The following is a 57,671-nucleotide window of genomic DNA, read 5'->3' as shown; positions in this document are numbered from 1 at the left end:
TTCGAGTAGACCGGGTCACCGATGTCCATCGAGTCGGTCGTGCCGTCGGTGTACACACCGACGTCGCTCTCGTTGCCCGGCACCACGTCGGCCTGCGCCCCCGGTGCCAGCGCGACGCCGGTCACGGCCATCGCACCTGTCATCGCCGAGGCGACGACCCTTCTCCACGCTCTCCCCGACATCACCAAGTCCTCTCCATCGGGAACCGGAAAACAGGTTTCGGGACGACGACGGGCCTCGCCTCGCACGGGCGGACTGCCTCGTCCGCCCGCCCCGCTGCGGGGCGCGGGACCCTGATCGTCGTGCCGCCTCGCGCCGCGCCGTGGAGCGCTCGCGCCCGGGGCCGGGGCCCCGGGCACCTCCGCGGTGAGGTCGCCAGACGCGAGCCAGTCAACCAGCCACGAAGGGCCGCCCGCAATGGTTTTCGGTCTCGACTTTGCCTCGTCCGCCGGAGCACTACGGAACGGTGCGGCGCCCGGTGATCGTTGGTACGACGCCATCAGCGCCCGGTGCGACGCAATCTCACAGCCAGGAGGAGCGGGTGATCCGGGGCGCTACCGAAAGGTGGTGTCCATCGATTTCACGCGCCCCGGGCGTGCGCGGCAGCAGGATGTGTCCCGCCACGGCGGCCAGGGTTCGCCACCGGGGACCGCCCCGCACCCGCCCGTCAGGCGCCGTCGCCGGGCGGGGTGGTCCCGTCCGCCGGCGCGGTGGCCCCGTCCGCGGGCGGCGTCGCACCGTCCGCCGGCGGGGCGGTCCCGTCCGCGGGCGGCGTCGCACCGTCCGCCGGCGGCGCGGTCCCGTCCTCCGGGGCGGTCGTGTCCGCGGGGTCCGGGGACGGCGGGGGCGGCTCGAGCAGCGTGAACGTCACGGGCTCGCTCGTCGCGCCGTCGACGCCCGCGATGCTCAGGACCGCGGTGTACGTGCCCGGCCCGACCTCCGGCTGGTCGGGCGCGCACCCCTCGGCCGAGCGGTGCCGGTCCCAGCGCACGAGCTTCGACGGGTCCTCGTCCCCGGTGCTCATGAGCAGCAGCCGCTCCGTCGTGCCGCAGTCGGCCGACGACCAGACGAGCTCGTCGCCGGAGTAGATCTGCACCTGACGCCCGGCGTCCGAACCGTCGACGAGGCAGGGGCGGCCGCCGGACTGCCGGAGCGTCACGGTGAGCTGGACCGCGCGTCCCGGCTCGTACTCCGCCGCGCTCGCCGTCAGCCCGAGCTCGAGAGATGCCGCCGTGCAGTCCTGCGGCGGTCCGGCCGCCTCCGGGGTCGGCGGCGCGGACTTGCCCTCCTGCGCGGGCTCGTCGCCGGCGAGCAGCGGCTGCACCGCCCGCACGACGACCTGCCCGAGCAGGACGAGTCCCACCACGAGGCCGACGAGCAGCGCGAGCGCGACGACGCGGCGTCGGAGCAGCGCCCCGCGCGTGGGCCGGTCGCCCGGCCCGCTGCGGGGGCTGGCGCCCGGCCTCGGGGCGCGGTCGGTCCGCGGCGTGCTCACGGGTCCTCCGTCGTGCAGGTGCTGGTCGCGACCACGGTAGCGGCGACCGGTGCCCCGCCCGATGCTGCCGCGCCGACGACCGCCCAGGTCGGGGCAGAATGGGTCCCTCCGCCGACCTGTCGGCGCCCGACTCGGCCACGACCGCCGGCCCGCCGGCGGCACGGGGCCGACCGACGACCGAGAGGGACGACCGCCGTCATGACCGCCCCGGCCGCGCGCCCGGCCCGACCGCCCGTCGCCGCCGCCGTCACCACCGCTGCCGCGGGACCGCACCCGCACGCCGACCTGCACGACGCCGTCGGGCGCTGGTTCGGCGAGACGGCGCGCGACCTGCCGTGGCGCGCCGCGGACCGCACCGCGTGGGGCGTCCTCGTGAGCGAGGTCATGCTGCAGCAGACGCCGGTGGTCCGGGTCGAGCCCGCGTGGCGCGCGTGGATGGATCGCTGGCCGACGCCCGCGGACCTCGCGGCGGCGTCGACGGCGGACGTGCTGCGCGCCTGGGGCCGCCTCGGCTACCCCCGCCGCGCGCTGCGCCTGCAGGAGTGCGCCCGGGCGGTCGTCGAGCGGCACGGCGGCGAGGTCCCGCACGGCGAGGACGCCCTGCGCGCGCTGCCGGGCGTCGGCGAGTACACCGCCGCGGCGGTGACCGCGTTCGCGCACGGCCGACGCGCCGTCGTGGTCGACACGAACGTGCGCCGCGTCCTGGCGCGGGCCGTCGGCGGGGACGCCCTGCCCGCGCCGTCGTACACGGCCGCCGAGCGCGCGAGGGCGGCCGCCCTCGCCCCGGCCGACGACGCGGACGCGGTGCTCTGGGCCGCCGCCTCGATGGAGCTCGGCGCGCTCGTGTGCACGGCCCGGACGCCGCGCTGCGGCGTCTGCCCCGTCCGCGACGCGTGCGCGTGGCGCCTCGCCGGGCGCCCGGGCGACGAGCACGCGGGACGACGGCGCACGCAGGCCTGGGCGGGCACCGACCGGCAGGTGCGGGGTCGGGTCATGGCCGTGCTGCGCGACGCGCCGGGACCGGTGCCGCGCGGCGTCGTGACCGAGGTGTGGCACGACGCCGCGCAGCTCGACCGCTGCGTCGCGAGCCTCGTCGAGGACGGGCTCGTCGAGCAGGTCGACGACCTCTACCGGCTCCCCGCCTGACCCGCCACGGGCCTCGGAGCCGGGTCAGAGGGTCGGCAGCCAGACCCGCATCGTCGACGGGCCGCGCTCGGCCCAGTCGTGGTACGGCACGAGCCGGACGTCGACGGGGACCTCCGCCGACGTCGCGACCGGCTCCTCGCCCGGGCGGTCGGCGCCCGTCCGCCCGGGCGCCCCGCCGCGGAGCGGGGTGTAGGGCCACGGAGCCGTCGCCGGGTCCACGAGCAGCCCGCGCACGACGACGCGCCCGTCCTCCTCGCGCGGGGGCACGGCCACGTCGACGCGCAGGTCGGCGACGTCGCGCCCGCTCGGCAGGTCGACGGACTCCACGCACAGGACCTCGGGGCCGCGCTGGACGGCGACGCACCCGCGCACGGCGTCCACGCGCTCGTCGGGCACGAGGAACCGCGGCGCGACGTCGAGCTCGAGCGTGACGACGCTGCCCGCGCGCAGGTCGGGCACCGCGACGGTCCCCGCGGGCACCTGGCGGGCCGGGCCGTCGTCGACCACGAGCCGCCCCGACCCGGACCACGCGGGCACGCGCAGGGTGAGCGCCCAGCGCTCGGGCGCCTCCACGACGCGCACGCGCACGCGCCCGTCCGCGGGGTAGCCGGTCTGGACGTCGAGCGTGACCGGCTCGCCCGACGGCAGCGTCGCGCGGACCTCGCTCGGTGCGTACTGGTGGAGCTGCACGCCGCCGTCGTCGACCGTCGCGAGATACCCCGCGAGGCTGGCGAACGTGCGCGCGACGTTCGGCGGGCAGCACGACACCTCGAACCACGGCGCGCGCAGCGACGACTCGGCGCGCTTGCTCACCTGGTCCGGGGCCGCCGGCTCGCCGGGGACGCGCTGGTGCAGCGTGTTCGCGTAGTAGAACGCGCGGCCGTCGTGCGCGGGCGACGTCGCGACGACGTTGAAGAGCGTGCGCTCGACCACGTCGGCGTAGCGCGGGTCGCCCTGCGCGAGCAGGAGCCGCCACGCGACCATGACCGAGCCGATCGACGCGCACGTCTCGGAGTACGCGCGGTCGGGCGGGAGGACGAAGTCGTCGCCGAACGCCTCGTCCTGGTGGTGCGACCCCTGCCCGCCCGTGACGTAGGTGCGGGCGGCCTGCGTGCGCTCCCACTGCCGGGCGACCGCGGCCACGAGCGCGTCGTCGCCCGTCTCGACGGCGACGTCGATCGCGCCCGCGGCGAGGTAGTTGGCGCGCACGGCGTGGCCCCGGAACACCGTGGCCTCGCGCACCGGGACGTCGTCCTGGTAGTACGAGCGGCCCCACTCGATGTCCGCGAGGGTGCCCTGACCGCGGCGCTCGACGAACAGCGCCGCCTGCCGCACGTACCGCGGCTCGTCGAGCGCGCGGCCGAGCTCCGCGAGCGCCACCTCGATCTCGGCGTGCCCGCACACCCCGTGGATGCCGTCGGGCCCGAACGCCTCGCACACGTGGTCCGCGGACCGGCGCGCGACCTCGACCAGCAGGTCCTCGGGGTGGCCGGTGCGGGCGCGCGCGACGGCGGCCTGCATGAGGTGCCCTTGGACGTACAGCTCGTGGCCCCACTCGAGGTCCGTGTACCGGGCGTCCTGGCCGGGGCTGCCGAACCGCGTGCAGAGGTAGCCGTCCGGCGCCTGCGCCGCCGCGACGCGCCGCACGATCGCGGCGAAGCGGCGCTCGAGGTCGTCGTCGGGTCGGCGGCCGAGCTCCCACGCCATCGCCTCGAGCAGCTTGTACACCTCGGAGTCGCTGAACTCCCGGCCGCGGCGGGTCGTCGCGACGTCGCCGCGCGCGACGGCGTCGAAGTTCGACAGCCAGCCCTCGGCCTCGAGCCAGTGCTCGATGTGCGCGAGGGTCGCGGTGCGGTTCACCTCCTGGCGCTCGGCCCAGAACCCGCCCGTGATGCGCACCTGCGCCAGGCCGAGCGGCTGCAGCCGCCCGGTCGCGGGGACGACCGGCCGTCCGCCGTCCGTGGGGCGGGCACCGGTCCCCGTCGTCCGGGGCACGGTCGGGGTCGTGGTCATGGCAGCACCTCCGGAGGCGACGGCGTCGCCTCGTGGTTCGTCGGGTCGTCGTGGTGGGACGACGCCGGGCGTCGTGGGGTCGGTCGGTCGGACGGGGGTCGGGTCGGGGGCGTGGGTCGTCATCCCTTCAGCGCCCCGGACATGAAGCCGCGCACGTAGTGGCGCTGCAGGAGCAGGAACAGGACGACGCACGGGGCCGCGAGGACGACGACGCCCGCCTGGGTCGCGCCGTAGTCGACGATGCCCATGACCTGCTGGCGCATGTTGGCCACCGCGAGCGGCAGCGGCGCCTTCGTCGAGTCGGTGATGAGGATCAGGGGTGCCACGAAGTCGTTCCAGGCGGCGAGGAAGGCGAACAGCCCGACGGTGATGAGCCCCGGCTTCACCGCCGGCAGCAGGACCCGCCACAGGGCGCCGAACGACGAACACCCGTCGACCATCGCGGCCTCGTCCAGCTCGCGCGGCACCGACTCGAACGCGATGCGCATCATGAACGTCGCAAAAGGGAGCTGGAACATGGTGAGGACCAGCGCGAGGCCGAGCAACGAGTTCTGCAGGCCGATGGTGTTGAGGAGCACGTAGAGCGGGATGAGCAGCGTCGCGTACGGGACCATGAGGATCGCGAGCGTCACGAGGAACAGCACGTCGCGGCCGGGGAACCGGAACCGCGCGAAGGCGAAGCCGCCGAGCAGCGACACCCCGAGCGTGAAGAGCACCGTGAGCCCGGACACGACCACGGAGTTCAGGAGGTACTGCCCGATGCCCGCCTGGTAGTTCGCCAGGGTCACGTAGTTCCCGAAGCCCCAGCCGTCGACCTGGTTGCTGCCGGGCTGCGGCGAGAACGAGGCCACGCCCGCCCAGATCAGCGGGAAGAGGAAGACGATGGCGAGGCCCCCGGTGAGCACCCAGTACGGGGTGCGGGTGAGGACGCCGGCGATGCGGGCGCGCGGGGCCGGCCGGCCGGTGGGAGCGGGTCGCGCCGCGGGTGCGGGAGCGGGTGCGGTGACGGTCATGTCACTTCTCCTCGGGTGCGCGCATGCCACGGACCTGCGCGACGTTGATGAGCACGAGGGCGGCGAGCACGATGATCGACAGCGCGGCGGCCACGCCCAGGTCGTTCTGGCCCTGGAAGGCGATGTTGTAGATGAGCTGGACCACGGTGATCGTGCTGTTGTCCGGGCCGCCCTTGGTGAGGATGTAGAACTGGTCGAACGCGAGCAGCGAGCCGGTGACGCACATGATCGTGCACAGCGCGAGCGACGGGCGCAGCAGCGGGAGCGTCACGCGCCCGAACGTCTGCCAGCGGTTCGCGCCGTCCATGCGCGCGGCCTCGTAGACCTCGTGCGGGATCCCCTGCAGCCCCACCATGAGCAGGAGCATGTAGAACCCGGCGAAGCGCCAGACGATGAGGAAGACCGTCGACCACAGCGCGCCCTCGGGCGAGCCGAGGAACGACACCGGCTCGTCGACGATCCCCAGCCGCTCCAGGAGCGGGGAGATCGGCCCGACCTGCGGCGAGTACAGCGCGTAGAAGAGCAGCGACGCGGACGCCAGGCCCAGCGCGCTCGGCACGAGGATCGAGGTGCGCAGGAAGCTCTTCCACCGGCTCGACTCCTGCACCAGGAGCGCGAAGCCGAGCCCCAGGGCGATGAGGAGCACGGTCGCGATCACCGTGTACTTCAGCGTGAAGACGACCGAGTCCCAGAAGAACCGGTTGTCGACCGCGTCGCGGAAGTTGTCGGGGAAGTTGGGGCCCCGGTTGCCGGCGAGCAGCGGCCAGTCGGACACCGACATCTGGCCGACGAGCAGGACGGGGAGGACGAAGAACACGAGCACGAACACCGCGGTGGGCGCGGCGTAGGCCCACCCGCGGGCGGCCTGCGAGCGCCCCGGCCGACGGCGGCGCCGCCCGGCGCTCGCGGTCAGGGTGCCGCGGGGCGGTCGGTGGTCGCTCGCGGCGGGGCCCGGCGACGCCGCGCCGTGCGGCGCGGGCGAGGGCGGCGTCGAGGACGCGGACTGCACGGACATGAGAGGTCTCCTGGAACAGGGCGAGGGAAGCCGGACCCGGCCCGCCGCCGCACGGGTGGGCGCGGCGGCGGGCGCTGTGGTCACGCGGGGTGGTCGCTCGGGACGATCACGCCGGACCGGTCACTGCGAGAGGACCGCGGTGATCTCCTCGTTGTCCGGCTCGATGCTCGAGGCGTCGCCGAACACCGCGTTGCGCACGAGCGTGAGCCACGGGCTGTTCGGCGCGTTGAACGCCTGCTGGAAGTTGCGGGCGACGGGCGTGCGGCCCTTGCTCGCGATCTCGTTGATCGTCACGACGCGCGGGTCGGCCGACGAGTACTCGTTGTCGACCAGGTCGGCGCGCGAGACGACGTCGCCGTTCTTGGCGAGCACCTCGACCTGGGCGTCCTCGGACATCATCCAGGAGAGGAAGTTCCACGCCTGGTCGGACTGCTCGCTGTCCTTGGAGATGCCGATGCCGTCGCCGCCGACGAAGGTCGACTCGCCGCCGCCCGGCCCCGGGATCGGTGCGACGCCGACGTCCACCGTCTCGTCCGCCGTCGACAGGAGCGTCGCCGGGTACGGCATGACGCCGATCTTGCCCTCCTGGAAGGGGGCGACCCACGTCGCGCCGGTCTCGTCCCGCGTGCCGGCGCCCACGGCGTCGGAGTCGACGAGGTCCTTGTACACGGCGTAGACGTCCTGCGCGGTGTCGCTCGCGAGGAGCGACTCGGTGCCGTCCGCGCTGAGCACGTCCTCGTCCGCGGCCCACACCGACGGGAACCACGTGAAGACGAGGCACCCGCCGCAGTTGCCGCCGAAGAAGGTGCCGTCGACGCCGCCGCCGAGCGCGTCGACCGCCTTCGCCTGCTCGGCGAACTCCTCGAGCGACGTCGGCCCGGCCTCCGGGTCGAGGCCGGCCTGCTCGTAGAGGTCCTTGTTGTAGAAGAGGACCGAGATGTCGAGCACGAACGGCAGCACGTACTGCTCGTCCTCGTACGTGCCGGCCTCGAGGTGGCCCTGGTTGATCTGGTCCGCGAAGTCGAGCTGGTCGATGCGGTCCGTGACGTCCTGGTAGAGCCCCTGCTCGACCCAGTTCGGCACGTACACGATGTCGGCCGCGAACAGGTCGGGCAGCCCGCCGCTGCCCGCGGCGGCGCCGACCTTCGCGACGTAGTCGTCGTTGGGGACGATCGTCAGCTCGACCTGGTTCTCGTGACTCGCGTTGTACGCGTCCACGAGCAGCTTCGCCTGCTTCTCGAGCGGCGCGCGCGTCCACAGCGTGAGCGTGCTGCCGTCGTCGACCCCCTCGACGCCGCCCTCTCCCGTCCCGCCCGTCGCGGCGTCGTCGCCGCCCGATCCGGACCCGCCGCACGCGGCGAGCCCGAGCGCGACGAGGCCGGCGAGCGTCGTCGTGGCCACGGACCTCTTCCACGAGGCCCCGCGGTGGTTCTTCATCTCGTGTCTCCTCGTACTCGTCTTCGAGCCGTTGCACCTGTGCCCCGTGCCCGCGCTGTGGGCGAACACGTTTTCGGTCACCGTGTCGCGCTGCGGCGCGCTCCACGTGGCCGACCCTCCCCTCAGGCGGCTAGTGTTCGATGTCCTGGCGTCATCCGTGAGCCACGTGCTCGCGAGGTCGCCAGCACCGAAACCAACCGAAAAGGTTTTCTGAATGTATGGCAGCGCGGTAGTCTCGTCAAGCAGGGCAGCGGGTTACAGTTCGATCACGGCTCGATCGTCGAGGGCGCAGCGCAGCGCACCGGCAGGAGGGGGAACGGCCTCATGACGACCCAGAGCGGGAGCGCCACGCCGCGCGCGGCGACCCTCACCGACGTCGCGCGCCTCGCGGGCGTGTCCATCGCGACCGCGTCCAAGGCGATCAACGGGCGCGACCAGGTCAAGGCGGAGACGCGCCTGCGCGTCCTGGAGGCCGCCGAGCGGCTGTCCTTCGCCCCCAACGCGCTCGCGCGCGGGTTGCTCAAGGGCCGTACCGGCACGGTCGGGCTGCTCACGAGCGACCTCGAGGGACGCTTCTCGATCCCGGTCCTCATGGGCGCCGAGGACGCGTTCGGCGCGGGCCGCGTGTCGGTCTTCCTGTGCGACGCGCGCGGCGACGCCATCCGCGAGCAGCACCACGTGCGCGCCCTGCTCTCGCGGCGCGTCGACGGGCTCATCGTCGTCGGCTCGCGCACCGACCCGCGGCCGCCGCTGAGCGCGGACATCCCGGTCCCGGTCGTCTACGCCTACGCGCCGTCCGAGGACCCGTCCGACGTCTCGATCACGGCGGACAACGTCGGGGCCGGGCGCCTCGCCGTCGAGCACCTGCTCTCGTGCGGGCGCCGGCGCGTCGCGCACGTCTCGGGCGACCCCGGCTACAAGGCCGCGCAGGACCGCGCGGCAGGCGCCGAGGCCGCGGTCGCCGCCGCCGGCCTGGAGCTGGTCGGCGGCCAGACCTTCTTCGGCTCGTGGAGCGAGGGCTGGGGACGCGGCGCCGCGCGCATGATCGTCGAGCAGCACGGCGACGTCGACGCCTTCTTCTGCGGCTCGGACCAGATCGCCCGCGGCGTGCTCGACGCGCTGCGCGAGCTCGGTCGCGACGTGCCCGGCGAGGTGTCGGTCATCGGCTTCGACAACTGGGAGGTGCTGACGACCAACGCGCGCCCGCAGCTCACGAGCGTCGACATGAACCTCGAGCGGCTCGGGCGCGTCGCGGCGCAGCGCCTCTTCGCCGCGATCGACGGGACCGTGCGCCCGGGGGTCGAGGAGCTCCCGTGCCGCGTGGTGACCCGCGCGTCGACCGTGCCGATCAGCTGAGCGTCGCGTCCGCGGTGCCACCGCCGTCGAGGTCGTCGAGGTCGTCGAGGTCGAGCAGCATGCGCGTGTTGCCGAGCGTGTTGGGCTTCACGCGCGCGAGGTCGAGGAACTCCGCGACGCCGTCGTCGTGCGAGCGCAGGAGCTCGGCGTACACCTCGTGCGAGACGGGGGTCCCCTCGATCACGCGGAAGCCGTGCGCCCGGAAGAAGTCGACCTCGAACGTCAGGCAGAACACCCGACGGAGCCCGAGCGCGCGGGCCCGCGCCAGCAGCTCGACGACGAGCGCGTGCCCCACGCGGTGCCCGCGCCACGCGGGGTCGACGGCGAGGGTGCGGATCTCGGCGAGGTCGTCCCACATGACGTGCAGCGCGCCGCACCCGACGACGCGCGGCGCGTCCTCGTCGTCGGCCTCGCCGACGGCGCTCGTCGCGGCCGGGTCCGCCTCGGCGACGACGAACTCCTGGACCGCCTCGTAATACCCGACCAGCTCCTTGGCCAGGAGGATCCGGTCCTCCGCGTAAGGCTGCACGAGCGCGCGGACCGCGCGCACGTCCGCGGGCAGGGCGGGACGGACGCGGACGGCGGAGGTCGTGGGCACCGCGTCACTGTACGCGGATCGCGGGCTCTATGCATAGTCATGCACTGAGCCGCATACCTCCGTGGGTTCAGGCGCCCCCGACGAGCCGCGCCGCCGTGATCTCGTCGACGACGAGGTCGGTGACGACCCCCGCGCGCAGCGCGGCGCGCAGCGGCGCCACCTTGTTGTCCCCCGCGACCGCGCACACGCGCCGCGGCACGCGCCGCAGCTCCTCCGGCGCGGGGCCGGTCGCGCGACCGTTGAGGGCGATGTCGCGGTAGGTGCCGTCCGCGCGCAGGAACACCGTGCACACGTCGCCGACCACGCCCTCGGCGTCCAGGACCGCGATGTCGTCCGGCTCGAGGTACCCCGCCGAGTACACGTGCGACGGCACGCCGCCCGCCACGGCCCCGACGGAGAAGAGCGCGATGTCCGCACGGTGCTGCACGTCCAGCACGCGTCGCACCGACCGCTCGCGCCACATCGCCCGCTTGGTCTCGGCGTAGTCGAAGAAGGCCGGCACTGGGAAATGGTGCACGTGCGCGTCGAAGGCGGCGCCGAAGCCCGCGATGAGGTCGCCCGCGTAGTGCACGCCCGACGTGCGCGTGTTCGCGGCCCCGTTGAGCTGGACGACGGCGCTCCCCCGTGTCGGCTTGCGCGGCAGGTGCCGGGAGATGGCCGAGAGCGTGGTCCCCCACGCGATGCCGAGGATCATGTCGGAGTCGAACCACGTCGACAGCAGGCGCGCGGTCGTCAGCGCGACCTGCTCCAGCCGCTCGACCTGCGGCGCCTGGTCCGGCACCGGGACGACGTACGCGTCGATGCCCCACGTGCTCGAGAGGTGCTGGCCCAGCCCGGGCCCGCGGCTCCGCGCCGGCCGCAGCGAGATCTCGACCAGCCCCGTGTCCCGGGCCCGCTTCACGAGCCGCGACACGGTGGACCGCGACGTGTGCAGGTGCTTGGCGATGGCCTCCATCTTCATGTCCTGCAGGTAGTACATCGAGGCCGCCCGCAGGACGTCCTGCTCCCGGTCCACCATGCCCGTCTCCCTTCGCTCGACCTCCATTCTGCACGTTTGTGCACCACGGTTGCGCGTCCGTTCGGCGCGTGGTGACCTGGAGAGCGTGCCAGCGCGCCGGGACCCGGCGCGCGCACGGCGGCTACCGCTCGCGCACCCTGGTCGGGCGTGGGACCGTCGCTGTGAGCGCACCGTGGGCGCATCGTCCCGCGGCGTGCCCGCAGCACCGAGGGACGAGAGAGGAAGACGGATGGCATCCACGAGACTCACCGCGGAGTCGCGCCGGCAGGCGCTCGCCGTGCTCGAGGCCAGCACGACCCCCGACGCGGAGCTCGACGTCCTCGTGATCGGCGGCGGCGTCACCGGCGCGGGGATCGCGCTCGACGCCGTGACGCGCGGGCTGTCGACGGCGATCGTCGAGGCGCAGGACTGGGCGGCCGGGACCTCGAGCCGGTCGAGCAAGCTCGTCCACGGCGGCCTGCGCTACCTGCAGATGCTCGACTTCCACCTCGTCAAGGAGGCGCTGACCGAGCGCGACCTCCTGCTCAAGGACATCGCCCCGCACCTCGTGCGGCCGGTCCCGTTCCTCTACCCGCTCGAGCACCGCGTGTGGGAGCGCGCCTACGTCGGCGCGGGCATCGCGCTCTACGACACGCTCGCGAGCCTCGCACCCGGCAGGCGCGCCATGCCGATCCACCGGCACCTGTCGCGCAGCCGCATGGAGAAGAAGTTCCCGGACCTCGCGCACGACGCCGCGATCGGCGCCGTGCAGTACTGGGACGCCTCCGTCGACGACGCACGCCTCGTCACGACGCTCGTGCGCACGGCCGCGTCCTACGGCGCGCACGCCGCCTCGCGCACGCAGGTCGTCTCGCTCACCAAGGGATCGACGGGCGCGGTGAACGGCGCCGTGCTCCAGGACCTCGAGACCGGGACCGAGATCACCGTCCGGGCCCGCGCCGTCATCAACGCGACCGGCGTCTGGACCGAGGACACCGAGGCGCTCGCCGGCAGCGAGGGCGGGCTGCGGGTCCTCGCGTCCAAGGGCGTCCACATCGTCGTCCCGCGCGAGCGCATCAAGGGCCAGGTCGGGCTGATCCTGCAGACCGAGAAGTCGGTCCTGTTCATCATCCCGTGGTCGCGCTACTGGATCATCGGCACCACGGACACCCCGTGGGAGCAGGACTTCCAGCACCCCGTCGCGACGTCGGCCGACATCGACTACGTGCTCGACCACGCGAACGCGGTGCTCGCCCACCCGCTCACGCGCGACGACATCATCGGCACCTACGCCGGGCTCCGCCCGCTCCTGCAGCCGGGCACCAAGGAGGGGACGAGCTCCGCGAAGGTCTCGCGCGAGCACACCGTCGCCTCCCCCACCCCGGGGCTGACCGTCATCGCCGGCGGCAAGCTCACGACCTACCGCGTGATGGCCAGGGACGCCGTCGACTTCGCGATCGGCCAGCGTGCGAGCGCCCTGCCCTCCATCACGCAGAAGATCCCGCTCCTGGGCGCCGTCGGGCTCGACGCCGTCCGACGGCAGGCGCGGCCGTGGGCCTCGCGCTACGGCTGGACGCCCGCGCTCGTCGACCACCTGCTGCACCGGTACGGGTCCAACCTCCGCGAGATCGTCGAGCTGTGCGAGGCCCGGCCGGACCTCGCGACGCCGCTGGAGCACGCGCCCGCGTACCTGCGGGCCGAGATCGCGTACGGCGTCTCCCACGAGGGCTCGCTGCACCTCGAGGACCTGCTCCTGCACCGCACCCGGCTCAACTACGAGGTCGCCGACCGCGGCCTCGCCGCGCTGCCCGAGATCGCCGACCTCGTCGGCGAGCTGCTCGGGTGGGACGACGCGACCCGCGCCGCCGAGATCGCCAGCTACACCGACCGCGCGAACGCGGAGGCCGCCGCCGAGCAGGAGCCCGACGACGCCTCCGCCGAGCGCACCCGGCTCGAGGTCGACGACGTGTCGCCTCTCCAGCCGCTCCGCACCACCTGACAGCAGAACACCGCTCGCGAGCGCGCCTCGGGCGCCGTCCGGCAGGGGACGGCGCCCGACCAGGCCTCGCACACCGACCTCACGGGGCGCACGCCGACGGCGGACCGACCCGAGGACCCGACGCTCAGGCGCGCCGGGACGGTTGAGACAGAGAAGTCCACCACGAAAGAGAGAGCACGATGGATCAACTCCTCATGAACGCCTTCTGGTCCGAGATCCTCGGCACGGCGACCCTGATCCTCCTCGGAGCGGGCGTCGTCGCGAACGTCGTCCTGCCGAGGACCAAGGGCTTCAACGGCGGCTGGCTCCTCATCAACTTCGGATGGGGCCTCGCGGTCTTCACCGCCGTCTACGTGGCCTACAAGTCGGGCGCCCACCTCAACCCGGCCGTCACGATCGGCCTCTTCACCGCTCAGGAGCCGTTCTACTCGGTCACCGGGCCGGAGGGGATGGTCACGGCGACCATCGAGCCCACCGTGGGCAACATGTTCATGTACTGGGGCGCCCAGATGATCGGAGCGATCATCGGTGCCGTGGTCGCGTTCCTCGCGTACAAGAAGCACTTCGACGAGGACGCCCCCAGCGCCACCAAGCTCGCCGTGTTCTCCACCGGCCCCGAGATCCGCTCCTACGCGTGGAACTTCATCACCGAGGTCATCGCGACCTTCGTGCTCGTGTTCTTCGTCGTGGCGTCCGGGAAGACGCCGTCGGGTCTGGGACCGCTCGCCGTCGCGCTCGTCGTGGTCGCGATCGGCGCGAGCATCGGTGGTCCCACCGGGTACGCCATCAACCCTGCCCGTGACCTCGGTCCCCGCATCGCGCACGCGCTGCTGCCGATCCGGGGCAAGGGCTCGAGCGACTGGGCCTACTCGTGGGTCCCCGTCGCGGGTCCGCTGGTCGGCGGTGTCCTCGCCGGCCTGCTCGGCGCCGCCTGGATCTGACCGACCCGGACGAGCCGGACCTCTCCCCCGCGTGACCGGGGAGCCGGGGGCCTCCCCGGTCACGCGACCCGCCGCCGTCGGGCGCCGGGCACCCACACCAACCCGAACCCACACCGACGTGAAGGACTGAACGCACCATGGCCGACTACGTTCTCGCCATCGACCAGGGGACCACGAGCTCCCGGGCCATCGTCTTCAACCACTCCGGGGAGATCGTCTCCACCGGGCAGCTCGAGCACGACCAGATCTTCCCGCGCGCCGGGTGGGTGGAGCACAACCCGGAGCAGATCTGGAACAACGTCCGCGAGGCCGTGGGCCTCGCGCTCACCCGCGCCAACGTGACGCACCACGACATCGCGGCGGTCGGCATCACCAACCAGCGCGAGACCGCGGTCGTGTGGGACAGGACCACGGGCAAGCCGGTCTACAACGCGATCGTCTGGCAGGACACCCGCACCCAGAAGATCGTCGACGAGCTGGGCGGCTCCGACGGCCCCGAGAAGTACAAGTCGATCGTCGGCCTCCCGCTCGCGACCTACTTCTCCGGTCCCAAGGTGAAGTGGATCCTCGACAACGTCGAGGGTGCGCGCGAGAAGGCCGAGGCCGGCGACCTGCTGTTCGGCAACACCGACACGTGGACGCTGTGGAACCTCACGGGCGGCGTCAACGGCGGCGTGCACGTCACCGACGTGACCAACGCGTCGCGCACCATGCTCATGGACCTCGACACGCTCTCCTGGCGCGAGGACATCGCCGCGGACATGGGCATCCCGCTGTCCATGCTCCCCGAGATCAAGTCCTCCTCCGAGGTCTACGGGCACGGCCGCCAGCAGGGCCTGCTCCCCGGCGTGCCGATCGCGGGCATCCTCGGCGACCAGCAGGCGGCGACGTTCGGCCAGGCGTGCTTCGAGGTCGGGCAGGCCAAGAACACGTACGGCACCGGCAACTTCATGCTGCTCAACACGGGCACGGAGAAGGTCATGAGCCAGAACGGCCTGCTCACGACCGTCTGCTACAAGATCGGCGACCAGCCCGTCCGCTACGCGCTGGAGGGCTCGATCGCCGTCACGGGCTCGCTCATCCAGTGGCTGCGCGACAACCTCGGCATGTTCGAGGACGCGCCCGACGTCGAGTGGCTCGCGGGCAAGGTCGAGGACAACGGCGGCGCGTACTTCGTGCCCGCGTTCTCCGGTCTCTTCGCCCCGTACTGGCGCTCGGACGCGCGCGGCGCGCTCGTCGGCCTCACGCGGTATGTCAACCGCAACCACATCGCGCGGGCCGCGCTCGAGGCGACCGCCTACCAGACGCGCGAGGTGCTGGACGCGATGAACGCCGACTCCGGCGTCGACCTCACCGAGCTGCGCGTCGACGGCGGCATGGTCGCCAACGAGCTGCTCATGCAGTTCCAGGCCGACCAGCTCGGCGTCGACGTCGTGCGCCCCAAGGTCGCCGAGACCACCGCGCTCGGCGCCGCGTACGCCGCGGGCATCGCCGTCGGGTTCTGGAAGGGCGAGCAGGACGTCATCGACAACTGGGCCGAGGACAAGCGGTGGAGCCCGTCGATGGACGACTCCGAGCGCGAGCGCCTCTACCGGAACTGGAAGAAGGCCGTGACGAAGACGTTCGAGTGGGTGGACGAGGACGTGGAGCAGTAGTCCCCGTCACGACGGAGGTCCCGTCCGGAGGGGGTGGGGTGGTGTCGCCACGGCGACACGACCCCACCCCCTCCTTCGGCGTCGCCTCTCGTGCGGGGACCCGTCTCCCCACGACCGGAGAGGCGACGAGGGCGCCGGGTCAGCCGAGGCTGACGGGGAGGCGGGCGGCCAGGGGGCCCAGGTCCTCGCGCTCCGCGGCCGTGGGTGCGCGGCGGCCCGTCACGACGCGCAAGGCGTCCGGGTCGGCGAGGGACGGCGGGACCGGCGCACCCAGGAGGGCCTCGAGCAGCGCGCGGGACGCCGCGAGCGTCTCGGCCGGCGGGTCGGCAGCGGCCGGCAGGTGCGCCACGAGGTCGAGGTGGTGCACGGTCCACTCCAGGACGTACGCGTCGAGGAAGTCCCGGACGGTGAGGGTCTCGCCCTGCGTCCCGACCCGCGCACCCGGGTCCGCGAGCTCGGCCGCCCGGCCCGCGGCGGCGAGGAGGTCGTCCACGTGGTGCCGGAGCGCACCCGGCCGCCCGTACGCCGCCGCGAGCCGCGCGACGAGGCGGCCGTGGGGGTCGGGATGCTCCTCGCCGTCGCCGACCCGCCAGTAGGAGACCGCGTCGACGGTCGGCGCGGCGTCCTGCGGGGTCACCAGGGTGATGAGGACGTCCTGCGCACCGATGGTCAGGTGGCACACGAGGTCGCGCACGAGCCAGCCGGTGCAGCCCGACGGCCGCTCCCAGTCCTCGTCGCCGAGCGCGTCCACGGCGTCCTGGAGGGCGGTCACGGCCCGGGTGAAAGGGAGCACCTCGCCACGCTAGCCCCGCGGACCCGGCCGGCCCAGCGCATTCCCCGCGCCGCGGTGGCTCCCGCCCGCGGGAGTCCCTACGGTGGTTGGGTGCGCGCGTGGGTCTACGAGCGGTACGGCGACGTCGATGAGCTGCACCTCCGTGACGTGCCGGAGCCAGTGCCGGCGAAGGGCGAGGTCCTCGTCGAGGTCGTCGCGACGTCCGTGAACCTGTCGGACTGGGAGGCCCTGCGGGGCAGCCCGGGCTACGCGCGCCTCGACGGGCTCCGCGCGCCACGCACCCGGGTCCTCGGCTCCGACGTCGCCGGCCGCGTCGTCGCGGTCGGGGACGGCGTCACGCGCTTCCGCCCGGGCGACGAGGTCTACGGCGACAACCTCCCGCGCCGCGGCGGGTTCGCGGAGCTCGTGACGATGCCGGAGAAGGCGGTGGCGCACAAGCCGCCGGGGCTCACCTTCGTCCAGGCGTCCACGATCCCGCAGGCGGGCGCCATCGCGCTCCAGGCCCTCGAGCCGGCGGCTCCGGAGGCTCGCGTGCTCGTCAACGGCGCGGGCGGCGGTTCCGGGAGCCTCATGGTCCAGCTCGCCGTCGCGCGAGGCCTGCGCGTCACCGCGGTGGACAACGCGGGCAAGCTCGACTTCCTCCGGCGGCTGGGTGCGCACGAGGTGATCGACTACCGTCAGACCGACTTCACGCGGACCGGCCCCTACGACCTCGTCGTCGACCTCGTCGCGCACCGGTCCGTGTTCGCCTACCGGCGCGCGCTCGCCCGCGGAGGTCGGTGCCTGATGGTCGGCGGCACGCTGCGGACGCTGCTCCGCATGCTCACCATCGGGCCCGTCCTGGGAGCGCTGACCGGTGCCCGGCTCGGCGTGCTCTTCGTGCGCCAGGGGCCGCGCCACTTCGCCCCGCTCGCCGACCTGTGCGCCGCCGGCGCCGTCGAGATCCCCGTCGACCGTACGTTCCCCCTCGCGGACGTGCCCGCCGCGCTCACGCTGCACGGTGAGGGGCGCGCCCTCGGGAAGGTCGTCGTCACCGTGCGCCACGACGCTGGCTAGGGTGGGGCGCGTGAGCGTCCTGCGCGAGACCAGCTACACCGTCCCCGGCATCCACGTCACCGACCGCGAGCTCGCGGTGCCGCTCGTCTGGGGCGACGACGGCGACCCGCGCCGCCTGACGCTGTTCGTGCGCGAGCTCGTCGACCCCGTGCGCCGTCGCGACGACCTGCCGCTGCTCGTCTTCCTCCAGGGCGGCCCGGGCGGCAAGGGGCCGCGCCCCACCGGCCCCGACGGCTGGGTCGGCACGGCGCTCGAGACGCACCGGGTGGTGCTGCTCGACCAGCGGGGCACCGGGCGCTCGTCGGCCGTGCGGGGCGCGGCGCTCGCGGCCCGCGGGACGGGCGCCGCCCAGGCCGACTACCTGTCACACTTCCGCGCCGACGCGATCGTCGCGGACGCGGAGCACGTGCGACGCACGGTCTACGGCGGCCGGCGCTGGTCGTCGCTCGGGCAGTCGTACGGCGGCTTCCTCACCATGACCTACCTGTCCCGGGCGCCCGAGGCCCTCGACGCGTGCTACGTGACGGGCGGCCTGCCGGGCCTGACGGCGGACGCGCGCGAGGTCTACCGCCGCACCCAGCCGCGCGTCGTCGCGAAGAACGCCGCCTACCGCGAGCGGTACCCCGACGACGCGGTCCGGCTCGCGCGCGCCGCGGACCGCCTGGCCGTGGGCGACGTGCGCCTGCCCGACGGCGACGTGCTCACCGTCCGTCGGCTCCAGTCGCTCGGCATGGATCTCGGGATGAAGCCCGGCCCGGAGCGCATCCACTGGGTCGTCGACGAGGCGTTCGACGCCGACGGGCCCGACGAGCTCACCGACACCTTCCTCGCGGAGGTCGCCGCGGCGACGTCGTTCCGCACCAACCCGCTCTACGCCGTCCTGCACGAGTCGATCTACGCGCAGTCCGGCACCGGACCCACGGCCTGGGCAGCCGAGGCGGTGCGTGCCGAGGACCCCGCGTTCGACCCGGCGGCCCGGCCGCTGCTGCTCACGGGCGAGATGATCTACCCCTGGATGTTCGACGAGGTCGCGGCGCTGCGTCCCTTCCGCGCCGCGGCGGAGGCGCTCGCCGCGCGCGACGACTGGCCGGACCTGTACGACCTCGACGTGCTCGCCCGCAACGAGGTGCCCGTCGAGGCGGCGGTGTACTTCGACGACATGTTCGTCGACGCGGGCCTCTCGCTCGACACCGCGGCCCGCGTGGGCAACGTCCGCACGTGGGTGACCAACGAGTTCGAGCACGACGGCCTGCGCACGGGCGACGTCCTCGCCCGCCTGCGCGACCGCCTCGCCGCCCGAGGCGGCCCCCTCCCCACGTGACCCACCTGACGGTCACGACGGGGCGTGCTTCGCCAGGAACGCGTAGACCTCTGTCGCGTCGACGCCCGGGAACGCGCCGGACGGGAGCGCGGAGAGCACGTGCTGGTGCATGCGGGCGCTCGGCCACGACGCGTCCTCCCAGCGCCTCGCCGCGTCGGCGGCGGGGCGGCGGCAGCACGACTCGTCGGGGCACGACGACTGACGCCGCACGGTCGTGTCCCGGCCGCGGAACCACTTGGCCGACGCGAACGGGACTCCGACGGCGATCGAGAACTGACCTGTCGTCGTCGTGCCGGTCTGCGTGGAGCACCAGAACGTCCCGGCGGGCGTGTCGGTGTACTGGTACGACTCCTGCGCGCGGTCGCGGCGCGCGAACGCCTCCCGGACGGCCCACCTGCGGCAGACCATCTGGCCCTCGATCGCGCCGGTCACGTCGGCCGGCAGGGGGAGCCCGTCGTTCTCGTAGCCGCGGAACAGCGCGCCGTCGTCGCCCACGCGCAGGAAGTGCAGCGGGATGCCGAGGTGCACCGTCGCGAGGTTGGTGAAGCGCTGCGCCGCGGCCTCGTGCGTCACGCCGAACGCGTCGCGCAGGTCCTCGACCGCGAGGTCCTTCTCGCGCTTGCGCCGCTCCAGGAAGTCGACCGCCGCGCTCTGCGGGATGAGGCAGCACGCCGCGAAGTACGTGATCTCGACGCGCTGGCGCAGGAACTCCGCGTACGAGCGCGGCCGCTCGTGCCCGAGCACGCGGTGCGCGATCGCCTGGAGGGCGAGCGAGCGCAGGCCGTGGCCGCCGGGGATGGACGCGGGGGGCAGGTAGATGCGCCCGTTCTCCAGGTCCGTGACCGTGCGCGTCGAGTGCGGCAGGTCGTCGACGTGCCAGATGGTGAAGCCGAGCTGCTCCGCCATGCGCGCGACCGTGCGGTGCGTCAGCGCCCCGACCGTGTACCCGGCCTTGCGCGCCATGTCCTCGGCGAGCTCCTCGATCTCCGGGTAATAGTTGTCGCGCGCCTGGCGCTCGAGGCGCAGCTCCGTGTTCGCGCGGCGCGCCTCCTCGGGGGTCGCGACGGCCTCCGTCGCGCGGCGCTGGAGCTCGGCGTGCAGCCCGACGAGGTGCTCCAGGACGGGCAGCGGGAGCTTCTGGCTCGCCTTCACGACCGGCAGGCCCAGCCCGGCGAACAGCGGACCGCGCTGCGCGCGGTCGAGCGCGATCTCCAGAGCGGCCCGGCGCGACGGCGGCTCGTCGGTGAGCAGGTCCGTCACCGAGACGTCGAGCGCCTGGGCGAGGTGCTGCAGGAGCGACAGCCGCGGCTCGCGGCGCCCGTTCTCGATCATCGACAGCAGGCTCGGGGCGGTGCCGACCGCGGCGCCGAGCGCGTCGAGCGTGAGGCCGCGGGTCGTGCGGACGTGGCGCAGGCGGCGGCCGAGCGTGAGGAGGTCCGCCTGCGGCCCGGGCGCCGCCTCCTCGCGGGCGCGACCGCCGGAGCGGCCGTTCGGCGGATCCGTGGGCGGTGAGGTGGCCATGACTTGACGATATGTCAAGATCAGCGATTCTTCACCGCGTCCTGGTTGGAAATCCTGACCGCTGGGGCCCGAAGGTGGAAGGAGCACGAGGCCACCGCCGACCCTTGGGAGCGCCCCCGATGAGCACAGCCGCCCGCACCGTCCACCCGCGCCGCACGCGGTCCGCCGCCCTGCTCGACGACGTCGAGACCGACCTCGTCGGGCTGCGTGCCACGTCCGGCTCGGTCTCCGCGTTCGGGAGCGGCGACCCGCGCCCCCGCGACGCCCGCGCGTGGGTGCGCGAGATCGCGAACCTCACCGAGCCCGACGCGATCGTGTGGTGCGACGGCTCCGCAGCGGAGAAGCGACGGCTCATCGACCTCCTCGTCGACGCCGGGACCCTGCTCCCCCTCGACCCCGAGCTGCGCCCGGGCAGCTACCTCGCGCGCTCCGACCCGAGCGACGTCGCGCGCGTCGAGTCCCGGACGTTCATCTGCTCGCGCGCCGAGGTCGACGCCGGACCGACGAACAACTGGCGCGAGCCCGAGGCCATGCGCGCCGAGCTGCGCGGCGTGTTCGAGGGATCGATGCGCGGCCGCACGATGTACGTCGTCCCGTTCTCGATGGGTCCGGTCGGCGGGCCGATCTCGCAGGTCGGCATCGAGGTCACCGACTCGCCGTACGTCGTGGTGAGCATGGGGATCATGACGCGCGTCGGCCAGGAGGTCATGGACCTCATCGACGCCGGCACCCCGTTCGTCCCGGCGGTCCACTCGGTCGGCGCCCCGCTCGTCGACGACACCGGCGCCGTCACGGACGACGTGCCGTGGCCGTGCAACGACACCAAGTACATCGTCCAGTTCCCCGAGACGCGCGAGATCTGGTCCTACGGCTCGGGGTACGGCGGCAACGCGCTCCTCGGCAAGAAGTGCTTCGCGCTGCGCATCGCGTCCGCGATGGCGCGCGACGAGGGCTGGCTCGCCGAGCACATGCTGCTCATCCGCGCGACGTCGCCCGAGGGCCGCGCCTACCACCTCGCCGCCGCGTTCCCGTCGGCGTGCGGCAAGACGAACCTCGCGATGCTGCGACCCACCATCCCCGGCTGGACCGTCGAGACCATCGGCGACGACATCGCGTGGCTGCGGCCCGGCCCCGACGGCCGCCTGCGCGCGATCAACCCCGAGGCCGGCTTCTTCGGCGTCGCGCCCGGCACCGGCGTCGAGACCAACCCGGCCGCGGTCGAGACGTTCGCGCGCGACACGATCTTCACGAACGTCGCGCTCACCGACGACGGCGACGTGTGGTGGGAGGGCCTGACCCCGGAGCCGCCCGCGCACCTGATCGACTGGACCGGCCAGGACTGGACGCCGGACGCCGGCCGCCCCGCCGCGCACCCGAACTCGCGGTTCACCGTCTCTGCCGCGCAGTGCCCGACGATCGCCGACTCGTGGGAGGACCCCGAGGGCGTCCCGATCGACGCGATCGTGTTCGGCGGGCGCCGCGCGACCAACGTGCCGCTCGTCGCGCAGGCGTACGGGTGGGAGCACGGCGTGTTCATGGGCGCAACCATCTCCTCCGAGCAGACGGCCGCCGCCGAGGGCACCGTCGGCGCGCTGCGCCGCGACCCGTTCGCGATGCTGCCCTTCTGCGGCTACAACATGGCCGACCACTGGGCGCACTGGCTCCGCGTCGGTGCCTCGCTCGACCCCGACAAGCGGCCGAAGATCTTCCAGGTCAACTGGTTCCGCAAGGACGCCGACGGCCGCTTCCTCTGGCCCGGGTTCGGCGAGAACTCGCGCGTCCTCGCGTGGATCGCGGCGCAGGTCGACCGGTCGCGCGGCGTGCGCACCGACTCCGGCGCCGTGAAGAGCCCCGTCGGCCTGCTGCCCGCGCCGGGCGCGCTCGAGGTCGGCGGCCTCCACATGGACGACGGCGACCTCGACGCCCTGTTCGACGTCTCGCCCGAGCAGTGGCTCGCCGAGGCCGAGCTGACCGCCGAGTTCTTCGACACGTTCGGCAACCGCGTGCCCGACGAGCTGTGGGCGCAGCTCGCCCGGCTGCGGGACCGGCTCGGAGCCTGACGCGCGGGCCGCCCGGCGTCGCGTCCCCCACCACCGGGGACGGGGCGCAGGGCGGTCGCCGCCCGCGTGCGTGCGCCCGTGCACGCTCGCACGATGGAGATGTCGGCTCCAGCAGACGGGCCTCGGTGCAGCACCGACCGAAGGACCCGCCATGATCAGCACGGACCAGATCGAGAGGCTGCTCTCCGGCGGCACCGTCGTCTCGCAGGCCGGTGAGAAGGTCGGCAAGGTCGGCCAGGTGTTCCTCGACGACCGCACCGGCGAGCCCGCGTGGGTGACGGTGAAGACCGGTCTGTTCGGCACCGCCGAGTCCTTCGTCCCCCTCGCGGACGCGGACGTCCAGGGCGACGTGGTCCGCGTCCCGTACACCAAGGACACCGTCAAGGACGCTCCCCGGGTCGACGACTCCGAAGGACACCTCTCGCACGAGGAGGAGACGGAGCTCTACCGCTACTACGGCCGAGGGTCCACACCGGACGACGCGCCCTCCGGGCGGGAGGCCGGCACGTCCGAGCACGACCGGGAGGGTGAGAGCGCCGAGGCCGGGGTCGGCAGGCACGCCGCCGGCCCACCCGGGGACGACGCGCCGCTCGGCTCCGGAGGCCGGCGGAGCGACCCCGGAGCCGGCCCGGAGGGCACGTACCGGCTGCGCCGCTACGTCGTCACGGAGTACGTCGCCGAGACGGTGCCCGCCGACGAGCTGCCGCAGCCTCCGCAGTCCCCGGGCGAGGGCGCCGGCTCCGAGTCGTCGCCCGGCAGGAACCCTCGAGAGGAGCGCCGGTCATGAGCACGAGCTACGGGGCGACCCCGCCCCAGGACGACCGCCCGGGCCACGGCCCCCGCGGCGCCGAACCTCACGGCACAGATCCTCGCGGCACAGATCGTGGCGGCACGGGCCCTCGCAGCACGGACGAGCCCCTCGCCCGCGACCGTGACGCCGTCGTGGCGCGCGAGAGGGAGGAGTACGGCGGCATCAAGATCGGCTCGGCCTTCTTCGGGTGGCTCACCGCCACCGGGACCGCCGTCCTGCTCACGGCCCTGGCCGCCGCCGCCGGCGCGGCCTTCGGCCTCTCCGGTACCACCGATGCCCAGGAGGTCGTCGACCAGGCGAGCGAGAACGCCGAGACGATCGGCATCGTCGGCGGCATCGTGCTGGTCGTCGTGCTGTTCGTCGCCTACTACTGCGGCGGCTACGTCGCGGGTCGCATGGCGCGCTTCGACGGCGCGAAGCAGGGCCTCGCCGTGTGGCTGTGGGCCGTGGTCGTCGCGATCGTGCTCGCCCTCCTGGGACTCGTGGCAGGAAGTCGGTACAACGTGCTGTCGCAGCTCAACACGTTCCCCCAGATCCCGGTGAGCACGAGCGACCTCACGACCGGTGGTGTCATCGCCCTCGTCGCGGCCGCCGTGGTGAGCCTCGTCGGCGCCGTCCTCGGCGGCCTCGCGGGCATGCGCTTCCACCGCAGGGTGGACCGGGCCGGCCTGGAGGCCTAACACCGGGACGAGATCGTCGGCACGACCGATGCGCCCCGGTTCGAGCGCTGCACTCCCCCGTGCAGCACTCGAACCGGAGCGCATCGTCCGGCACGGCACGGGTCGCCGTCAGTACGCCGTGCCCATGAGGTCGCGGACGTCGGCGAGGGTGCGGTCGGCGATCGCGTTCGCGCGGGCGTTGCCCTCACGGAGCACGCCGAGGGGGTCGGGGCCGTCGCCTGCGGCCAGGGCCCGGCGTCGGGCCCGCAGGGGGCGCAGGTGCTCGACGAGCGCGTCGGTCACCACCTGCTTGAGCCGCCCCGCGCCCGCCGCGCCGACCTCGTCCGCGAGCGCCTCCGGCGTCGTCCCGGCCGCGAACGCGCCGAGCGTGAGGAGGTTCGCGACCTCCGGGCGGCGCTCGGGCTCGTACGTGACGTGTCGCTCGGAGTCCGTGCGGTGGCGGCGGACGAAGCGCGCGGTGGCGTCCTCGTCGTCGCGCAGCTCGAGCGCGTTGCCCGCAGACTTGCTCATCTTGCGCCCGTCCGTGCCGAGCACGGTGGGGGCGGGCGCGAGCAGCACGTCGGGCTCGGGGAAGTACGGCTGCGCGGCGGCGTAGCGCTGGTTGAAGCGGCGCGCGATCGTCCGCGTGAGCTCGACGTGCGGCAGCTGGTCCTGCCCGCCGGGCACGAGGTTGCCGTGGCAGAACAGGATGTCGGCGGCCTGGTGCACGGGGTAGGTGAACAGCAGGCCGCTCATGGGCCGCCCCTGCCGGGCCGCGGCGGCGACGGCCTCGGCCTTCACGGTCGGGTTGCGCTCGATCTCGGCCGTCGTGACGAGACTGAGGAACGGCAGCAGGAGCTGGTTGAGGGCCGGGACCGCGGAGTGCGCGAAGATCGTCGTGCGCGCGGGGTCGATCCCTGCGGCGAGGTAGTCGAGCACGACCTCCCGCACGGTCGCGGGCAGGTCGCCGGCGTCGTCGCGGTCGGTGATGACCTGGTAGTCGGCGACGACGAGCACGACCTCCACGCCGTCGTCCTGGAGCCGCACGCGGTTGGCGAGCGTGCCGAGGTAGTGGCCGAGGTGCAGCGCGCCGGTCGGACGGTCGCCGGTGAGGACGCGGTACCCGGACGGGTCGGTCGCGAGGCGGGCCTCGATCTGCGCGGACCGCTCGCGCGCGGCGGCGACGGACGCGGTCGACGACGGCGTGGCTCCGTCCGCGGGGCGGGTCGCCCCGGCGGGGGCGAGGGTCGTGGTCATGGTGGCTCTCCTTCGGCGGGGAGCCGCGCGCCGCGTCCCGGTCGGGTGGGCCCGGACGTGACGACGTCCCGGCTGCGGCGCGCAGCTCGGGACGTGGGCAGGACTGGTCACGGCTGCGGGTGCAGCCACCACCAGCTCTGCGTGATCATGCGTCCACCTTACGCCGCGGGTCCCGCGGGAACGGAGCCCCGGGTCAGCCCCGCGCGACGGGAGCCCGGTCTGCGGGGACGGCTGGGCAGCGTCGCGACCGCGACCCCGGCGAGGCACAGCGCGCCACCGGCGAGGGTGACGACCGCGGGGACCTCGGCGAGCACGAGCCAGGACAGCACGACGACGAGCGGCGGGACGAGGTACGTCGTCGCCGCGGCGCGGCCCGCGCCGAGCCGCGAGAGCGCGTAGCCCCAGGTCGTGAACGCGACGGCGGTCGGGCCGAGCCCGAGCAGCACGACCGCCCACGTCGACGACGACGGCGCGGTGGCGGCGTCGGCCGCGAGCGCCGGGGCGAACGGCAGGAGGGCGGCGGTGCCCGCGAGGCACCCGACCCACGTCATGGTCAGCGCGTCCACGCGCGCGAGGAGCCGCTTCTGCGACGTCGCACCCGCGGCGTAGAGGACGGCGGCCGTGAGCCCGAGGGCGACGCCCAGCACGTCGCGCTCACCCGACGACGTCGCCGCCGCGATGACCGCGACCCCGGCGAACGCCGCGGCCATGCCCACGAGCAGGCGGCGCGGGAAGCCCTCGCCGAGCAGGACGCCGGCGAGGACCGCGACGAGGACGGGCGCGACGTTGACGAGCAGCGCCGTCGTGCCCGCGTCGAGGTGACGCTCGGCGGCGTTGAGCGCGAGGTTGTAGAGGCTGAACCACCCCACGCCCCACGCGAGGACGCCCACGAGCACCCTGCCCCGCGGGAGCACGGGCCGGTGCCCGCTGCGCATCCACCGCACGGCGACGATCACGGTCAGCCCGATGCTGCCCGCGAGCTGGCGGCCGAGCGCGAGCGCGCCGGGGTCGTAGTCGTGCCCGGCGGCGCGCACGCCGATGAACGCCGAGGCCCACAGGACCACGGTGACGGCGACGGCCGCGACGACGAGGGCGGCGCCGCGGCGCCCGGACGCGGCGGCGGGGGCTGCCGCGGGCGGGCCGCCGGCCGGCGCGGCGGAGACGACGGACGGGGCTGCGGTCTCGGGTGCGGTCACGTCCTCGATGGTCGCGCGCCCCCACCGTTCAGCACCAGCACGCGTTCCTTCCGCTCGATTCAGTCTCGCTGTAGCGTGGAGGGATGCTCGACGTCCACCGCCTGCGCATCTTCCGCTCCGTCGTCGCGAGCGGTTCGGTCCAGGCCGCCGCGACCGCGCTCGGGTACACGCCGTCCGCCGTGAGCCAGCACGTCGCCGCGCTGCAGCGCGAGACGGGCCTGACGCTCCTCGAACGCGCGGGTCGCGGCGTGCGGCCCACCGCGTCGGGGCTCGCGCTCGCCGCCCAGGCCGACGGCGTGCTCGCGCGCCTCGGCGAGGCAGAGGCTGTCGTCGCGGACCTGCGCGCGGGACGGACCGGCTCGCTCTCCCTCGCCTACTTCGCCTCCGTGGGCGCCGCGTGGCTGCCGCACGTCGTGCGCCGGCTCACGACCGACTTCCCCGGTGTCCGCCTCGACCTGGAGCTGAGCGAGACCATCCCGGACGACCCCGACTCGCGGGCCGACGTCCAGCTCGTGGTCGCGCCGCGCGGGTTCGACCCCGGCGGCGGCTTCCGCGCGTACCACCTGCTCGACGACCCGTACGTCGTCGTGCTGCGCGACGACCACCCCCTGGTGCACCGCGACGAGGTCGAGCTCGTCGAGCTGCGCGGCGAGCGCTGGGTCGACAACGACTTCGCGCGCGGCTGGTGCCGCCGCAACCTCGTCGAGGCGTGCACGGCCGCCGGGTTCAGCCCGCCCTTCCACGTCGAGGCGCACGACTACCCCACGGCGATCGCGTTCGTCGGGGCCGGGGTCGGCGTCACGGTCCTGCCCGCGCTCGGCGCCGCGCACCTGCCGCCCGGGCTCGTCGCCGTCCCCGTCGTCCGGCCGGCTCCCGTGCGCTCGATCCACGCCGTGCTGCGCGACGCCGTCGTGGGCACGCCCCCGGCCCGGGCCGTCCTCGACACCCTCCGGGACGTCGTGGGCGCACGTGTCGATCTCGCGGGTTCCCGTTCGACCTGAGGATGAGAGGGTCGGGAGGTCCGGCCCGCCGACACCAGGAGACGACGATGAAGTACATGCTCATCATGCGTGGCAGCGACGAGAGCCAGGCGGCGTTCGAGGACGTCTCGTTCGACGAGATGCTCGAGACCGTCGGGCGGTTCAACGACGAGCTGATCCGGGCGGGCGTCCTGCTCGCGGCCGAGGGCCTGGACGACGCCGCGCAGGGCGTGGTCGTCGACCTCTCGTCCGACGTGCCCGTCGTGACCGACGGCCCGTACGGGGAGACCAAGGAGCTGTTCGACGGCTACTACGTCCTCGACGTCGCGTCGAAGGAGGAGGCCGTCGAGTGGGCCAAGCGGCTCCCGTACTCCGGCCCCGGGGCCAAGGTCGAGGTCCGCCGCGTCACGACGATCGACGAGTTCCCGCAGGACAACGAGTGGATCCGCAAGGAGCGGGCGTGGCGCGAGGCGACCGGCCAGCTGTGAGCGCACCCGGCGCGGGCGCCGGTCCGGGTGTCGGCCAGAGCCAGCAGGCCGACCCGGGCCGGCGCGCGGTCGAGGCCGTGTGGCGCATCGAGTCCGCACGGATCGTGGGGGCGCTCGCGCGGTACACCGGCGACTTCGCGCTCGCCGAGGACCTCGCGCAGGAGGCGCTCGCCGAGGCGCTCGTCGCCTGGCCCCGCGACGGCGTGCCGCGCCACCCCTCGGGCTGGCTCCTCACGGTCGGCAGGCGCCGCGCGATCGACGCGTTCCGCCGCCGTGCCGCCCTCGACGAGCGCTACGCGGCGCTCGCCCACGGACTGGGCGAGGGCGCCGTCGTCACCGGCGGGCCGCCGTCGGGCCCCGCGGACGGCGCAGGCACCGACCTGCTCTGGGACCCGGACCAGGTCGACGACGACGTGCTCGCCTTGATGTTCGTCGCGTGCCACCCGGTGCTCTCGCCGGAGGCGCGCGTCGCGCTCACCCTGCGCGTGGTCGGGGGCCTCTCGAGCGACGAGGTCGCGCGCGCGTTCCTCGTGCCGACGGCGACGGTCCAGGCCCGCATCACACGCGCCAAGAAGACCCTGGCCGCGGCCGGCGTGCCGTTCGGCGTGCCGCCGGCCGACGAGCGGCGCGAGCGCCTGGGCTCCGTGCTCCACGTGCTGTACGTGATCTTCACGGAGGGGTCCACGGCCACGACCGGCGAGGACTGGCTGCGCCCCGACCTCGCGCACGAGGCGCTCCGGCTCGCGCGCGTCCTCGCCGGACTGGTCCCGGACGAGCACGAGGCCCACTCGCTCGTCGCGCTCCTCGAGCTCACCGCCGCGCGGTTCCCCGCCCGCACCACGCCCGACGGCGACCCCGTGCTGCTCGCGGACCAGGACCGACGGCGCTGGGACCGGTCCGCGATCCGGCGCGGTCGCGCGGCGCTGGCCCGCGCCGACGCGGTCGGGTCACCCGGTCACGGGCGCGGCGCCTACGGCCTCCAGGCCGCGATCGCCGAGTGCCACGCGGTCGCCGCGTCGGTCGAGGAGACGGACTGGGACCGCGTCGTCCTCCTCTACGAGGCGCTGGGACGGCTCGCGCCGTCGCCCGTCGTGGAGCTCAACCGGGCCGTGGCCGTCGCGATGGCGCACGGCCCGGCGCCGGCGCTGCGGATCGTCGACGAGCTCGTCGCGACCGACCATCTGCCCGGGTTCCACCTCCTGCCGAGCGTGCGCGCCGAGCTGCTCGGCCGCCTCGGCCGCGTCGAGGAGGCGCGCGCGGAGTACGAGCTCGCGGTGCGGCTGTGCCCGAACGCGCGCGAGCAGGACCTGCTGCGCCGCAAGGCCGCCGCGCTCGGGACCTGACGCGCGACGCTGCGAGAATCGGTGCGTGAACGAGACCCCCGACCCCCGCACCGACTGGCGGCCGCACGTCGCCGACCCGGCCGCCCGATCGCCGTCGACCCTGCCCCACGTGGTGTTCCACGAGCCGCGCATCCCCGGCAACACGGGCAACGCGATCCGCCTCGCGGCGGTGACCGGGGCGCGTCTGCACCTCGTCGAGCCGCTCGGGTTCGACCTCGACGAGCCCAGGCTGCGCCGCGCGGGCCTCGACTACCACGACCTCGCGGCCGTCGAGGTGCACGCGGACCTGGACGCCGCGCTCGCGAGCCTCCCCGGCCGGGTCTTCGCGTTCACGACGCGCGCGACGACGTCGTTCACGGACGTCACCTACCGGCCGGACGACGTCCTGCTGTTCGGCCCCGAGCCGACGGGTCTGCCCGCCGACGTGCTCGCCCACGAGCGGATCACGGACCAGCTGAAGATCCCCATGCTGCCCGGGCGCCGCTCGCTCAACCTCACCAACGCGGCGTCGATCGCCGTCTACGAGGCGTGGCGGCAGACGGGCTTCGCCGGCGGCACGTAAGGGAAAGCACGTACCTGGCGGAGGTCAAAGTTACGTAGTCCACGAGTTGCTGGCAGAGCGGCGCCACGGTGAACTGTGGCCGAGCCGATCCCGGCCACCACACCTGAGCAAAGGAGCTCCATGCGAACCATCCGACTGCGCACCCTGGCCGTCTCCGCCCTCGCTGCGGCCGCCGTCGCGATCGCGCCCTCGGCGAGCGCGGCCCCCTACGACGGCGGCGTGTGCTCGTTCGACGTGACCCGGACCGGGAACGTCTTCACCGTCAGCGCGGGCACGTGCGACTGGGTCCTGCTCGAGGTCTACGGCTCCGCCTACGGGATGAACCTCAACCGCTCGGTCTCCACGACGAGCGTCGCGTCGGTGACGATTGAGGGCCCGGTCTGGGGCGTGACCGGCGCCGCCGCGGTGGGCCGCAAGGCCGGAGTGACGGGCCCCGTCGTCCGCGTGCTCTGACCGCTCCCGCCCACCGTCGTGGGCGCACGAAGGGCCCGACCCCCTCACGGGGGCCGGGCCCTTCCCTGCTGTCACGAGGTCGTGTCAGACGAGGTCGCGGACCGCCGCGTACTGGTCGCGGATCGCCGGGACCGGGTCGGCCTCGACCACCGTGGCCGACGACGCGGCCCACGTGGGCGGGGCGACGTCCGCCCCTGAGCCGCCCGTCTCGTGCGCGGCGAGGACCCACGCCGCCTGGCGCGCGGCGCCGTCGGCCACGTACTCGCCCGGCTCGGGGACCGTGACGGGCAGGCCCAGGACCTGCGGCGCGATGCGCCGGACCGCCTCGGACTGCGCGCCGCCGCCGATGAGCTGCACGCGCTCGACCCGCACGCCGAGCGCCCGCAGCGCGTCGAGCCCGTCCGCGAGGCCGCACAGCATGCCCTCGACGTACGCGCGCGCGAGGTGCTCCGGCGTCGACGTGCCGAGCCGGATCCCGTGCAGCGTGCCCGACGCGTCGGGGCGGTTGGGCATGCGCTCGCCCTCCAGGTACGGCACGAGCACGAGCCCGTCCGCGCCGGGAGGCGCCTGGAGCGCGAGCCGCGACAGCCCCGCGTGGTCGACGCCGAGGACGGCGCGCGCCGCGTCGAGCACCCGGCTCGCGTTGAGCGTCACCGCGAGCAGCAGGTACCGGCCCGTCGCGTCGGAGAACCCGTTGACGAGGCCGGAGCCGTCCGCCGTGCGGTCGTCGGTCACGGCGGACACGACGCCCGACGTCCCGATCGACACCGCGACGTCGCCCGCGACCATGCCGAGGCCGAGCGCGGCACCGGCGTTGTCGCCCGCGCCGGGGCCGAGCAGCGTGCCGCCCTCGACCGCGCTCCCTGCGACCGACGCGTGCGCGACGCCCGCCACGGCGGACGGAGCGACCACGCGCGGGAGCACGACGTCGGTCCGGCCGAACGCGAGCTCCAGCAGGTCGAGGCGGTACGCGCCCCGGCCGTCGTCCCCGTCGTCGCGGGTCGCGTCGTAGTACCCCGTCCCGGACGCGTCGGACGCGTCGGTGGCGAGCGCGTCGAGGTCCGGGCCGAGCGGCGCGGACTCGTCGCCCACCGGGCCGTACCCCGCGATGCGCCACGTGAGCCAGTCGTGCGGCAGCGCGACGGCGGCGACGCGCGCCGCGTTCTCCGGCTCCGCGTCGCGCAGCCAGCGCAGCTTCGTCACCGTGAGCGACGCGACCGGCACCGACCCGATCGCGTCGGCCCACGCCTGGGCGCCCGCCTCGGTCGCGGACTCGACCCGGTCGTGGGCGTCGGGGACGCCCTCGGCGAGGCGGGCCTCGCCGAGCTCGCGGATCAGGTCGCGCGCGGCCGGGGCCGAGCGCGTGTCGTTCCACAGGAGCGCGTCGCGGACGACGTTCCCCTCCGCGTCGAGCGCGACGAGCCCGTGCTGCTGGCCGCCGACGGCGAGCGCCGCGACGTCGTCGAGCCCGCCCGCCGCGGACGCGGCCTCGCGGAACGCGGCCCACCACGCGTCGGGGTGCACCTCGGTGCCGTCGGGGTGCTTGGCCGAGCCGGTGCGCACGAGGGCGCCCGTCGCGGCGTCGCGCACGACGACCTTGCAGGACTGCGTGGACGTGTCGACGCCGGCGACGAGCGTGCGCTCGCCGCCGGCGTCGGACGTCCTGGCGTCGGTCGTCACCTCAGCCGATCAGGTGCTCGAGCGCGAGCTGGTTGAGGCGCACGAAGCCGAAGTCGCGGTTCGCCGCGGCGTCGACGTCGAACTCCTCGTACGCGCTGCGGTCCGCGAGCAGGTCGGCCACGGACTCGCCCTCGGCGAGGGTCGGCTGGCCCAGCTCGAACACGCCGGAGTGCGCGAACGCCTCCTGGACGCGGGAGTCGGCACGGTAGGCCGCGGCCTTGCGCGCGAGCAGGCGGTAGGTCTCCATGTTGGCGCGCGCGGAGTCCCACACGCCGACCTCGTTCTCGGTGCGCGACGGCTTGTAGTCGAAGTGGCGCGGGCCCGTGTACGTGGGGCCGCCGTTCGGGAAGCCGTTCTCGAGCAGGTCGACCGTGAAGAAGGCCGAGAGCAGGTCGCCGTGGCCGAACACGAGGTCCTGGTCGAACTTGATCGAGCGCTGGCCGTTGAGGTCGATGTGGAAGAGCTTGCCCGCCCACAGCGCCTGGGCGAGGCCGTGCGTGTAGTTGAGGCCGGCCATCTGCTCGTGGCCCGTCTCCGGGTTGAGGCCCACGATGTCGCCGTTGTCGAGCTTGGCGATGAGGCCGAGCGCGTGACCGATCGTCGGCAGGAAGATGTCGCCGCGGGGCTCGTTCGGCTTGGGCTCGAGCGCGATCTTGAGGTCGTAGCCCTTCTCCTTGATGTACGCCGCGGTGAGGTCGAGGCCCTCGGCGTAGCGCTCGTGCGCGGAGTGCAGGTCCTTGGCGCCGTCGTACTCGGTGCCCTCGCGGCCGCCCCACATCACGAACGTCTTGGCGCCCAGCTCGGCGGTGAGGTCGACGTTGCGCAGCACCTTGCGCAGCGCGTAGCGACGCACGCCGCGGTCGTTCGACGTGAGACCGCCGTCCTTGAACACGGGGTGGCTGAACAGGTTCGTCGTCACCATCTCGATGACCAGGCCCGTCTCCTGCGCCGCCTGGCGCACGGAGTCGAGGCGCTTGGTGCGCTCGGCGTCGTCGGCGCCGAAGGGCACGACGTCGTCGTCGTGGAACGTGAAGCCCCACGCGCCGAGGTCGGCCAGGCGGCGCACCGACTCGGCCGGGTCGAGCACGGGACGGCTGGCGCTGCCGAACTGGTCCTGCGCGGTCCAGCCCACGGTCCACAGACCGAAGGAGAAGTTGATGTCTGCGTCGTGCCGGGTGGTCTCGTCGGCCACGGTGGTCTCCTCGTCGAGAGGGCCGCGGCGCTGTCCTCGCGCCGACGGCCTATTTATGTCGTACGGATGAACTTATCCGCCCGGGTCGGTAAGGTCAAGACCGTGAACCGCAGCGTCGCGACCCGCACGGGTCCCCCAGCAGCCCGGCAGGCCACGCTGCGCGAGCACAACCTCGCTCTCGTCGCCCGCGCGGTCTTCGAGTCCGCCGAGCCGTGCTCGCGCGCCGACATCGCGGCGTCGAGCGGTCTCACGCGCGCGACCGTCTCGACGCTGGTGGACCGCCTCGTCGCCGCGGCCATCGTCGCCGAGCTCCCGCCCGCGACCCCGCAGCGCGCCGGCCGGCCGGCGGTCCCCCTCGCCCCCGCGCCGCGCTCGATCGTCGGGCTCGGCCTGGAGGTCAACGTCGACTACCTCGGCGGCCGCGTGCTCGACCTCACGGGCGCCGTCGTCGCCGAGCACGTCGACCCCGACGACCTCCACGACAGCGACCCCACCGACGTGCTCGCGCGGCTCGGCCGCATCGCGCAGGACCTCCTCGCGAGCGTCCGCGCCGACGGCATGACCGTCGCGGGCGCCCGCCTCGCCCTGCCCGGCCTCGTCGACACGCGCGCGGGGCGGCTCGAGGTCGCCCCCAACCTCGGCTGGTCCCACCTCGACCCCGGCCCGCTCCTCGGGCTCGGCCCCGACGTCCCCGTCGAGATCGGCAACGAGGCCAAGCTCGCCGCGCTCGCCCAGGCGAGCCACGGCGTCGTGGCCGACGACGCGTCCGACCCCGCGCCCGAGGCGGCGCCGTCGACCTACCTCTACGTGTCCGGAGACGTCGGCATCGGGTCCGCGATCGTCGTCGACCGCCGGCTGTTCCACGGACGCCACGGCTGGACCGGCGAGGTCGGGCACGTCGTCGTCGACCCGCGCGGCCCGCGCTGCCGCTGCGGCGCGACCGGCTGCCTCGAGCAGTACGCGGGCAAGGACGCGCTCCTGCGCGGGGCGGGGCTGCCCGTCGACGCGCCCACCGAGGCGCTCGTGGCCGCGCTCGACGCCGCGGAGCCCGGCGCGCTCGCCGCCGTCGAGCGGGCCGGGACCGCGCTCGGCAGCGCGCTCGCCGACTACGTGAACCTCGTCGACATCGACACCGTCCTGCTCGGCGGCATCTACCCCGCGCTCCTGCCCTACCTGCGCAGCGCGGCCGACGCCGAGCTGCGCACGCGCGTCCTCGCCGCCCCGTGGACGGACGTCGTCCTGGTCCCCGCCCCGGTCGGCGACCACGCCGCCCTCACCGGCGGCGCGCGCGAGGTCCTGCGCGGCGTCGTCGAGGACCCGAGCGCCTGGGTCGCCGAGGACTGACCCTCCGCCGCAGCCCAGCAGGCCCCAGCAGGCCGACGACCACGGGCTCTAGCTCGGGGGCGGGGCGGTGCTGGCGCGCTCGACGAGGCGGGTCGGGACGAGGCGGGTGCCGGCCTCGTGGACTCCCTCGCGGACCTGCCGGAGCACCTGCTCGACGAGCCGACGGCCGACCTCGGCGAAGTCCTGGTGGACGGTGGTGAGCGGGGGCAGGAACTCGCTCGACTCGGGCAGGTCGTCGAACCCGACGACGCTCACGTCCTCGGGCACGCGCCGGCCCGTGTCGTGCAGGGCGCGCACGAGCCCGAGGGCCATCTGGTCGTTCGCGACGAAGACCGCGGTGACGTCGTCGCGCTGCGCGAGGCGCAGCCCGGCTTCGTAGCCGGACGACGGCGACCAGTCGCCCCGCTCGATCGTCGGCACCTCGCGGCCCGCCTCCTCGAGCGTGGCGCGCCAGGCGGAGGTCCGGCGCTCGGCCGCGAACGAGAGCGCAGGACCCGCGAGGTGGTGCACGGTGCGGTGCCCGAGGTCGAGCAGGTGTCGCACGGCCTGGCGCGTGCCGTCGGCCTGGTCGGTGTCCACGACGGCGTAGCTCTCGCCGGCGTCGGAGTCCGCGACGACGACCTGGACGCCGGGCGGCAGGCTGACCCGTGCGACGTCGAGGAGGTGGACCTCCATGAGCAGGATGATCGCGTCGACGGCGAGCTCACCGAGGCGCGTGAACGCCCCGTGGACGCCGTCCTGCGTGGGCGCGGCGACGGGGATGACGGTGATGGCGTAGCCCTCGGCGGCGGCGGACGTCGCGATGGCCTCGAGCGTGCGGACGTTGCCGGTGGTCGCGAGCGAGAAGAGGATGACGCCGATGGTGCGGAACGACCCGCTCTTGAGCGCGCGGGCGGCGCTGTTGGGCCGGTAGCCGAGCTCGGTCATGGCCTCGAGCACGCGCGAGCGGGTCGTCTCGACGACGCCCGGGTGCCCGTTGGAGACGCGGGAGACGGTCTGCGCGGAGACCCCCGCGACGCGCGCGACGTCGGCCATCGAGACGCGCCGCGCCGTGCGTGCGGCAGCTCCCCCGGTGCGCGTCAGGGCGGGGGTCTCGTCGTCGAGCCCGTCGGTCATCTCGTCCTCGTCCTCGTGGTGTCGGCACAGTACCCGTGCCGGACCGGCGTCGTGGCCGGTCACCGACCAGCGTAGGCGATGTTTGCGTAAACACCGAACCTCGTGCCATGCTCATGTTTACGCAAACACCGGCGACGACCGACGTCGCCGTCCCCCGATGACGAGGACCCCAGCATGACGACGACGTCCCCACCCGTGGCGGGGCACCGGCCACCGGTCGGCGCACCTTCGTCCCTCCCGGCCCGGCGCCGACGGCGCTCGTGGACCGGCTGGGGCTTCGTGGGCCCGTTCATGGCGGTCTTCGCGCTGGTGTTCCTGGCACCGATCGCCTACTCGATCTACCTCAGCCTGTTCCGCACCCAGATGGTCGGCGGCACCCAGTTCGTCGGGTTCGACAACTACGCGCGCGCCTTCTCCGACCCGCAGTTCTGGTCGGGCGTGTCGCGCGTCGGGCTGTTCCTCGTGGTGCAGGTCCCGATCATGCTCGGCATCGCCCTGCTCGTCGCGCTCGCGATCGACTCGGGGCGCCTGTACGGGCGCAACTTCTTCCGGATCTCGATCTTCCTGCCCTACGCCGTCCCGGCCGTCGTCGCGACGCTCATGTGGGGGTTCATGTACGGGACGCGGTTCGGCCTCATCGCGAACATCAACGACGCGCTCGGCACGTCGATCGCGAACCCGCTCTCCCCCGACTGGGTGCTGCTGTCGATCGGCAACATCGTGACCTGGGAGTTCGTGGGCTACAACATGCTCATCTTCTACTCGGCGCTGCGCGTCGTGCCCACCTCGCTCTACGAGGCGGCCGAGCTCGACGGCGCGTCGCAGTGGCAGGTCGTCCGGGCGATCAAGATCCCCGCGATCCGCGGCTCGCTGGTCATCGCCACGATCTTCTCGATCATCGGCTCGTTCCAGCTCTTCAACGAGCCGAGCATCCTCCAGAGCCTCGCGCCGAACGCCATCACGACGTACTTCACCCCGAACCTGTACGCGTACTCGCTGTCGTTCTCCGGCCAGCAGTACAACTACTCGGCGACCGTCGCCATCATCATGGGCGTCCTCACGATGATCGTGGCCTACGTCGTCCAGCTGCGCGGCATGCGCAAGGAGGCCTGACGATGACCGCCACGACCCCCTCGACCCCGGCGGTCCCCGCCGCGGCCCGCACGACGCCGCGCACGACGGCGCGCAAGCCCGTCCGTCTGCGCTCGCGCGCGCCCCACAGCGTGGCCCGCCCGCGCCGCAGCGTCCTGATGACCGTGCTGGCCGGGATCGTCCTGATCTACGCGCTCGTGCCGCTCTTCTGGCTCGTCGTCAACGCGTCCAAGACGCAGTCGAGCCTGTTCAGCTCGTTCGGCCTGTGGTTCAGCGGCGACTTCGCGCTGTTCGACAACATCGCGCGCACGCTCACCTACGACGACGGCATCTTCGGCCGTTGGTTCGCGAACACGCTCCTGTACGTCGTGCTCGGCGCCGGCGGCGCGACGTTCCTCGCCGTGCTCGGCGGGTACGCGCTCGCGAAGTTCGACTTCCCGGGCAAGCGCGGGGTCTTCGCGACCGTCATCGGCGCGGTCGCCGTGCCGGGCACCGCGCTCGCCGTGCCGACGTTCCTCATGTTCAGCCAGATGGGCCTCACGAACACGCCGTGGGCCGTCATCATCCCGTCGCTCATCTCGCCGTTCGGCCTGTACCTCATGTGGGTCTTCGCGGCCGAGTCGATCCCGACGGAGCTGCTCGAGGCCGCGCGCATGGACGGGTCGAGCGAGGGCCGCACGTTCTTCCAGGTCTCGCTGCCGCTGCTCGCGCCCGGGATCGTCACGGTCCTGCTCTTCACCATGGTCGCGACCTGGAACAACTACTTCCTGCCGCTGATCATGCTCAAGGACCCCGACTGGTACCCCCTGACGCTCGGCCTCAACGCGTGGAACGCGCAGGCCGCGACCGCCGGCGGCGAGGCGATCTTCGACCTCGTGATCACCGGCTCGCTGCTGACGATCCTCCCGCTCGTCGCCGCCTTCCTGCTCCTCCAGCGCTACTGGCAGTCCGGCCTCGCGGCCGGGTCCGTCAAGGAGTGACCGGACCCCCGACCCCATGCCCTGCCGCCCGCAGCGCGTGTGCACCACCCGATCCGTCTGACGACGAAGTGAGAGGAACCCCCATGTCCGTCCGCACCACCCGCACCCTGCGTGCCGTCGCCGCCACCGGCGTCGTCGCGCTCGCCCTGGCCGCCTGCAGCTCCGGCGGCGGCAACGACTCCGGCGGGGACGCCGGCTCGGCCGACGACGTCGCGGCGGCTCTCGAGGAGGGCGGCAGCCTCACGGTGTGGGCCTGGGAGCCCACGCTCGAGCAGGTCGTCACCGACTTCGAGGCGAAGTACCCGAACGTCGACGTCGAGCTCGTCAACGCCGGCACCGGCAACGACCAGTACACGGCGCTCCAGAACGCGATCGCGGCCGGCAAGGGCGTGCCCGACGTCGCGCAGGTCGAGTACTACGCGCTCCCCCAGTTCGCGCTCTCCGACGCGCTGGCCGACCTCTCCGCGCTCGGCGCCGACGAGCTCGACGGCACGTTCACGCCGGGGCCGTGGAGCGCCGTCCAGCAGGGCGAGGGCATCTTCGGCCTCCCCATGGACTCCGGCCCCATGGCCCTCTTCTACAACGAGGAGGTCTTCACGCAGCACGGCATCGAGGTGCCGACGACGTGGGACGGCTTCGTCGAGGCGGCGCGCGCCCTGCACGCGGCCGACCCGAACGTGTACATCACCAACGACACGGGTGACGCGGGCTTCACGACGTCGCTCATCTGGCAGGCCGGCGGCCAGCCGTTCCAGGTCGACGGCACGGACGTGACCATCGACCTCGCGGACGAGGGCAGCACGCAGTTCGCCGAGACGTGGCAGACGCTCATCGACGAGGACCTGCTCGCGCCGGTGAGCTCGTGGAGCGACGAGTGGTACCAGGGCCTCGGCAACGGCACGATCGCGACGCTCGCGATCGGCGCGTGGATGCCCGCGAACCTCGAGTCCGGCGTGCCCGACGGCGCGGGCAAGTGGCGCGTGGCCCCGCTCCCGCAGTGGGAGGAGGGCGCGTCGGCCAGCTCCGAGAACGGCGGCTCCGCGCTGTCCGTGACCGCGGCGAGCTCGCAGCAGGCGCTCGCCTACGGCTTCCTCGAGTACGCGAACGCGGGCGACGGCGTCCAGGCGCGCGTCGACGGCGGCGCGTTCCCGGCCACGACGGCCGAGCTGGAGTCGGACGAGTTCCAGGGCTACGAGTCCGAGTACTTCGGCGGCCAGAAGATCAACGAGGTCCTCGCGCAGTCGGCCTCCGACGTCGTCGAGGGCTGGTCGTACCTGCCGTTCCAGGTCTACGCGAACTCGATCTTCAACGACACGGTCGGCCAGGCGTACGTCTCGGGCACGACCCTCGCCGACGGCCTGAAGGCCTGGCAGGACGCGTCGGCGAAGTACGGCACCGAGCAGGGCTTCACCGTCAACGAGTGACCTGATCCCCGCCGGGCGCCTGCCGGGGCGCCCGGCGGCCCTGCCCCGAACGGCCGCGTGGTCGCGCCCCCGGTACGACCACGCGGCCACCCGCCGGTGGCCCCACCCGCCACCGACCGCTCTGCGAGCACCTGAGGAGCCTGCATGTCCACCCCCACCCCGTTCCGCTGGCTGCGCCGTCCCGGGCCGCACACGCCCCCGGGCGCGGCCGTCGGAGCGTCCGACGCGTACGCGCCGTCGGGCCTGTCCTACGGCGCGGACTACAACCCGGACCAGTGGCCCCGCGAGGTCTGGGCGGAGGACGTGCGCCTCATGCGCGAGGCGGGCGTCACCGTGGTCTCGCTCGCGATCTTCTCGTGGGCGCGGATCCAGCCGACGGAGCACACGTGGGACTTCGCGTGGCTCGACGAGGTCATGGACCTGCTCCACGCGAACGGCATCACCGTCGACCTCGCGACGGCCACGGCCTCGCCGCCGCCCTGGCTCACGACGAAGCACCCGGAGATCCTGCCCCAGACCCGCACGGGCGAGACCCTGTGGCCGGGCGCCCGGCAGCAGTGGCGCCCGACGTCGCCGGTCTTCCGCGAGCACGCGCTGCGCCTCGTGGAGCGCATGGCCGAGCGGTACGGGGAGCACCCGGCGCTCGTCGCGTGGCACGTCTCCAACGAGCTGGGCTGCCACAACGTCGACGACTTCTCCGACGACGCCGCCGCCGCGTTCCGCACGTGGCTGCGCGAGCGCTACACGACCCTCGACGCGCTCAACGACGCGTGGGGCACGGCGTTCTGGTCCCAGCGCTACAGCGCGTGGGAGCAGATCCTGCCGCCCCGCCTGGCCGCGTCGCACCCGAACCCGACGCAGCAGCTCGACTTCAAGCGGTTCTCGTCGGACGCGCTGCGGCAGTACCTGCGCGCGGAGGCCGCGATCCTGCGCCGCGTCACGCCCGACGTCCCCGTGACGACGAACTTCATGGTCATGGGCGAGACGAAGGGCATGGACTACGCCGCCTGGGCGGACGAGCTGGACTTCGTCTCCAACGACCACTACGTGCTCCCCGGGCCGCAGGCCCTCGACGAGCTCTCGTTCTCCGCGAACCTCACGGGCGGCATCGCCCGGCACCGCCCGTGGTTCCTCATGGAGCACTCGACGAGCGCGGTCAACTGGCAGCCCGTCAACGTCGCGAAGAAGCCGGGCGAGCTCGCGCGAGACTCGCTCACCCACGTCGCGCACGGCGCCGACGCGGTCTGCTACTTCCAGTGGCGCCAGTCCGCGGCGGGCGCCGAGAAGTACCACTCGGGCATGCTCCCGCACGCAGGTGAGCGCTCACGTCTGTTCCGCGACGTCGTCGCGCTCGGTGCGACCCTGCGCGACCTCGCACCCGTCGCGGGCAGCGAGCAGAAGCCCGCGCGGGCCGCGATCGTCTTCGACTGGGACTCGTGGTGGGCGAGCGAGCTCGACTCCCACCCCACCGACCGGCTGCGCTACCGGCAGGAGGCGCTCGACTGGTACTCGGCGTTCCTCGCGCTCGGCGTGCGGGCGGACGTGGTGCCCACGGCGACGGACCTCGCGACGTACGACGTCGTCGTGGCGCCCGTGCTGCACGTGGTCCCCGTCGACCTCCGGGACCGCCTCACGGCGTTCGTCGAGGGCGGGGGCCACCTCGTCACCACGTACTTCTCGGGCGTCGTCGACCAGGACGACCACGCGTGGCTCGGCGGCTACCCGGGCGCGCTGCGCGACCTGCTCGGCGTCCGCGTCGAGGAGTTCGCCCCGCTGCTGGACGGCGAGAGCGCGACGGTCGAGCTCGCGGGCGAGCAGCTCGAGGGCACCCTGTGGACCGAGCCGGTGGACGTCGTCGACCCCGACGTCGAGGTGCTGGGCTGGTACAAGACCGGCGAGCAGGCGGGCCGCGCCGCGGTGACGCGGCGGACGGTCCGGTCCGGGGACGGCGCGGGCTCCGCCGCGTACGTCTCCACGCGGTTCGGGCGCCTCGGCCTCGTCCCCGTGCTCGCGCGCCTGCTCGACGACGCGGGCGTGCGCAGCGAGCTGCCCGCCGCCGTCCGCGGCGACGTCGAGCTCGCGGTGCGGACGGACGGCACCGACGACTTCTGGTTCCTCGTCAACCGCACGGCGCGCCCGGTCGAGGTGCCCGACGTCGCGGGCGACGTCCTCGCAGGCCGCCGCCTCGCGCCGTCGGGCACTGGCTCCCCGGAGACCGGAGCGATCCTGCTCGAGCCGCGCGGCGTCGCCGTCGTCCGCCGCCCGGCCGAGCCGACCCCGCCGAGGTAGAGCCCCGGTAGCGCGAGGTAGAGGCCTGGTAGGCCGAGGTAGAGGCGTGGTCATGACCACGCCTCTACCTCGCCGACCGGGGCTCCACCTCGGCAGAACAGACCCCGCGGGACCGACCCGCACCCGGTGCAGCAACCGGTTCGCAGCGACGCGAAGGAGGTGGCTCAGGGATGAGCCCGACCGAGACCGACACGACCACGCGGGGCGGACCACCCGGTCCTCGCCGCACGGGCCCGGGGGGCCCGGCCGCCCGCCGGACGGGGGCCCGCGTCGTCGCGGGCCTCGGCGCCGGTGCGCTCGTCGCGGGCTGCGCGCTCGCGGCCCTGCCAGCGCAGGCCTCGCCCCTGGGCGCGGTCGCCGCGACGGGTACGACGGCGGCCGCGGCCGACGTCGCGGGCGTCACCGTCACGCCCGACCCGTCGTACGCGGGCGCGCCGTTCGAGGGCTGGGGCACGAGCCTCGTGTGGTTCGCCAACGCCACGGGCGGCTACCCGGACGAGATCCGCGAGAAGCTCGCGGACATGGTGTTCGGCGACGAGGGCCTCAACCTCAACATCGCGCGCTACAACGTCGGCGGCGGGAACGCTCCCGACGTACCGGACTACCTGCGCGCGGGCGGCGCCGTCGACGGCTGGTGGAAGGCGCCGGAGGGCACGACGCGCACCGACGTGGACTGGTGGGACCCCGAGAACCCGGACCACTGGGACGAGGACGCCGACGCGACGCAGCGCTGGTGGGTCGACCGCATCAAGGACGACGTCACGCACTGGGAGACGTTCAGCAACTCCCCGCCGTGGTTCATGACCGTGAGCGGGTACGTCTCGGGCGGGTTCAGCTCGACCGCGGACCAGCTCAAGACGGAGAGCATCGACGACTTCGCGGCGTACCTGGTCGGCGTGACCGAGCGCCTCGAGGACGCGCACGGCATCGAGGTCGACACGATCGACCCGTTCAACGAGCCCAACACGAACTACTGGGGCACCCAGCTCGGCAGCGACGGCAACCCGACCGGGGGCCGCCAGGAGGGCGCCCACATGAGCCCCGCGCTCCAGGCGAAGGTCGTCCCGGCGCTCGCCGCGGCGCTCGAGGGCTCCTCGACCGACGCCGTCATCTCGGCGATGGACGAGACGAACCCCGGCACGTTCGCGACCAACTGGAACGCGTACCCGCAGTCGGTCCGCGACCAGGTGTCGCAGCTCAACGTCCACACCTACGGCACGGGCCAGCGCACGACGGTCCGTGACATCGCCAAGGGCGAGGACAAGCCGCTGTGGATGAGCGAGGTCGGCGGGAACTGGAGCTCGACGGGCCAGGACTTCGAGACCATGGAGTCCGGCCTCGGCAGCGCGCAGCACATCGTCGACGACCTGCGCGAGCTCGAGCCGAGCGCGTGGGTGTTCTGGCAGCCGGTCGAGGACTACGCCAACATGGCGCCGGGCGGCGAGAGCGCGAACGGCATGAACTGGGGCGAGATCCAGATCCCGTTCGACTGCACGGCCGAGGACACGCTCGAGACGTGCCCGATCTACACGAACACGAAGTACTGGGCGACCCAGAACTTCACGCACTACATCGAGCCGGGCGACTCGCTGATCCGCTCGGACGACGCGAGCAGCACGGCCGCGGTGTCGGCCGACGGCACGTCCGCGACGGTCGTGCACGTGAACGCCACGAAGGCCGAGCGCGCCGTGACGCTCGACCTGTCGAAGTTCGGTGCGGTCGGGTCCGATGCGACCGTCACCCCCGTGGTCACGAGCACGGCCGGCTACCTCGTCGAGGGCGAGCCGGTGGCCGTCGAGACGGGTGCGGACGGTCCGAGCGCGACGCTCGTCGTGCCGGCCGAGTCCGTGACGACGTTCGTCGTCGACGGCGTCTCCGGCGTCGCGGACGACGCCGCGCTCATCCAGGACGGCCACGCGTACCGCATCGACGGCGTGCAGGCGGACCGCTCGCTCGCGCCGTCGGCGTCGGGCGCGGGCGTCGTGATCCGCACCGACGCGCCGGTCGCGGAGCAGGCGTGGGAGCTCACGGCGCTCGGCGCCCCCGAGGGCTCCGGGACGCACCGCACGCGCTACGCGGTGACGAACGCGGCCACGGGCCGTCAGCTCGCGGTCGCGGCCGACACGTCCGCCGTCCTCCAGGACGCCCCCGCCGACGTCGCGGACACCCCGCTCGCCGCGCAGTGGATCCTCTCGACGACCGGGGACGGCACCTACACGCTCGTCAACGCGTCCTCGAAGACCCTCCTCGAGGTCGGCGGCCAGGCGACGGCCGACGGGTCGCCCGTGGGTACGTACCTCGCGAACTCCGGCGTCAACCAGCGCTGGAGGATCGTCGACGAGACGGTCCTGGGTACCGAGCCGGTCGAGGCGTTCACGACGCCGGGCACCGCGCCCGAGCTTCCCGCGACCGTCACGCCCGTCTACCGCGACGGGGCGCGCGGCGCGCTCCCCGTGACGTGGGACGTGCCGGACGACGACGCGTGGGCCGAGCCCGGCACCGTCGAGGTGACGGGCACCGTGGCCACGCCGACCGGCGGCGAGGTCGCCGCGACGGCGACCGTCGTCGTCGACGAGCTCACCTCCACGCTCCCCGCGCGCGCCAAGGCGTACGCGGGCGGCACGCCGACGCTCCCGGCGACCGTCACCGCGGTGGCGGCGGGCGGGGCCGAGGTGCCGCGCCCGGTGGTCTGGGACGACGCCCCCGCGGACGCGTACGACGCCGTCGGGGTCGTCGAGCTCTCCGGCACGGCCGACGCCGGGGCGGGCGCCACGCTCCCGGCCACCGTCCGCGTCCAGGTGACCGAGGCGGCGTCCGCCAACGGCGCGCTCGCCGCGGGCACGACCGCGAGCGCGACGTTCACCGAGCCGGGCTACTCCGTCGGCGGCGTCGTGAACGGCAACCTCACCGACAAGGCGTGGTCGAACTGGGTGTCGGGCACCAAGCGGACGTCCGACACGCTCACGGTCACGCTCCCCGCCGACCGGGACGTCACGGGCGTCGTGACGCGGTTCTGGAAGGACGGGTCCAGCGCGAGCTGGGCGCAGTCCGTCCGGCTCCAGGCCCTCGTGGGCGGCACGTGGACCGACGTCGGCGCGCCCGTCACCGTGGACGCCTCGCCCGACGGCCCCGCGCCCGCGGTCGAGGTCCCCGCGGACGTGCGGACGTCGTCCGTGCGCGTCGTCCTCACGGCACGGGCGAACACCCACCTGGTCGTCTCCGAGATCGAGGTGCTCGCCAAGGTGCCCGGCACGGGGACCGACGCCGCGGCGTCGGGCATCACGGTGGACGGCGAGCCCCTCGCCGGGTTCGACCCCGCGGTGACGGCGTACGACGTGCCCGTCGCGGGCGGGGTGCCCGCCGTCGCGGCGGTCGCGCACGACCCCTGGGCGACGGTCGCGGTCGAGGCCGCCGACGCCGTCCCCGGCACGACGACCGTGCGCGTCACCGCCGAGGACGGCACGGAGCAGGCGTACGCCCTGCGCTGGACCGCCGACGCGGGCAGCGCCCCGGTCACCGCCGTCGCCGAGACGCGGTGCCTGGCCGGGAAGGTCTACGTCGCGGTCCGCGCCACGAACGACGGCGACGCGCCGCTCGACGTGACGCTCGCGACGCCGTACGGCACGCGGACGTTCGCGGGAGTCGCCCCGGGCACGAACGCGTACCAGTCGTTCGCGTCGCGCGCCGCGTCCGTCCCCGCCGGGACGGCCGTCGTGACGGTCGACGGGTATGCGCCGCTCGAGGTCGCGTTCGACGCGCGCACCTGCTGAGAGGTCCGGCCCACCGTGCGGGCCCGGTCGACGTCCCCGCGACGTCGACCGGGCCCGTCGCCGTCCCGCGGGCCGGGACGTGCGACGACGCACGGACCGGATCCGGAAAGGTCGGCGCCACGCGCCGGATCGCAGAGCGAGCGTCGGCAGGTCCGCGTACCGTGTCCCGGGTGCCCGGCACCGTGCCGGGACGAGGAGGAGCACACCACGGTGACCCCGACGACGAGCGGCGACGTCATGACGACGAGCGGCGGCACGCGCTGGACCATGCGAGGCGAGATCGACGCCGCGGTCCAGGCCCGCCGCGAGGACGAGCTGCTGCGGCTCGCGCAGTCGGCGGACGATCGCATCCACGTCGACCTCGGTGACGTGACCTTCATGGACTCGGGCGGCCTGCGCCTGCTCTACCACGCCGCCACCGCCGGGTCGGGGTCGCCCGTGCTGGAGCGCGTCCCGCGCCGCGTCCGGGACCTGCTGGAGCTCAGCGGAGTGGTCGACCTCTTCGAGATCGCGGACGACAGCACCGGCGAGGACGGCGCGTGAGCGTCGAGCACGCCGCCGTCCCGGTCGGCTTCGTCGAGATCGGGTCCTGGCCGCTGCGCGGACTGGGCGACCTCGCGACGCTGCGCGAGGGCCTGCACCGCCTGCTCACCGGCGGGCCGCTCCCGCCGGACCGCGCGCTCGAGGCGACGCCGGAGCGCGTCGTCCTCGTGGCGAGCGAGCTCGCCACCAACGCCCTGCGGCACGGCCTGCCGCCCACGCGCGTCCGTCTGCTCAGCGACGGGCGCGAGCTCGTCGTGGACGTCGTGGACCACTCTCCGGCGGCGCCGGTCGTGGCCGGGCGGCGCTCACCGGGCGCGGGCGGGTTCGGCCTCGTGCTCGCGCAGCGGGCGTCGACGGCCGTCGGCTGGTTCCGGGCCGGTACCGGCGAGAAGCACGTGTGGGCGCGGTTCGACGTCCCGGTCTTCCGCGGCGGCGCCTCGGTGCGCAGCGCGCTCCTCCCCGTCGGCTGACCGCTGTCGGCTGCCCGTCGACCCGCCGCGACGCGCTCAGGCGTCGCGGCGCACGAGGAGCAGCGTCGCGTCGTCCGCGGAGCGCGGGTCGCGCGCCGCCGTGACGATGCCGTCCACGTCCGCGTCCGGGCCCGCCGCGAAGACCGCCGCGAGCCGGTCGAGGCCGTCCCGGATCGACTCGCCGCGACGCTCGACCAGCCCGTCGCTGTAGAGCACGAGCGCTCCCCCGCGCGGGACCTGGAGCACGTGCGCGGTCGGGACGCGGTCGACGATCCCCAGCGGGGGGACGCTCGCGCGCTCGGCCCACGTCGTCGTGCCGTCCGGCCCGACGACGAGCAGGGGCGGGTGCCCCACGGACACGTGCTCGACGACGCCGCTCGCCGGGTCCAGGAGGGCGACCGCGAGCGTCGCGACCTCGCCCGGCAGGGTCCAGCGGGCGACCTCGCCCAGCCGTGCCACGGCCTCGACCGCCGAACCCGAGCTCACGAGCGCGGCGCGCAGCGTCGTGCCGAGCTGGCCCATCGTCGCGGCGGCCTGGAGACCGTGGCCCGTGACGTCGCCGACGACGAGCGCGAGGCGGCCCGACGGGAGCACGAGGGCGTCGTACCAGTCGCCGCCGACCAGGCCGGTGCCGGCGGACTCGTAGCGCGACTGGAGCGTCCAGCCCGGGACGTCCGGGAGCAGCGCCGGCAGGAGGCTGCGCTGCAGCTCCTCCGTCGCGCGCACGGCCTTGCGTCCGCGCAGGTACAGCGCCTCCACCAGGTGGCCCCGCAGCGACGTCGCGACGTCGGTCTGGTCCGCCGTCCACGGCGCGCTGTGGCCGCGCACGACCTCGCGCCAGCGCTCGAAGGACTTGCGCGGGCTCAGCCGGACCGTCGCGCCCTCGCGTTGCGCGATCGCCTTGTTGTACGGGTCGCCGCCCCAGTCGACGTGCCGCAGCACCTCGTCGCGCACCCACACGACGACCTGCCCCTCGGGGAGCACGATGCCCATCACTCCCGCGACGTCGGGCGCGAGCGCCGCGACGTCCGGCGCGTCGCGGCCCAGCGCCTCGGTCGCGACGAGGTCCTCGCCGTGGCCGAGCACCCAGGCGACGAGCGCGCGGCACCCGTCCTCGTCGGGCGTGCTGCCGACCTTGATGAGGCCGCCCTCCGCGACGACGACCGCACCGTCGGCCCGGACGAGGCGCCGCAGCCAGCCCGAGCGGGTCAGCGCGGTGCCGATCGGGACGCTCTCGTCGCGGCTGTCGGCGGCGAGGTGGGCGAGGACGCCCTCCGCGCGCCGCACCTCGGCCTCGCGCTCGTCCTCGGCCTGCGCGACGAGCCGGACCGAGAGCGCCGACCCGAGGAACTCGGCAGCCGTGCGCACCTCGTACGGCGGCTCGTGCGGTCCGGCGTAGTGGTGGCACGCGATGAGCCCCCACAGCCGGCCCTCCCGCAGGAGCGAGATCGACATCGACGCGCGCACGCCCATGTTGCGCAGGTACTCGAGGTGGATCGGCGAGACGCTGCGCAGCGTGGAGTACGTGAGGTCGAGCGGCGCGCCCGTGGTCGGCAGGAGCGCCGGCACGATCGGCTGGGGCGCGTAGTCCACGTCCGCGATGAGCCGGATCCAGTTCTTCTCGTACAGCGCCCGGGCCTGCGGCGGGATGTCCGACGCCGGGTAGTGCAGCCCGAGGAACGCATTGAGGTCCTCGCGGCGCGCCTCGGCCACCACCTCGCCGTTGTACGCGGCGTCGAAGCGGTAGATCATCACGCGGTCGAACCCCGTGAGCTCGCGCACGTGCCGGGCCGCGTCGTCGTACAGCTCGTCGAGGGTCGCGGCACGCTCCAGGTCCCGCAGCGCGTGCCGCACGGCGAGGTAGGTGTTCGGGAACGTGAGGGGGCGCGCGCCCGCGGCCGTCTCGAGCTCGACGACGAGCACCGGCTCGGTCTCGGCCGCGTCCACGGGCAGCGGGGGCCGGTGGAGCACGGCGTCCACGGCGACGGGCGCCCCGTCCCAGCGGTCGAGGTCCAGCGTCACGGGGTTGCGCGTCGCGAGGTCGCCGACGTTCGCGGCGTGGTCGAGCACCCGGCGTGCCGGTTCCGTGCCCAGCGCGTCGGCGAGCGGTCGGCCGACCAGCTCCTCGGCCGGGACGCCCAGGTGCCGCGCGACGTTCGCCGACGCCTGGAGCAGCACGCCGTCGTGCTCGCGCACGACGAGCAGCACGCCGCGGGGCTGGACCATGCCGGGCACGTGGATGGGCTCGCGTGCGCAGTTGTCGAGGTCCACCGCCTCGCCGGGCGCCAGCAGCTCCGGCTCGTCGACCGTCCTGGTCACGTGGTCCTCCGTCCGGGTCGCCGCACACCGGCAGGGGTGCCGCGGTGCGGGTCGACGGACCACCTGGGCTCGAGGATCCTGGTCGAGTGCCCCAGGCTACCGCGCCCCGGGCTCCGGGCCCGAACCGTGCGCCGCGTCGCGGGGCCGCCGGGGCGGCGACGGGCACCGTGAGCGACGCCACGGAACTCCGCGGTAGCGTCGTTCGTCGGACGAGCGGGGCCCCGGACCGCCCGCCCGGCCCCGACGACCAGAAGGTGACCCATGAGCACGACGACCACCCCGATCCTGCGCGCCACCGGCCTCGCGGCCGGCTACGGAGGGCCCGACGTCGTGCACGGCATCGACCTCGACGTCGTCCCGGGCACCCCGCCGGTCGGGATCGTCGGCGAGTCGGGCGCCGGCAAGTCCACGGTCGTGCGGGCGCTCGTCGGGCTCGTGCGCCCGACCGCGGGCCACGTCACGTACGCCGGCCGCACCGTCACCAAGCTCTCGCGCCGGGACAAGAAGCAGTTCACCGCCGACGTGCGGCGCGTCTCGCAGGACGGCCTCGCCGGGATCGGGATCGACCCGCGCTGGACCGTCGACCGCACGCTGTCCGCCGCGCTCAAGGACGCCCGCAGGGCCGGGCGCCCGAGCGGCCGCTCCGTCGAGGACCTGCTCGGCGACGTCGCGCTCGAGCCGCGGTACGCCCCGCGCACGATCCACTCGCTCTCCGGCGGCGAGAAGCAGCGCGTCGCGCTCGCCGTCGCGCTCGCCACGCGCCCGCGCGCCCTCCTGCTCGACGAGCCGCTCACCGCCGTCGACCCGGCCATGCGCGGCGACGTCGTGCGTCGCCTCGGCGCCGCGACGGCCGAGCTCGGCACCGCGGTGCTGCTCGTCTCGCACGACCTCGAGCTCGTCGAGCGGATGTGCCCCACCGTGCACGTGCTCGCCGACGGGACCTTCGTCGCCTCCGGCGCGCTGCGCGACGTCTTCGCCGGGACCGCGCCGGGCGCCGACCACCCGGCCGTGCGGGGCCTCGCGGAGGCCGCGCCGCTCGCCGTCCAGCGCTTCCGCTGACGCCTCGGCGAAACTCGTCGGCGACGCGTGTCGAAAACCCGGGGGCGCCGTCCGACGTCAGGGTGAACGCGCCTTCACGACACTAGGGTCGAGGAGGCACTCACCGAGGAGGAACGTCATGCGCGTCATGGTCATGATCACGGGCAACGGGGCCGACGAGGACAAGATCGCCCCCACCCAGGAGATGCTCGCCCAGATGGGCGCGTACAACGAGGAGCTCGTCAAGGCGGGCATCATGCTCGACGGCCAGGGACTGCAGCCCACGGCCAAGGCCGCGCGCGTCGTGTTCCGCGGCGGCGAGACGTCCGTCGTCGACGGGCCGTTCACCGAGTCCAAGGAGATCGTCGCCGGGTACTGGATCTGGCAGGTCTCCTCGCTCGAGGAGGCCGTCGAGTGGGCCCGCAAGTGCCCCAGCGACCCGAGCATGGGCCTGGAGGAGGTCCTCGAGATCCGGCCGATCTTCGAGGTCGAGGACTTCGGCGCCGAGTACACGCCCGAGCAGCGCGCGAAGGACGAGCGCCTCGCCGAGCAGATCCGCGCGCAGCAGGGCTCCTGAGCCCCTGCTCCGGGCAGGGGTATGACAGGGGTACGACGATGACCGACCTCTCCCGCACCGTCGAGGCCGTGTGGCGCATCGAGTCGCCGCGGCTCGTCGCGGGCCTCGCGCGGACCTTGCGCGACGTCGGCCTCGCCGAGGAGGTCGCCCAGGAGGCGTTCGTCGCCGCGCTCGAGCAGTGGCCCGAGCAGGGCGTCCCGGACAACCCCGGCGCGTGGCTGACGACCGTGGCGCGCCGCCGCGCCGTCGACCTGGTCCGCCGCGAGCGCACGCGCGACGAGAAGTACGCGCGGCTCGCGGCGGACCTCGCCGCGCCCGGTGCGCGGTCCGGCGGAGGGACGACGGCGGTCGCGCACCCGGGCGACGGCGGCGCGGTCCTCGTGGGGTCGGTCCCGGCCCCCGACGCGATCGTCGAGGACCCCGTGGGCGACGACCTGCTCGCGCTCGTGCTCGTCGCCTGTCACCCCGTGCTCCCGCGCGACTCCCGCGTCGCGCTCACCCTGCGCCTCGTGGGAGGACTGACGACGGACGAGATCGCGCGCGCGTTCCTCGTCCCCTCCGCGACGGTCGGGCAGCGCGTCTCGCGCGCGAAGCGGACGCTCGCCGAGGCGAACGTCCCGTTCGACGTCCCGCAGGCCGACGAGCTCGCCGCCCGCGTGCCCGCCGTGCTCGAGGTCGTGTACCTCGTCTTCACCGAGGGGTACGCCGCCACGTCGGGCGACGCGTGGGTACGGCGCGAGCTCGCCGACGACGCGATGCGGCTCGGGCGGGTGCTCGCCGGGCTGCTCCCGGGCGAGCCGGAGGTGCACGGGCTCGTCGCGCTCATGGAGCTCCAGGCGTCACGCTTCGCCGCGCGCACCGGGCCCGACGGCGAGCCCGTGCTGCTCCAGGACCAGGACCGCGCACGCTGGGACCGCCTCCTCGTCCGCCACGGCCTCGCCGCGCTCGACCGCGCGCTCGCGCTGGGCACGCGCGCCGGGAAGCCGCTCGGTCCCTACTCCCTCCAGGCCGCGATCGCCGCGTGCCACGCACGGGCCACGGCCTGGGCGGACACCGACTGGGAGGCGATCGTCGCCCTCTACGACGCGCTCGCCTCCGTCGCGCCCTCCCCCGTCGTCGAGCTCAACCGCGCCGTCGCCGTCGGCTACGCGGACGGTCCCGACGCCGCGCTCGTCGTGCTCGACGCCGTCGCGGACGACCCGCGCCTCGCCCGCCACCACCTCTACGGCGCCGTGCGCGGCGACCTGCTCACCCGGCTGGGACGGCACGCCGAGGCCGCGGACGTCCTCGAACGCGCCGCCGCCCTCGCCCCGACCCGCCACGAGCGCCAGCTCCTCCTGGAGCGCGCCGCCGCGGCGTCGTCGTCTGCCGACCCGCACCCCGCCCATGGTCGCGAGGTAGAACCTCCGGACCCGAGGTAGAGCCCCGCGAGCTCTACCTCGCGACCGGCGGTTCGGTTCTACCTCGCGAGGGCGGACTCGATGGCGTCCGTCTCGTCGGGGGTGAGCGGGGGTGCCGCGAGCGCGGCGACGTTGTTCTCGAGCTGGCGGACGCTGCTCGCGCCGATGAGCGCGGACGTGACGCGGTCGTCGCGGAGCACCCAGGCGAGGGCGAGCTGGGCGAGGGTCTGGTCGCGGCCGGCGGCGATCTCGTTCAGCGCGCGAGCCTTCTCGAGGTACGCCTCGTCGAGGTTCTGCTCGGACAGGAACGGCGAGTCGGGGCGGGCGGCGCGCGATCCCTCGGGCGCGGAGCCGGAGAGGTAGCGGTCGGTGAGCAGGCCCTGCTGGAGCGGCGAGAACACGATGGTGCCGACGCCGAGGTCACCTACGACGTCGAGCAGCGACTCGCTCTGGACGCCGTCGTACCGGTCCTCGTGCGCCGGGTCCTCGACGTGGCGGTTGAGCATCGAGTAGCTGGGCTGGTGGATGAGCAGCGGAGTGCCGAGGTCGGCGAGGATCGCGGCGGCCTCGCGCGTGCGGGACGGCGAGTAGTTCGAGACGCCGACGTAGAGCGCCTTGCCCTGCTGGACGGCGTCGTGCAGCGCCCGCATGGACTCCTCGAGCGGCGTGCTCGGGTCCGGGCGGTGGTGGTAGAAGACGTCGACGTAGTCGAGGCCCATGCGCGTCAGCGACTGGTCGAGCGAGGACAGGAGGTACTTGCGCGAGCCGCCGTCGCCGTACGGCCCGGGCCACATGTCGTACCCGGCCTTGGAGGAGATGACGAGCTCGTCGCGGTACGCGCCGAGGTCCTGGGCGAGGTGGCGGCCGAAGTTCTCCTCCGCGGAGCCGTAGGGCGGGCCGTAGTTGTTGGCGAGGTCGAAGTGCGTGATCCCGAGGTCGAAGGCGCGGCGCAGCACGGCGCGCTGCGTCTCGAACGGGTTCACGTCTCCGAAGTTGTGCCACAGACCCAGCGAGATCGCGGGGAGGTCGAGGCCGCTGCGCCCCGTCCGGCGGTAGGTCATGGTGTCGTATCGGTCGTCGGCGGCGACGTAGCGCGGGGCGAGAGGCATGGAGCCATTCTGCCTCCCCGCGCCCAGAGAGCTAGGCTGAGTCGCGCACGACGAGCACGGGGTCGAAGATCCGCGACGTGACCCGCGGCTCGCCGTTCTCCACCTGCTCCAGAAGGAGTCGCGCCATCTCGGCCGCCATCTCCTCCACGGGCTGGCGCACGGTCGTGAGGGCCGGCCGCGTGAGCGTGCCGGCGGGGCTGTCGTCGAACCCCACGACGGCGACGTCGTCGGGCACCCGGCGACCCTGCTCGCGCAGCGCGTGGATCGCCCCCTGCGCCATGACGTCGTTCGAGACGAAGACGCCGTCGATCCCGGGCGCGGTGCGCAACAGCTCGAGCATCGCGGCCTCGCCGCTCTCGACCGTGAAGTTGCCCTCGACGCTCGGCACGTACGCGTGGCCCCGGCGGGCCATGGCGTCGCGGAAGCCGTCGAGACGGTCCCGGGCGGCGAGCACGTCGAGCGGGCCGGACACCACCCCGACGGTCCGGCACCCGCGGTCGAGCAGGTGGTGCGCGGCGAGGCGAGCGCCGTCGGTGTTCGCGACGTCGACGTAGCTCACCGGGAGGGGCCGCGGGGGCCGGGCGAAGAGCACCACGGGTCTGCCCGTGGCCAGGAGCTGCTCGGGGAGCGGGTCGTCGGCGTGGGTGGAGACCAGGAGCGCGCCGTCGGCGTTGCCGAACCGCAGGTAGGACACGACCTGCCGCCTCGCCTCGTCGCCGTCGGCGAGCATGAGCACGGGGTGGACGTCGTGCGGCCGCAGCGACCGCACGAACGACCCCACGACGCGGCCGAAGAACGGGTCGGCGAGCAGGCGCGGGAGATGCGGGCCGTCGTCGGGGCCCGGCTCGGCGCCGGAGACGACGACGGCGACCGTCCCGGTGCGGCGCGTGACGAGCGAGCGCGCGGCCCGGTTGGGCACGTAGCCCGTGGTCGCCACGGCCTCCAGGACGACCTCCTGGACGGCGGGCGCGACCTTGCGCTTGCCGTTGACGACGCGCGAGACCGTCGCGCGCGACACGCCGGCCACCCGGGCGACGTCGTCGAGCGTCGGCGCCCGGTGCTGCACGTCCTCGCTCACGCTCCCGACGATAGCAGGGGTAAGAGCGCTTTCCCGGCACGATCGGACCTGCCTGCGCTCCGCGCTGCCGGGCGTTTTCTTACTGACCAGTTTGTCAGAGTTACCGCCCGTTTTTGGTGTATTTAGGCCGATATTCCCGCCACCTCGCGAGGGTCCAGCGCTTGACAGCCCCCGCGAGCGGGTGAAAACTCGGGCCTCGGGTAAGAGCGCTCTCCCTGCTTCACACCTCAGCCGCGGCGCCGCGGCTGGGGGCACGGCTCGACGACGAACTGTGCCCCGGGTCGACGCCGACCTGGGGCGGACGGAGAGGTAGACGAACACGATGCGCACCACATCCCCCACCGCCCCCGGGCGACCCCGCAGACGCCGAGCGGCCCGCGCCGCGCTCGCGACGCTGGCCTCCGGCGCCTTCGCGGGTGCGGCGCTGGTCGTGCCGGCGACGACCGCGAGCGCCGAGCCGGTGCTCCTGTCCCAGGGCAAGCCCGCCACCGCGTCGTCCGTCCAGGACGACTGGGCCGGGTACGCCGCGGGCAACGCCGTCGACGGCGACCTCGGCACGCGCTGGTCCAGCGCCTGGAGCGACCGCCAGTGGCTCCAGGTCGACCTGGAGCAGGACGCGAGCGTCGACCGTGTGGAGCTCGTCTGGGAGGGCGCCTACTCGTCGGCCTACCAGGTCCAGGTCTCCGACGACGCCTCCGCCTGGCGCACGCTCTACTCCACGACCCAGGGCGACGGCGGCACCGACGTGCTCGACGTCGACGGCGAGGGGCGGTACGTGCGCGTCCTGTCGACCGCCCGCCCGGGCGGCTACGGCCACTCGCTCTACGAGTTCCGCGTGTTCGGCGAGGCGGGCGGCTCGGGGCCGGTCGACCCGACCGACCCCGGAGACCCGACCGACCCGTTCCCCGACTACGTGCACCCCGGCCACCCGACGGTCCCGGTCAAGGACTCGGGCCCGAGCGTCGTGAAGGTCGTCGGCGGCAACGGCGACTGGGACCTCCAGGTGGACGGGCAGCCGTACACCGTGCGCGGGTTCACGTGGGGCGGCACGAGCGCCGAGGAGACCGGCCCGCGCATGCAGGGCCTCGCCGACATCAACGGCAACACGACCCGCACCTGGGGCACGGGCGCCGACTCGCGCGCGATCTTCGACGCCGCGGCGGAGCACGACGTCCGCGTCATCGCGGGCTTCTGGCTCATGCCCGGCGGCGGCCCGGGGTCGGGCGGCTGCATCGACTACCGCACCGACACGACGTACAAGAACGACACCAAGGCCGACATCCTGCGCTGGGTCCAGGAGTACAAGGACCACCCGGCCGTCCTCATGTGGAACATCGGCAACGAGGCGATCCTCGGCCTCCAGAACTGCTACTCCGGCACGGACCTCGAGGAGATCCGCAACGCCTACGCGTCGTTCGTCAACGAGGTGAGCGTCGCGATCCACGCGATCGACCCGAACCACCCGACGTCGAACACCGACGCGTGGACCGGCGCCTGGCCGTACATCCGCGACCACGCACCCGACCTGGACCTGCTCTCCATCAACGCCTACGGCGACGTGTGCAGCATCGCGAGCGCGTGGGAGGCCGGGGACTACGGCAAGCCGTACGTGCTCACCGAGGGCGGCGCGGCCGGCGAGTGGGAGGTGCCGGACGACGCGAACGGCGTCCCGGACGAGCCCACCGACATCGAGAAGAGCCGCGCGCTCCCGCTGTCGTGGAAGTGCCTCATGGAGCACGAGGGCAAGGCGCTCGGCGCGACGTTCTTCCACTACGGCGTCGAGGGCGACTTCGGCGGGGTGTGGTTCAACGTGACGCCCGGCAACAACAAGCGCCTCGGCTACCACGCGATCGCCAAGACGTGGGGCGTCGACCTCACGGGCGTGAACACGGCCCCGCGCATCACCGGCATGGCGATCCCGGGCTCGACGGCCGTGACCGCCGGCGCGACGCTGGACGTCGACCTCGCCGCGACCGACCCCGACGGCGACCCGATCAACTACGTCGCGTTCTTCAACAGCAAGTACGTCGACGGCGCGGGCGGCCTCGCCTGGACCGAGCTCACGAACAAGGGCCAGGGGAAGTTCTCGGTCACCGCGCCCTCGCGGCTCGGCGTGTGGAAGCTCTACGTCTGGGCCGAGGACGGCAAGGGGAACGTCGGGGTCGAGACGCGGTCGTTCCGCGTCGTGGCACCGCCGGTCGCCGGGACGAACATCGCGCAGGGCAAGACCACCACGGCGTCGAGCTTCGACCCCTGGAACGGCAACTGGTCCCCCGGGCAGGCGACCGACGGCGACCAGGGCACCCGCTGGGCGAGCAGCTGGAACGACGACGAGTGGCTGACGGTCGACCTCGGCTCCGTCCAGGCGTTCCAGCACGTCCAGCTCGTCTGGGAGACGGCGTTCGGCAAGGCCTACCGGATCCAGACCTCGAACGACGGGCAGTCCTGGACGACGGTCCGCACGGTGACCGACGGCGACGGCGGGGTCGACAGCCTCGACGTCGCGGGCACCGGCCGCTACGTGCGGCTCCAGCTCGACGCGCGCGGCACCGCGTGGGGCTACTCGCTGTTCGAGCTCGGCGTCTACCAGCGCTGACACCCCACAGACGTCCGGGTGGGGGCGGCGGCAACCGCCCCCACCCGGCACGGCGCCCGGTGACAGACGCCGGGCGTGCCCATCATCCGCGCAGCGTCGCGCGCTCCTGCCCGAGAGGCTCCGCAGCGCGCGACGACCTCGAAGGAGGAAGCATGCACGGCACGACACGCACCACCACGCTATCGCCTCCCCGGCACGGCATCCGCCGCCCCGGGACGCGCCGACGCCGGATCGCCGCGACGATGACCGGCGTCCTCGTCGCGTCGGCCTCGGTCGTCGTCACGACGAGCGCCGCCGCCGCTCCGGACACCCTGCTCTCCCAGGATGCGCTGACGGCGGCGTCGAGCTCCGAGTCCGGCGGCCTGGGGCCCCGGTTCGCGGTCGACGGCGACCGGTCCACCCGCTGGGCGAGCCAGCCGAGCGACGACCAGTGGCTCCGCGTCGACCTCGGCGAGGCGCACGACCTCGACCGCGTCGTCCTCGACTGGGAGGCCGCGTACGGCAAGGACTTCACGGTCCAGGTGTCGCAGGACGGACAGTCCTGGACGACCGTCGCGACGGTCGTCGACGGGACGGGCGGCGTGCAGTCGTTCGACGTCGACGTGACGGGACGCTACGTCCAGGTCGTCGGGACGGAGCGAGGCACGCAGTACGGCTACTCGCTGTACGAGCTCCAGGTGTTCGGCGACGGCGACGCGCCGGACCCCGAGGAGCCGCCGGAGTGGGACGACGAGGTCACGCACCACGAGTTCCAGGCGAACTGCTCGTTCTCGCACTTCCTGCCCGACGACCCGATCGTCTTCCCGGGGCAGCCGGGGAAGTCGCACCTGCACACGTTCGTCGGCAACCGCGTCACCGACGCGTTCACGGTCCCGGAGGACCTGTTCGAGGACACCGACTCGACCTGCACGGTCCCGCAGGACCACTCGTCCTACTGGTTCCCGGCGATCGAGAAGAACGGCGTCCCGATCGAGCCCGACATCCCCATGACGATCTACTACAAGTCGGGGATCGACGACTACACGAAGGTCAAGCCCTTCCCGCCCGGCCTGCGGTTCGTCGCGGGCGACATGATGGCGACGTACGACGAGTTCCGGACCGCGCCGGGCGCCGTCGAGGGCTGGGAGTGCGGCGACATCTCGAAGAGCTGGGACATCCCGGCGTACTGCCCCGAGGGCACCGAGCTCAACATCCGCTACCAGGCGCCGAGCTGCTGGGACGGCATGCACCTGTCCCCCGACGCCTCGGCGCACATGGGCCACGGCGCGCACATGGCGTACCCCGTGGACGGGCAGTGCCCCATGACGCACCCGATCGCGGTCCCGATGATCGAGTTCAAGATCGCGTGGCCCGTGAGCGGTGACATGTCCGACGTGCGGCTCGTCAGCGGCTCCGACCAGTCGTGGCACTACGACTTCATCAACGGCTGGGAGCCCGAGGTGCTGGAGCGCCTCGTGGAGCACTGCATCAACGGCGGGCTCCAGTGCAA

General features: G+C 74.0%; 46 protein-coding genes (1 of these 46 running past the window's edge). 28 read left to right on the top strand and 18 right to left on the bottom strand.

Annotated elements, in window-relative coordinates; translation table 11 throughout:
* Positions 1–131 carry the 5' portion of a galactose-binding domain-containing protein gene (locus tag ABWU78_RS13210; RefSeq protein WP_439158666.1) on the bottom strand. 4,522 nt of this gene lie to the left of the window's left edge, so only the first 131 of its 4,653 coding nucleotides appear in the window; the start codon lies at positions 129–131; the stop codon falls past the left edge of the window.
* A gap of 536 nt (positions 132–667) precedes the next feature.
* On the bottom strand, positions 668–1,495 hold the full coding sequence (locus ABWU78_RS13205; RefSeq protein ID WP_253055016.1) for a hypothetical protein: 828 nt from the start codon (positions 1,493–1,495) through the stop codon (positions 668–670).
* Positions 1,496–1,693: 198 nt separating this feature from the next.
* Between ABWU78_RS13205 and ABWU78_RS13200 the strand changes: the two genes are divergently transcribed.
* The gene (locus ABWU78_RS13200) at positions 1,694–2,641 is read left to right on the top strand and encodes an A/G-specific adenine glycosylase (protein WP_253055015.1); all 948 of its coding nucleotides are present in this window, start codon (positions 1,694–1,696) and stop codon (positions 2,639–2,641) included.
* Between the two features lie 24 nt (positions 2,642–2,665).
* On the opposite strand, the gene ABWU78_RS13195 is transcribed toward ABWU78_RS13200, so the two are convergent.
* The 4 genes from ABWU78_RS13195 to ABWU78_RS13180 form a co-directional block, all read right to left on the bottom strand.
* Positions 2,666–4,654 carry a glycoside hydrolase family 127 protein gene (locus tag ABWU78_RS13195; protein ID WP_439158665.1) on the bottom strand — a complete coding sequence of 663 codons (1,989 nt, stop codon included), beginning with the start codon at positions 4,652–4,654 and terminating at the stop codon, positions 2,666–2,668.
* A gap of 119 nt (positions 4,655–4,773) precedes the next feature.
* Positions 4,774–5,667, bottom strand: coding sequence for a carbohydrate ABC transporter permease (locus ABWU78_RS13190; protein ID WP_439158664.1), 894 nt, complete (start codon positions 5,665–5,667; stop codon positions 4,774–4,776).
* Between the two features lies 1 nt (position 5,668).
* Complete coding sequence (locus ABWU78_RS13185) at positions 5,669–6,682, bottom strand: carbohydrate ABC transporter permease (RefSeq protein WP_439158663.1); 1,014 nt, start codon at positions 6,680–6,682, stop codon at positions 5,669–5,671.
* A gap of 120 nt (positions 6,683–6,802) precedes the next feature.
* Positions 6,803–8,119, bottom strand: coding sequence for an ABC transporter substrate-binding protein (locus tag ABWU78_RS13180; protein WP_439158662.1), 1,317 nt, complete (start codon positions 8,117–8,119; stop codon positions 6,803–6,805).
* A gap of 324 nt (positions 8,120–8,443) precedes the next feature.
* Here ABWU78_RS13180 and ABWU78_RS13175 point away from each other — a divergent pair, with 324 nt between their 5' ends.
* Positions 8,444–9,475 (top strand): LacI family DNA-binding transcriptional regulator, encoded by a 1,032-nt coding sequence (locus tag ABWU78_RS13175; RefSeq protein WP_253055011.1) that lies wholly within the window; start codon positions 8,444–8,446, stop codon positions 9,473–9,475.
* On the opposite strand, the gene ABWU78_RS13170 is transcribed toward ABWU78_RS13175, so the two are convergent.
* Together ABWU78_RS13170 and ABWU78_RS13165 are read right to left on the bottom strand one after the other, a co-directional pair.
* Positions 9,468–10,073 (bottom strand): amino-acid N-acetyltransferase, encoded by a 606-nt coding sequence (locus ABWU78_RS13170; protein WP_439158661.1) that lies wholly within the window; start codon positions 10,071–10,073, stop codon positions 9,468–9,470. The two genes, ABWU78_RS13175 and ABWU78_RS13170, sit on opposite strands and share 8 nt — an antisense overlap.
* Positions 10,074–10,140: 67 nt before the next feature.
* On the bottom strand, positions 10,141–11,091 hold the full coding sequence (locus ABWU78_RS13165) for a sugar-binding transcriptional regulator (protein ID WP_253055009.1): 951 nt from the start codon (positions 11,089–11,091) through the stop codon (positions 10,141–10,143).
* A gap of 229 nt (positions 11,092–11,320) precedes the next feature.
* Here ABWU78_RS13165 and ABWU78_RS13160 point away from each other — a divergent pair, with 229 nt between their 5' ends.
* The 3 genes from ABWU78_RS13160 (at position 11,321) to glpK (ending at position 15,665) form a co-directional block, all read left to right on the top strand.
* Positions 11,321–13,069 (top strand): FAD-dependent oxidoreductase, encoded by a 1,749-nt coding sequence (locus ABWU78_RS13160; protein WP_439158660.1) that lies wholly within the window; start codon positions 11,321–11,323, stop codon positions 13,067–13,069.
* Between the two features lie 179 nt (positions 13,070–13,248).
* Positions 13,249–14,010: an MIP/aquaporin family protein gene (locus ABWU78_RS13155; RefSeq protein ID WP_253055007.1), complete on the top strand. Its 762-nt coding sequence runs from the start codon at positions 13,249–13,251 to the stop codon at positions 14,008–14,010.
* A gap of 137 nt (positions 14,011–14,147) precedes the next feature.
* The gene (gene glpK / locus ABWU78_RS13150; protein ID WP_253055006.1) at positions 14,148–15,665 is read left to right on the top strand and encodes a glycerol kinase GlpK; all 1,518 of its coding nucleotides are present in this window, start codon (positions 14,148–14,150) and stop codon (positions 15,663–15,665) included.
* Positions 15,666–15,804: 139 nt separating this feature from the next.
* Here glpK and ABWU78_RS13145 read toward each other — a convergent pair whose 3' ends face one another.
* Positions 15,805–16,458, bottom strand: coding sequence for a maleylpyruvate isomerase N-terminal domain-containing protein (locus ABWU78_RS13145; RefSeq protein ID WP_439158659.1), 654 nt, complete (start codon positions 16,456–16,458; stop codon positions 15,805–15,807).
* A 90-nt stretch (positions 16,459–16,548) separates the two neighbouring features.
* Between ABWU78_RS13145 and ABWU78_RS13140 the strand changes: the two genes are divergently transcribed.
* Together ABWU78_RS13140 and ABWU78_RS13135 are read left to right on the top strand one after the other, a co-directional pair.
* Positions 16,549–17,514, top strand: coding sequence for an NAD(P)-dependent alcohol dehydrogenase (locus ABWU78_RS13140; RefSeq protein ID WP_439158658.1), 966 nt, complete (start codon positions 16,549–16,551; stop codon positions 17,512–17,514).
* A 19-nt stretch (positions 17,515–17,533) separates the two neighbouring features.
* Positions 17,534–18,835: an alpha/beta fold hydrolase gene (locus tag ABWU78_RS13135; protein ID WP_439158668.1), complete on the top strand. Its 1,302-nt coding sequence runs from the start codon at positions 17,534–17,536 to the stop codon at positions 18,833–18,835.
* A 12-nt stretch (positions 18,836–18,847) separates the two neighbouring features.
* Here the strand turns inward: ABWU78_RS13135 and ABWU78_RS13130 are convergent, their stop codons facing one another.
* A complete protein-coding gene (locus tag ABWU78_RS13130) occupies positions 18,848–20,356 on the bottom strand; it encodes a helix-turn-helix domain-containing protein (protein WP_439158657.1) in 1,509 nt (502 codons plus the stop codon).
* A 119-nt stretch (positions 20,357–20,475) separates the two neighbouring features.
* Between ABWU78_RS13130 and ABWU78_RS13125 the strand changes: the two genes are divergently transcribed.
* From ABWU78_RS13125 to ABWU78_RS13115, 3 genes are all read left to right on the top strand, one after another.
* Positions 20,476–22,416, top strand: coding sequence for a phosphoenolpyruvate carboxykinase (GTP) (locus ABWU78_RS13125; RefSeq protein ID WP_439158656.1), 1,941 nt, complete (start codon positions 20,476–20,478; stop codon positions 22,414–22,416).
* A 151-nt stretch (positions 22,417–22,567) separates the two neighbouring features.
* A complete protein-coding gene (locus ABWU78_RS13120) occupies positions 22,568–23,203 on the top strand; it encodes a PRC-barrel domain-containing protein (RefSeq protein ID WP_439158655.1) in 636 nt (211 codons plus the stop codon).
* Positions 23,200–23,907: a hypothetical protein gene (locus ABWU78_RS13115; protein ID WP_353707711.1), complete on the top strand. Its 708-nt coding sequence runs from the start codon at positions 23,200–23,202 to the stop codon at positions 23,905–23,907. Before ABWU78_RS13120 ends, ABWU78_RS13115 begins: the two co-directional genes overlap by 4 nt.
* Before the next feature lie 108 nt (positions 23,908–24,015).
* On the opposite strand, the gene trpS is transcribed toward ABWU78_RS13115, so the two are convergent.
* Complete coding sequence (gene trpS / locus ABWU78_RS13110) at positions 24,016–25,143, bottom strand: tryptophan--tRNA ligase (RefSeq protein WP_439158654.1); 1,128 nt, start codon at positions 25,141–25,143, stop codon at positions 24,016–24,018.
* 158 nt (positions 25,144–25,301) lie between these two features.
* On the bottom strand, positions 25,302–26,339 hold the full coding sequence (locus tag ABWU78_RS13105) for a DMT family transporter (RefSeq protein WP_439158653.1): 1,038 nt from the start codon (positions 26,337–26,339) through the stop codon (positions 25,302–25,304).
* A gap of 83 nt (positions 26,340–26,422) precedes the next feature.
* On the opposite strand from ABWU78_RS13105, the gene ABWU78_RS13100 reads away from it, so the two are divergent.
* From ABWU78_RS13100 to ABWU78_RS13080, 5 genes are all read left to right on the top strand, one after another.
* Complete coding sequence (locus tag ABWU78_RS13100) at positions 26,423–27,340, top strand: LysR family transcriptional regulator (protein ID WP_439158652.1); 918 nt, start codon at positions 26,423–26,425, stop codon at positions 27,338–27,340.
* A 47-nt stretch (positions 27,341–27,387) separates the two neighbouring features.
* On the top strand, positions 27,388–27,807 hold the full coding sequence (locus tag ABWU78_RS13095; protein WP_439158651.1) for a YciI family protein: 420 nt from the start codon (positions 27,388–27,390) through the stop codon (positions 27,805–27,807).
* Positions 27,804–29,150 (top strand): RNA polymerase sigma factor, encoded by a 1,347-nt coding sequence (locus ABWU78_RS13090; protein ID WP_439158650.1) that lies wholly within the window; start codon positions 27,804–27,806, stop codon positions 29,148–29,150. The genes ABWU78_RS13095 and ABWU78_RS13090 overlap by 4 nt, the downstream gene beginning before the upstream one ends.
* A gap of 100 nt (positions 29,151–29,250) precedes the next feature.
* Complete coding sequence (locus ABWU78_RS13085; protein ID WP_439158667.1) at positions 29,251–29,712, top strand: tRNA (cytidine(34)-2'-O)-methyltransferase; 462 nt, start codon at positions 29,251–29,253, stop codon at positions 29,710–29,712.
* Between the two features lie 120 nt (positions 29,713–29,832).
* Positions 29,833–30,165, top strand: coding sequence for a hypothetical protein (locus tag ABWU78_RS13080; protein ID WP_353707707.1), 333 nt, complete (start codon positions 29,833–29,835; stop codon positions 30,163–30,165).
* Between the two features lie 84 nt (positions 30,166–30,249).
* Here the strand turns inward: ABWU78_RS13080 and ABWU78_RS13075 are convergent, their stop codons facing one another.
* Both ABWU78_RS13075 and xylA read right to left on the bottom strand, forming a co-directional pair.
* Positions 30,250–31,845, bottom strand: coding sequence for a xylulokinase (locus tag ABWU78_RS13075; RefSeq protein ID WP_439158649.1), 1,596 nt, complete (start codon positions 31,843–31,845; stop codon positions 30,250–30,252).
* A gap of 1 nt (position 31,846) precedes the next feature.
* Entirely contained in the window at positions 31,847–33,037 is a 1,191-nt protein-coding gene (gene xylA, locus ABWU78_RS13070) for a xylose isomerase (RefSeq protein ID WP_439158648.1), read from the bottom strand.
* A 102-nt stretch (positions 33,038–33,139) separates the two neighbouring features.
* Between xylA and ABWU78_RS13065 the strand changes: the two genes are divergently transcribed.
* Positions 33,140–34,381, top strand: a complete 1,242-nt coding sequence (locus tag ABWU78_RS13065) for an ROK family protein (protein ID WP_253054993.1) — start codon at positions 33,140–33,142, stop codon at positions 34,379–34,381.
* Positions 34,382–34,429: 48 nt separating this feature from the next.
* Here ABWU78_RS13065 and ABWU78_RS13060 read toward each other — a convergent pair whose 3' ends face one another.
* The gene (locus tag ABWU78_RS13060; RefSeq protein WP_439158647.1) at positions 34,430–35,497 is read right to left on the bottom strand and encodes a LacI family DNA-binding transcriptional regulator; all 1,068 of its coding nucleotides are present in this window, start codon (positions 35,495–35,497) and stop codon (positions 34,430–34,432) included.
* A 174-nt stretch (positions 35,498–35,671) separates the two neighbouring features.
* Between ABWU78_RS13060 and ABWU78_RS13055 the strand changes: the two genes are divergently transcribed.
* The 7 genes from ABWU78_RS13055 to ABWU78_RS13025 all read left to right on the top strand — a co-directional run bounded on the left by ABWU78_RS13055 (position 35,672) and on the right by ABWU78_RS13025 (position 46,065).
* Positions 35,672–36,610 carry a carbohydrate ABC transporter permease gene (locus ABWU78_RS13055; RefSeq protein WP_439158646.1) on the top strand — a complete coding sequence of 313 codons (939 nt, stop codon included), beginning with the start codon at positions 35,672–35,674 and terminating at the stop codon, positions 36,608–36,610.
* 2 nt (positions 36,611–36,612) lie between these two features.
* Positions 36,613–37,569: a carbohydrate ABC transporter permease gene (locus ABWU78_RS13050; RefSeq protein WP_439158645.1), complete on the top strand. Its 957-nt coding sequence runs from the start codon at positions 36,613–36,615 to the stop codon at positions 37,567–37,569.
* An 83-nt stretch (positions 37,570–37,652) separates the two neighbouring features.
* Entirely contained in the window at positions 37,653–38,993 is a 1,341-nt protein-coding gene (locus tag ABWU78_RS13045) for an ABC transporter substrate-binding protein (RefSeq protein WP_439158644.1), read from the top strand.
* Between the two features lie 144 nt (positions 38,994–39,137).
* Positions 39,138–41,282: a beta-galactosidase gene (locus ABWU78_RS13040; protein ID WP_439158643.1), complete on the top strand. Its 2,145-nt coding sequence runs from the start codon at positions 39,138–39,140 to the stop codon at positions 41,280–41,282.
* A 170-nt stretch (positions 41,283–41,452) separates the two neighbouring features.
* Positions 41,453–45,052 carry an Ig-like domain-containing protein gene (locus ABWU78_RS13035; RefSeq protein WP_439158642.1) on the top strand — a complete coding sequence of 1,200 codons (3,600 nt, stop codon included), beginning with the start codon at positions 41,453–41,455 and terminating at the stop codon, positions 45,050–45,052.
* Between the two features lie 210 nt (positions 45,053–45,262).
* Positions 45,263–45,595 (top strand): STAS domain-containing protein, encoded by a 333-nt coding sequence (locus ABWU78_RS13030; RefSeq protein ID WP_253054986.1) that lies wholly within the window; start codon positions 45,263–45,265, stop codon positions 45,593–45,595.
* Positions 45,592–46,065 carry an ATP-binding protein gene (locus tag ABWU78_RS13025; RefSeq protein WP_253054985.1) on the top strand — a complete coding sequence of 158 codons (474 nt, stop codon included), beginning with the start codon at positions 45,592–45,594 and terminating at the stop codon, positions 46,063–46,065. Before ABWU78_RS13030 ends, ABWU78_RS13025 begins: the two co-directional genes overlap by 4 nt.
* A 36-nt stretch (positions 46,066–46,101) precedes the next feature.
* Here the strand turns inward: ABWU78_RS13025 and ABWU78_RS13020 are convergent, their stop codons facing one another.
* Positions 46,102–48,384 carry a SpoIIE family protein phosphatase gene (locus tag ABWU78_RS13020; RefSeq protein WP_439158641.1) on the bottom strand — a complete coding sequence of 761 codons (2,283 nt, stop codon included), beginning with the start codon at positions 48,382–48,384 and terminating at the stop codon, positions 46,102–46,104.
* A gap of 261 nt (positions 48,385–48,645) precedes the next feature.
* Here ABWU78_RS13020 and ABWU78_RS13015 point away from each other — a divergent pair, with 261 nt between their 5' ends.
* From ABWU78_RS13015 to ABWU78_RS13005, 3 genes are all read left to right on the top strand, one after another.
* Entirely contained in the window at positions 48,646–49,443 is a 798-nt protein-coding gene (locus ABWU78_RS13015) for an ABC transporter ATP-binding protein (RefSeq protein ID WP_253054983.1), read from the top strand.
* A gap of 118 nt (positions 49,444–49,561) precedes the next feature.
* A complete protein-coding gene (locus ABWU78_RS13010; protein WP_353707699.1) occupies positions 49,562–49,999 on the top strand; it encodes a YciI family protein in 438 nt (145 codons plus the stop codon).
* A 38-nt stretch (positions 50,000–50,037) separates the two neighbouring features.
* Positions 50,038–51,420, top strand: coding sequence for an RNA polymerase sigma factor (locus ABWU78_RS13005; protein ID WP_439158640.1), 1,383 nt, complete (start codon positions 50,038–50,040; stop codon positions 51,418–51,420).
* A 38-nt stretch (positions 51,421–51,458) separates the two neighbouring features.
* On the opposite strand, the gene ABWU78_RS13000 is transcribed toward ABWU78_RS13005, so the two are convergent.
* Positions 51,459–52,508, bottom strand: coding sequence for an aldo/keto reductase (locus tag ABWU78_RS13000; protein WP_439158639.1), 1,050 nt, complete (start codon positions 52,506–52,508; stop codon positions 51,459–51,461).
* Positions 52,509–52,539: 31 nt separating this feature from the next.
* Positions 52,540–53,586: a LacI family DNA-binding transcriptional regulator gene (locus ABWU78_RS12995; RefSeq protein ID WP_439158638.1), complete on the bottom strand. Its 1,047-nt coding sequence runs from the start codon at positions 53,584–53,586 to the stop codon at positions 52,540–52,542.
* Between the two features lie 322 nt (positions 53,587–53,908).
* On the opposite strand from ABWU78_RS12995, the gene ABWU78_RS12990 reads away from it, so the two are divergent.
* Positions 53,909–56,182: a discoidin domain-containing protein gene (locus ABWU78_RS12990; RefSeq protein WP_439158637.1), complete on the top strand. Its 2,274-nt coding sequence runs from the start codon at positions 53,909–53,911 to the stop codon at positions 56,180–56,182.
* Positions 56,183–56,334: 152 nt separating this feature from the next.
* Positions 56,335–57,671, top strand: a 1,337-nt coding sequence (locus tag ABWU78_RS12985) for a DUF1996 domain-containing protein (RefSeq protein ID WP_439158636.1), incomplete at its 3' end; no start/stop codon positions are given.

Origin of the sequence: Cellulosimicrobium sp. CpK407, from assembly GCF_051844275.1 — a bacterium.
GTDB lineage: Bacteria > Actinomycetota > Actinomycetes > Actinomycetales > Cellulomonadaceae > Cellulosimicrobium > Cellulosimicrobium cellulans_G.
The sequence above is the reverse complement of the archived record's forward strand: the minus strand, read 5'-3'. Positions and strand labels throughout refer to the sequence as shown.

Coding starts and splice junctions, on each gene's coding strand:
- ABWU78_RS13155 (WP_253055007.1), top strand. CDS start 13,249: ATGGATCAACTCCTCATGAACGCCTTCTGGTCCGAGATCCTCGGCACG.
- ABWU78_RS13055 (WP_439158646.1), top strand. CDS start 35,672: ATGACGACGACGTCCCCACCCGTGGCGGGGCACCGGCCACCGGTCGGC.
- ABWU78_RS12990 (WP_439158637.1), top strand. CDS start 53,909: ATGCGCACCACATCCCCCACCGCCCCCGGGCGACCCCGCAGACGCCGA.
- ABWU78_RS13045 (WP_439158644.1), top strand. CDS start 37,653: ATGTCCGTCCGCACCACCCGCACCCTGCGTGCCGTCGCCGCCACCGGC.
- ABWU78_RS13165 (WP_253055009.1), bottom strand. CDS start 11,091: ATGGTGGACCGGGAGCAGGACGTCCTGCGGGCGGCCTCGATGTACTAC.
- ABWU78_RS13060 (WP_439158647.1), bottom strand. CDS start 35,497: ATGACCGACGGGCTCGACGACGAGACCCCCGCCCTGACGCGCACCGGG.
- ABWU78_RS13185 (WP_439158663.1), bottom strand. CDS start 6,682: ATGTCCGTGCAGTCCGCGTCCTCGACGCCGCCCTCGCCCGCGCCGCAC.
- ABWU78_RS13005 (WP_439158640.1), top strand. CDS start 50,038: ATGACCGACCTCTCCCGCACCGTCGAGGCCGTGTGGCGCATCGAGTCG.
- ABWU78_RS13050 (WP_439158645.1), top strand. CDS start 36,613: ATGACCGCCACGACCCCCTCGACCCCGGCGGTCCCCGCCGCGGCCCGC.
- ABWU78_RS13130 (WP_439158657.1), bottom strand. CDS start 20,356: ATGGCCACCTCACCGCCCACGGATCCGCCGAACGGCCGCTCCGGCGGT.
- ABWU78_RS13080 (WP_353707707.1), top strand. CDS start 29,833: ATGCGAACCATCCGACTGCGCACCCTGGCCGTCTCCGCCCTCGCTGCG.
- ABWU78_RS13125 (WP_439158656.1), top strand. CDS start 20,476: ATGAGCACAGCCGCCCGCACCGTCCACCCGCGCCGCACGCGGTCCGCC.
- ABWU78_RS13010 (WP_353707699.1), top strand. CDS start 49,562: ATGCGCGTCATGGTCATGATCACGGGCAACGGGGCCGACGAGGACAAG.
- ABWU78_RS13015 (WP_253054983.1), top strand. CDS start 48,646: ATGAGCACGACGACCACCCCGATCCTGCGCGCCACCGGCCTCGCGGCC.
- ABWU78_RS13190 (WP_439158664.1), bottom strand. CDS start 5,667: ATGACCGTCACCGCACCCGCTCCCGCACCCGCGGCGCGACCCGCTCCC.
- trpS (WP_439158654.1), bottom strand. CDS start 25,143: ATGACCACGACCCTCGCCCCCGCCGGGGCGACCCGCCCCGCGGACGGA.
- ABWU78_RS13180 (WP_439158662.1), bottom strand. CDS start 8,119: ATGAAGAACCACCGCGGGGCCTCGTGGAAGAGGTCCGTGGCCACGACG.
- ABWU78_RS13200 (WP_253055015.1), top strand. CDS start 1,694: ATGACCGCCCCGGCCGCGCGCCCGGCCCGACCGCCCGTCGCCGCCGCC.
- glpK (WP_253055006.1), top strand. CDS start 14,148: ATGGCCGACTACGTTCTCGCCATCGACCAGGGGACCACGAGCTCCCGG.
- ABWU78_RS13000 (WP_439158639.1), bottom strand. CDS start 52,508: ATGCCTCTCGCCCCGCGCTACGTCGCCGCCGACGACCGATACGACACC.
- ABWU78_RS13195 (WP_439158665.1), bottom strand. CDS start 4,654: ATGACCACGACCCCGACCGTGCCCCGGACGACGGGGACCGGTGCCCGC.
- ABWU78_RS13120 (WP_439158655.1), top strand. CDS start 22,568: ATGATCAGCACGGACCAGATCGAGAGGCTGCTCTCCGGCGGCACCGTC.
- ABWU78_RS13115 (WP_353707711.1), top strand. CDS start 23,200: ATGAGCACGAGCTACGGGGCGACCCCGCCCCAGGACGACCGCCCGGGC.
- ABWU78_RS13095 (WP_439158651.1), top strand. CDS start 27,388: ATGAAGTACATGCTCATCATGCGTGGCAGCGACGAGAGCCAGGCGGCG.
- ABWU78_RS13040 (WP_439158643.1), top strand. CDS start 39,138: ATGTCCACCCCCACCCCGTTCCGCTGGCTGCGCCGTCCCGGGCCGCAC.
- ABWU78_RS13035 (WP_439158642.1), top strand. CDS start 41,453: ATGAGCCCGACCGAGACCGACACGACCACGCGGGGCGGACCACCCGGT.
- ABWU78_RS13175 (WP_253055011.1), top strand. CDS start 8,444: ATGACGACCCAGAGCGGGAGCGCCACGCCGCGCGCGGCGACCCTCACC.
- ABWU78_RS13100 (WP_439158652.1), top strand. CDS start 26,423: ATGCTCGACGTCCACCGCCTGCGCATCTTCCGCTCCGTCGTCGCGAGC.
- ABWU78_RS13160 (WP_439158660.1), top strand. CDS start 11,321: ATGGCATCCACGAGACTCACCGCGGAGTCGCGCCGGCAGGCGCTCGCC.